The 42,345-nt window shown below is 41.4% G+C and carries 36 protein-coding genes and 3 tRNA genes (1 of these 39 cut by a window edge); 19 read left to right on the forward strand and 20 right to left on the reverse strand.

Annotation, left to right across the window (positions count from 1 at the left end):
- The 3 genes in view from F9K33_01305 to mtnA are tightly spaced (at most 5 nt apart) and all read right to left on the reverse strand, a layout consistent with a single transcriptional unit that may run on beyond the window.
- Positions 1-1,156 carry the 5' portion of an adenylosuccinate lyase gene (locus tag F9K33_01305; protein KAB2881407.1) on the reverse strand. The gene continues 140 nt to the left of window position 1, outside the view, so only the first 1,156 of its 1,296 coding nucleotides appear in the window; it begins with the start codon at positions 1,154-1,156; its stop codon lies off the left edge, out of view.
- Entirely contained in the window at positions 1,156-2,685 is a 1,530-nt protein-coding gene (locus F9K33_01310; protein KAB2881408.1) for a tetratricopeptide repeat protein, read from the reverse strand. Before F9K33_01310 ends, F9K33_01305 begins: the two co-directional genes overlap by 1 nt.
- A 5-nt stretch (positions 2,686-2,690) precedes the next feature.
- A complete protein-coding gene (gene mtnA, locus F9K33_01315) occupies positions 2,691-3,713 on the reverse strand; it encodes an S-methyl-5-thioribose-1-phosphate isomerase (protein ID KAB2881447.1) in 1,023 nt (340 codons plus the stop codon).
- A gap of 395 nt (positions 3,714-4,108) precedes the next feature.
- Here mtnA and F9K33_01320 point away from each other — a divergent pair, with 395 nt between their 5' ends.
- From F9K33_01320 to F9K33_01345, 6 genes are all read left to right on the forward strand, one after another.
- On the forward strand, positions 4,109-6,271 hold the full coding sequence (locus F9K33_01320) for a GWxTD domain-containing protein (protein KAB2881409.1): 2,163 nt from the start codon (positions 4,109-4,111) through the stop codon (positions 6,269-6,271).
- A 29-nt stretch (positions 6,272-6,300) separates the two neighbouring features.
- Positions 6,301-7,251 (forward strand): hypothetical protein, encoded by a 951-nt coding sequence (locus tag F9K33_01325; protein ID KAB2881410.1) that lies wholly within the window; start codon positions 6,301-6,303, stop codon positions 7,249-7,251.
- A 20-nt stretch (positions 7,252-7,271) separates the two neighbouring features.
- Complete coding sequence (locus F9K33_01330) at positions 7,272-7,733, forward strand: 6,7-dimethyl-8-ribityllumazine synthase (GenBank protein ID KAB2881411.1); 462 nt, start codon at positions 7,272-7,274, stop codon at positions 7,731-7,733.
- Positions 7,734-7,781: 48 nt separating this feature from the next.
- A complete protein-coding gene (recN, locus tag F9K33_01335) occupies positions 7,782-9,485 on the forward strand; it encodes a DNA repair protein RecN (GenBank protein ID KAB2881412.1) in 1,704 nt (567 codons plus the stop codon).
- Positions 9,486-9,564: 79 nt separating this feature from the next.
- The gene (selD, locus tag F9K33_01340) at positions 9,565-10,551 is read left to right on the forward strand and encodes a selenide, water dikinase SelD (GenBank protein ID KAB2881413.1); all 987 of its coding nucleotides are present in this window, start codon (positions 9,565-9,567) and stop codon (positions 10,549-10,551) included.
- A gap of 3 nt (positions 10,552-10,554) precedes the next feature.
- Complete coding sequence (locus tag F9K33_01345; GenBank protein KAB2881414.1) at positions 10,555-11,187, forward strand: DUF1684 domain-containing protein; 633 nt, start codon at positions 10,555-10,557, stop codon at positions 11,185-11,187.
- A 112-nt stretch (positions 11,188-11,299) separates the two neighbouring features.
- Here F9K33_01345 and F9K33_01350 read toward each other — a convergent pair.
- Positions 11,300-11,372 (reverse strand) — tRNA-Ala (locus F9K33_01350).
- Between the two features lie 83 nt (positions 11,373-11,455).
- On the opposite strand from F9K33_01350, the gene F9K33_01355 reads away from it, so the two are divergent.
- From F9K33_01355 to F9K33_01410, 12 genes are all read left to right on the forward strand, one after another.
- Complete coding sequence (locus F9K33_01355; GenBank protein KAB2881415.1) at positions 11,456-12,019, forward strand: hypothetical protein; 564 nt, start codon at positions 11,456-11,458, stop codon at positions 12,017-12,019.
- Between the two features lie 39 nt (positions 12,020-12,058).
- Positions 12,059-13,435 carry a transcription termination factor NusA gene (nusA, locus tag F9K33_01360; protein ID KAB2881416.1) on the forward strand — a complete coding sequence of 459 codons (1,377 nt, stop codon included), beginning with the start codon at positions 12,059-12,061 and terminating at the stop codon, positions 13,433-13,435.
- 33 nt (positions 13,436-13,468) lie between these two features.
- Entirely contained in the window at positions 13,469-16,072 is a 2,604-nt protein-coding gene (infB, locus tag F9K33_01365) for a translation initiation factor IF-2 (protein KAB2881417.1), read from the forward strand.
- Between the two features lie 3 nt (positions 16,073-16,075).
- Positions 16,076-16,357, forward strand: coding sequence for a DUF503 domain-containing protein (locus F9K33_01370; protein KAB2881418.1), 282 nt, complete (start codon positions 16,076-16,078; stop codon positions 16,355-16,357).
- Positions 16,358-16,365: 8 nt separating this feature from the next.
- Positions 16,366-16,716 carry a 30S ribosome-binding factor RbfA gene (gene rbfA / locus F9K33_01375; protein ID KAB2881419.1) on the forward strand — a complete coding sequence of 117 codons (351 nt, stop codon included), beginning with the start codon at positions 16,366-16,368 and terminating at the stop codon, positions 16,714-16,716.
- Complete coding sequence (gene truB / locus F9K33_01380; protein KAB2881420.1) at positions 16,643-17,482, forward strand: tRNA pseudouridine(55) synthase TruB; 840 nt, start codon at positions 16,643-16,645, stop codon at positions 17,480-17,482. The genes rbfA and truB overlap by 74 nt, the downstream gene beginning before the upstream one ends.
- Entirely contained in the window at positions 17,466-18,404 is a 939-nt protein-coding gene (locus F9K33_01385) for a bifunctional riboflavin kinase/FAD synthetase (GenBank protein KAB2881421.1), read from the forward strand. The genes truB and F9K33_01385 overlap by 17 nt, the downstream gene beginning before the upstream one ends.
- A gap of 102 nt (positions 18,405-18,506) precedes the next feature.
- Positions 18,507-18,779, forward strand: coding sequence for a 30S ribosomal protein S15 (gene rpsO / locus F9K33_01390; GenBank protein ID KAB2881422.1), 273 nt, complete (start codon positions 18,507-18,509; stop codon positions 18,777-18,779).
- Positions 18,780-18,986: 207 nt separating this feature from the next.
- Positions 18,987-21,104: a polyribonucleotide nucleotidyltransferase gene (pnp, locus tag F9K33_01395; protein ID KAB2881423.1), complete on the forward strand. Its 2,118-nt coding sequence runs from the start codon at positions 18,987-18,989 to the stop codon at positions 21,102-21,104.
- Positions 21,105-22,436 (forward strand): insulinase family protein, encoded by a 1,332-nt coding sequence (locus F9K33_01400; protein KAB2881424.1) that lies wholly within the window; start codon positions 21,105-21,107, stop codon positions 22,434-22,436.
- Positions 22,437-22,452: 16 nt separating this feature from the next.
- Positions 22,453-23,568 carry an alanine dehydrogenase gene (gene ald / locus F9K33_01405; GenBank protein ID KAB2881425.1) on the forward strand — a complete coding sequence of 372 codons (1,116 nt, stop codon included), beginning with the start codon at positions 22,453-22,455 and terminating at the stop codon, positions 23,566-23,568.
- Positions 23,569-23,782: 214 nt separating this feature from the next.
- A complete protein-coding gene (locus tag F9K33_01410) occupies positions 23,783-24,118 on the forward strand; it encodes a MerR family transcriptional regulator (GenBank protein ID KAB2881426.1) in 336 nt (111 codons plus the stop codon).
- A 478-nt stretch (positions 24,119-24,596) separates the two neighbouring features.
- On the opposite strand, the gene F9K33_01415 is transcribed toward F9K33_01410, so the two are convergent.
- The 5 genes from F9K33_01415 to F9K33_01435 form a co-directional block, all read right to left on the reverse strand.
- On the reverse strand, positions 24,597-25,259 hold the full coding sequence (locus F9K33_01415; protein KAB2881427.1) for a PspA/IM30 family protein: 663 nt from the start codon (positions 25,257-25,259) through the stop codon (positions 24,597-24,599).
- A gap of 36 nt (positions 25,260-25,295) precedes the next feature.
- On the reverse strand, positions 25,296-26,420 hold the full coding sequence (locus tag F9K33_01420) for a carboxylate-amine ligase (protein ID KAB2881428.1): 1,125 nt from the start codon (positions 26,418-26,420) through the stop codon (positions 25,296-25,298).
- A 131-nt stretch (positions 26,421-26,551) separates the two neighbouring features.
- Positions 26,552-27,913: a hypothetical protein gene (locus F9K33_01425; protein ID KAB2881429.1), complete on the reverse strand. Its 1,362-nt coding sequence runs from the start codon at positions 27,911-27,913 to the stop codon at positions 26,552-26,554.
- Between the two features lie 11 nt (positions 27,914-27,924).
- A complete protein-coding gene (locus F9K33_01430; GenBank protein KAB2881448.1) occupies positions 27,925-28,923 on the reverse strand; it encodes a hypothetical protein in 999 nt (332 codons plus the stop codon).
- Positions 28,924-28,947: 24 nt separating this feature from the next.
- A complete protein-coding gene (locus F9K33_01435) occupies positions 28,948-29,331 on the reverse strand; it encodes a HEPN domain-containing protein (protein KAB2881430.1) in 384 nt (127 codons plus the stop codon).
- A 197-nt stretch (positions 29,332-29,528) separates the two neighbouring features.
- On the opposite strand from F9K33_01435, the gene F9K33_01440 reads away from it, so the two are divergent.
- Positions 29,529-29,600, forward strand: a tRNA-Thr gene (locus F9K33_01440).
- Positions 29,601-29,694: 94 nt separating this feature from the next.
- Here the strand turns inward: F9K33_01440 and F9K33_01445 are convergent.
- The 11 genes from F9K33_01445 to tuf form a co-directional block, all read right to left on the reverse strand.
- Positions 29,695-30,426: an SDR family oxidoreductase gene (locus F9K33_01445; GenBank protein ID KAB2881431.1), complete on the reverse strand. Its 732-nt coding sequence runs from the start codon at positions 30,424-30,426 to the stop codon at positions 29,695-29,697.
- Between the two features lie 127 nt (positions 30,427-30,553).
- Positions 30,554-34,819, reverse strand: a complete 4,266-nt coding sequence (gene rpoC / locus F9K33_01450) for a DNA-directed RNA polymerase subunit beta' (GenBank protein ID KAB2881432.1) — start codon at positions 34,817-34,819, stop codon at positions 30,554-30,556.
- Between the two features lie 83 nt (positions 34,820-34,902).
- Positions 34,903-38,652 (reverse strand): DNA-directed RNA polymerase subunit beta, encoded by a 3,750-nt coding sequence (rpoB, locus tag F9K33_01455; GenBank protein KAB2881433.1) that lies wholly within the window; start codon positions 38,650-38,652, stop codon positions 34,903-34,905.
- Between the two features lie 183 nt (positions 38,653-38,835).
- Complete coding sequence (locus F9K33_01460) at positions 38,836-39,219, reverse strand: 50S ribosomal protein L7/L12 (GenBank protein ID KAB2881434.1); 384 nt, start codon at positions 39,217-39,219, stop codon at positions 38,836-38,838.
- A 96-nt stretch (positions 39,220-39,315) separates the two neighbouring features.
- Positions 39,316-39,843 carry a 50S ribosomal protein L10 gene (locus F9K33_01465; protein ID KAB2881435.1) on the reverse strand — a complete coding sequence of 176 codons (528 nt, stop codon included), beginning with the start codon at positions 39,841-39,843 and terminating at the stop codon, positions 39,316-39,318.
- Between the two features lie 35 nt (positions 39,844-39,878).
- Positions 39,879-40,583 (reverse strand): 50S ribosomal protein L1, encoded by a 705-nt coding sequence (locus F9K33_01470; protein KAB2881436.1) that lies wholly within the window; start codon positions 40,581-40,583, stop codon positions 39,879-39,881.
- 90 nt (positions 40,584-40,673) lie between these two features.
- Complete coding sequence (rplK, locus tag F9K33_01475) at positions 40,674-41,096, reverse strand: 50S ribosomal protein L11 (protein KAB2881437.1); 423 nt, start codon at positions 41,094-41,096, stop codon at positions 40,674-40,676.
- A gap of 33 nt (positions 41,097-41,129) precedes the next feature.
- Entirely contained in the window at positions 41,130-41,726 is a 597-nt protein-coding gene (gene nusG, locus F9K33_01480) for a transcription termination/antitermination factor NusG (protein ID KAB2881438.1), read from the reverse strand.
- A 45-nt stretch (positions 41,727-41,771) separates the two neighbouring features.
- Positions 41,772-41,954 carry a preprotein translocase subunit SecE gene (secE, locus tag F9K33_01485; GenBank protein ID KAB2881439.1) on the reverse strand — a complete coding sequence of 61 codons (183 nt, stop codon included), beginning with the start codon at positions 41,952-41,954 and terminating at the stop codon, positions 41,772-41,774.
- 29 nt (positions 41,955-41,983) lie between these two features.
- Positions 41,984-42,056, reverse strand: a tRNA-Trp gene (locus F9K33_01490).
- Between the two features lie 59 nt (positions 42,057-42,115).
- On the reverse strand, positions 42,116-42,345 hold a 230-nt coding region (tuf, locus tag F9K33_01495; GenBank protein ID KAB2881440.1), incomplete at its 5' end, for an elongation factor Tu.

Below are 42,345 nucleotides of genomic sequence, written 5' to 3' on the forward strand. Positions count from 1 at the left end.
TTTCAGATTGCCACACTTCCATTGCACTTTCTTGAACAACTTTATAAGCCGCTTCTCGACGCATACCTTTGTTCGCAAGCGCCAACAGAATGGGTTGGCTGAATATTAATCCGCGGGTCTTATTAATATTTTTTAGCATATGGTCAGGATAAATAAGAAGACGTTCGATGACATGCGTAAATTGGGTTAGCATGTAATCCAGTAAAATAGTACTGTCCGGCAATATGACACGTTCAACCGAGGAGTGCGTAATATCTCTTTCATGCCAAAGGGCAACGTTCTCTAACGCAGCCATGGCATTCGACCTTAAAAGCCGGGCTAATCCGGTTACTCGCTCACATGTGATTGGGTTTCGCTTGTGCGGCATCGCGGACGAACCCTTTTGTCCTTTAGAGAAATACTCCTCCGCTTCCAGTATCTCAGTGCGTTGTAAACTTCGAATTTCTGTAGCAAATTTTTCAATTGAAGCCCCGATTACGGCTAATGTGGACAAAAAATCAGCATGCAAATCTCTAGGAACGACTTGTGTTGCGTTGACAGGCTTTAGCCCTAACAGGTGTCCTGTTTTTTCTTCCACTCGGGGATCCAAATGTTGAAAAGTTCCAACCGCTCCGGAGATTTTGATAACCGAAATACCGTCAATAACTTCTTTAAGACGCGCTAAGTTCCGTCCGATCTCATCATACCAAAGAGCCAACTTTAGACCAAAAGTAATCGGTTCAGCATGAACCCCATGCGTTCTTCCTATACATGGCGTATATTTAAATTCTATGGCTCGATTCTTCACAACATTCTGGAGGGTTTTCAAGTCACTCACCAGAATTTCTCCTGCTTCACGAAGGAGTATGGAAAGGGACGTATCCAGAACGTCATTGGATGTCATACCTAAATGAATGTATCTCGAATCTTCGCCGACATATTCAGCAACATTGGTCAGAAAGGCTATGACGTCATGTTTAACTTCGGTCTCAATTTCTAATACACGAGAAGTATTAAACTTAGCTTTGTTCTTAATCGAGTCTATTGCGCTTTGAGGAATTAAGCCCAATTCAGCCTGTGCAACGCAAACAGCGATTTCAACGTCAAGCCATTTCTGAAATTTATTCTCGTCAGACCATATTTTTCCGAATTCCGGACGCGTATACCTCGTTATCATTATTTGCCAAGTTCATTAAATTTTTTCAAGGCTTCATCACGTTCTTTAACCAATTGCAGGTTAGTGTATGCCACGAACAGATTCTGCCAAGCATTCTTGTGTGTAGGATTTAGTTTGATCGTTTCTTTCAGACTATTTACCGCCTTCTCAAAGTACGGTTTTTGAATCTTAACTTTTTCTTTGTTTTCAAGATTGTAGGCTAAGTTTCCTTCTAATTCTGCAATGAGATTATAAAACTTACCAATGCGATAGTACGATTCCGCTTTGTCAGATGATGTTTCAAGATTTTTTCCCATCACCTCTATAGCTTCCATTATGTTTTGTTTGCATGCTTCAATATCAGGCTTAAGGATCCCTGTAACTGTTTTCATATCCGCTTTTGCAACCCCGCCGTGTTTTTCGATTTCACTACTGCGTTGTTTTTGATAGGCAAAAAACATCTCGTCTGCAACCTGAAAATTGGATTCCTCGTCTGACGGCTTCAATCTCTTTACTATTTTCAGTTCTTCGATTGCTTTGTCGTTCTGATTCTTGCCGAAATATAGGCGTGCTAAATTGAAATGCCAATCAGGGTTGTTGGGATCAGTTTTAATAAGTTCTTCGTATGTCTTAAAAGCCTCGTCTGTTTTGCCTAGAATATTATCGTAAATATAGGCCTTTTGTTGTACTAAAGTGGATTTAATAACCTTAGCTAGACTGTCATTTGTTTCAACCATCAATGCTTTGTTGATCCATTCTATTGATTTATCGTAATTTTTCTCATCGAAATATTGGATGAAAATGTTGTACATGACTGTGAGATTGGTTTTGTCAGCATCTGACAATTTTAATAAATTTTCCAGTACCCTCTCTCGGAGAATTTTCTTGTTGGCTTCGTCCTTCTCAGAATTCATCAACTGAATATACGAATTGGCCAATAGATTGTAGACGGTTGCAGCATAACTGGTTCCATTTATGACCGATTGGGGATCCCAGGCCAGAATGAGATTATACTTATCAATTGCTTGATAAAATAGGGTCCTGGCGCTATCCCCGGCAGACATCGTTAAGGCTGTGTTAAATGCTTTGTTACCCTGATTAAATGTCTTCAATTTCATATCGTTGATACATTCTTTGATCGAAAACAATTCAATGCCTCCGGTAATATGCTCGCCTTTTTCAAGGAATTTCTTCCCGTGACTCAATGAATTTTGAAAAGCATCGTAAGCCAGTTGATACTCTCGCATGTAGTAATAGACCGAGCCTAAATAGAAATACGTCTCTTCTTTGTCTTTTTCACGTTCATCCCTAACAACGTTATTTTTCAGCAAGAGATCAATTGATTCCTCATAATATTTTTGAGCTTCGCCTGGTTGATTAACCGCGTTCTTGAATCTCACTTTTACACCACCAATTACGGCTGAGTGACTTTTGTTTTGAGAAACAGTCAGGTCGGTCACAAAAAGCAACAAACTCATTGTAAAAACTGCAACCAATGTCAGTGATATTTTGAGTCTTGAAGAATACATCATTTCCTCCGAATTATTCATTTTAATTAACAGTCCGCGAAATTATAATGCGGCCCTTTATATATATTTTTTTCCGTTATAATTGCCGTAATCATTGTTGCCGGAGTAACATCAAATGCAGGGTTATACGCACGGGCGCCAGCAGGTGCTATGCGATTCCCATGATAATGAGTGATTTCATCGGGATTACGTTCTTCGATCGGAATGTCATGGCCGTTTTTCGCTATCGAATCAATAGTTGAAGTAGGGGCAGCAACGTAAAACGGAACCTTGTGTTTTTCACATAAAACAGCCAGTGAATATGTGCCGATTTTGTTAGCGGAGTCTCCATTTTTTGCAATTCTGTCTGCACCGACAATTACACAATCCACCTTATTCTGAGCCATTAAATAACCCGCCATGCTGTCGGCAATTATCGTGTGATCAATTCCTTCTTTTATTAGTTCCCACGATGTTAATCGCGTCCCTTGCATAAGCGGCCTGGTTTCATCAACATATACATGAATACGTTTATGTTGCTGATGCGCCGTCACAAGCACACCCAAAGCCGTTCCGAAACCACCGGTAGCCAGTCCGCCCGTATTGCAATGAGTTAATATTGAAAATTTATCTTTGATTAGCGCGGAACCTTGCCGACCAAGTGACAAGCAGCATTGTATATCTTCTGTCAAAACAGCATGTGCCTCAGACATTGCGCTATCCATGAGCTCGCTTGTTTTTACGACTTGTTTCAATTCAATTATTTTCTTTATTCTCGAAACGCCCCATTTTAAATTTATCGCCGTTGGGCGGCTCTCAATCAAACGGTCTGCTATGTCATTTACTTTTTCGAAGGAAATAGATTTTCTTGCCCGTATTAATTCCTGCATACCCAAAACCATACCGTATGCACCGGCAATTCCCAAAGCCGGAGCGCCGCGAACTTTTAGTTTTTTTATCGAGTCTATTAGTTCATCAATACTCGATATATTCAGGTAAACCTCGTTTTTCGGAAGAGCGGTTTGATCAATTATTCGAATGGAATCATTAGCCCATCGAATAGTCTCAATCATAGAAAATCTTTTTTTAAATTCAAAAAAAACAAATTCAAATGAATTTGAGAAATATATTTAATGCTATTTCAAAAATCAAGTTTAAACTTGGGTATCTTCTAAATTATTTTATGAAACAAATAAGAAAATAAACGTAAAGATATTATAATCGTTGAATTTATCTTCACTGACAAAATTATTTGCTTTATTACGATTCAAAGTTTATATTCTATTACATGCTTATCCTGTGGGCTCACGAAAGGAAAAGAACCTTCAGCCTCAACGAATTCGAAGGCTGATTTTACTATACTCTGTCATGGCTCGACAAGCTTGTCCTGAGCCCTGCCGAAGGGCTCACCTGACGTATGTGAGCATAGTAAGCAGGCTCTATTATTATTAAAAAAGGAGTGATTATGCGTTTGTTTCCCTGGTATTTGGCACTACTTTCCGTTTTAAGCTACGGTTTCACAAAAAGCAGCGCTATAGCAAGTGAGATCGTGATACAAAGAGCCATTAACGCACAGATGGATGTCCAGGATTCTTCTCTATATTATAAGAAATTGGCATTTACAGAATTGAAAAACTATGAAAACATGTCCGGGGCACTCCGAATTTTTTCAAAACTTTTTGGCGATAACCTCAAACGTTCTTCTCAATATATTTCCAAGGTTCTTAAGAATAACGCTGAAGATACTGAAGGGATTTTTTTGAAAGGCATGCTTCAACGATTTGAAGGTAAACTTAGAGAATCCGAAGCTTCTTTTAAACAAGTAATTTCTAAAGACGACAGGTTTGTGGCATTTGATTTGCCCAATGTTTGGCTCCAATTAGGCTCAACCTATCGTGAAATGGGAGAATATGATCTGGCAATTGATTCGTACAAACAGGGCGCTCTTATAAATCTTGAAGACACGTTTCCTCTTATACAGCTTTCATTGGTGTTTATGGACATCGGTAAAGATGAAGAGGCGTGCGAAGCATTTTATGGCGGACTAAATGATATCAGAGACCCGGTAACAATTGAGAAAGTATTTATCGACGCCAAAGAGATTGCATCGACTGACGAAATAAAGCAGTGGGAATCTTTCAAGTCAAACCCTGAAAAATTAGAATTTTTAAAAACTTTTTGGAAGCGCCGTGATCCTAATCCGATAGACCCTGTCAATCAGCGTTTAATTGAACATTACAAGAGACTAAACTATGCACGTCAAACATACAGCAAAGCATTCAAACCATGGTATGACGATAGGGGCGCTCTGTATATCAAACTCGGCAAACCAGAAAGAGTTTACTATGGAAGACCTCAACAAAACATAAAAGAAAACGAATCTTGGTTTTACGATAACATTAAAGCGGGATTATTCTACGACTTTGTGGATTTTCATGGATCTTATCAGCTCACATCACTTTTTGACGCGGTTGACCATAGTGCCAAAATTCAGGATATCGTTGAGCTATTCAATGAAAGATCAAGTTACAACATGTACTATCAAAAAATTGCTTTAAAAATAAAAACACAGGCTGATGTTGAACAACAAAGAATTGAAGAGCAGATGCAAAACGCCGGTGGGGGTTTGACTGGAATTGGACCGCTTATCGATCGCTTGTCACGAGCAAGGGACGCAGCCGGTGCGCTTCAGACAAATCAAAACCTACAAGACAATACTTTTAATCTAAATTATGTGAATAAACAAAATTTTATCTTCGATGTAGGCGCGCCTCATTTGCCGATCAATTGCAATTTCGCTTCATTTAAAGGTAACAAAAAAGATTCGCGGCTGGAGTTTTATTATGTTGTTCCTTTCAATCAACTAAATTTTGTGCCGAGTATTTCGGAGACAAATAAATTCTCAACCGGCCTGAAGCTTAATTTTGCGTTGTTTGACCTGAAATATGACGAAGTAATGAAGCTTGATCGCGATTATATGATTACAGCCGGAGGAAACGAGATAACCTCGCACTTCTATATCGACCAACTCGACAATGAAATTCCACCAGGAAAATATGTAGCGGCGCTTGAAATAAGAAATAATGAAAAAGACCGTGTCGGGATATATCAATTTGTAGTGTCTGTGCGTGATTATTCGTCAGATACACTTACAGTAAGTGATATAGAAATAGCGCAATATGTCGACAATACGATTACAAGAGAAAAGTTTGTCAAACCCAAATCAACACTTAAAGTAGTACCTAACCCTGCCGCCGGTCTTCTAAAAAATAAACCTTTAACGGTTTATTATGAAATTTATAACCTGACATTGAATAATGACGGAAAGAGTTCGTATCAAATTTCATATTCTATCAAAATGGCTGAAGGTGGACAGGGTTTTCTTAAAGCAATTACCGGAGTATTTGGTAACAAACAGGAGGCTTCCACCTCATCGATCACTACAAAAGAAGGCAAATCAACAACTGAAAAAGAATATATTGGCTTCGATATAAGCGAATTACCAACCGGTGTGGCGACGCTCGAAGTTAAAGTTAAGGATCTAAATTCTTCAAAGGAATCAAGCAGCGTTATCAATCTGACTATTCTAGACGAAGAAAAGAAAAAAGAAGAAACGATCCAGAAGTAGAGGGTAACGTCAACATCAAGAATGGTGAATTGAAACTAATACTTTATAGTCTTATAACCTTACTGTTGTGTAAGGATGCTTTGGCTGTAGATGAAAAAGCTGCCCCAACCAAAACGCTCCTTGCGTTTCATCATTTGAGCCGGTTTCACATAGACTCCTTGCGTCGGCCTTTTTATGCATTAGAAAAGCATACGGATTTTCAGAAATCTTACTTGAGTATTTCCGGTTCAGACCATCAAAAGAAATCAGCCTTTTTTGCATTGAGCATGTCAGCAATCCTTCCAGGTACTGGTCAGCTTTACGCACAAAACGGACGTGAAAGTTTGATAAAAGGAGCGTCTTTTTTAGCTTTAGAAATAACGGGCTGGGTGCTTTATTTTCATAATCAAAATAAGGGAAAGAAGTTCGAAAAAAAATATGAGAAATTTGCGGACAACCATTGGGACGTTGATAAGTATCTTCTGTTTTTGGAAACGTCACTGCAAAATGATCCGAATTTTGAAATAAGCCCCGGGGACTTAGGCCGCAAGGACAGCGGAATTAATTTTGCATTATTGGAATCTGCGGAAAACGAATGGGGGACTAACACCGGGGTTTCCGTTCATCATCTTTATAAAAATTCCCGTCAGCAGTATTACGAGATGATTTATAAATATCCTGAACAATTTGGACTTGGGTGGAGTGATGCTATAAATAACCAGAACACGTATCCGTATACCGGGTATACAAGAAATAATCTCACGCCATTGATGATAGACTATCGCGGGATGCGCATCAAAAGCAATGATTACCTGAGCACGGCGCGCGGAATGACCGGTTTAATCATGATTAATCACCTTTTGAGCATAACAGACGCGGTCTGGACTGTGAAACGAAAGAACAGAGAAGAATCAACAAAACTCAGTTTGTCTTTTAGGCTGGAACAGAAGCAGCATCAAAATGAATTAATCACATTTTCAACTATACGATTCATCTATTAAGAAACATATTGAGGATATTTATGACATTCGAGGGAAAGCTTTCAGCGCAGAATCACAAATATGCAGTCATCGTCAGCCGTTTTAATAGTTTCATAACGGACAAACTATTAGAGGGAGCAACGGATTGCATCAATCGTCATGACGGAAATTCAGAAAATATCGACATCGTCAAGGTACCGGGATCATTCGAAATTCCTCTCACGGCGTTAAGGATCGCGCAAACGAAAAAATATGATGCTGTAATTTGCCTGGGCGCGGTTATTCGCGGTAAAACAGCCCATTTCGACTATGTGGCTGGTGAAGCCGCAAAAGGAATTGGCCAAGTGGGACTGCAAACGGGCATCCCAACCATTTTTGGCGTTCTTACATGCGATACACTGGAAGAGGCCATTGAACGCGCCGGATCTAAGAGCGGTAATAAGGGCTGGGATGCGGCTTTAACGGCTATTGAAATGGTAAATCTGTTGAAACAATTAAAGTAGCATACTTGCCTTTTTCATTTTATTCCGCAAATAAAACGTTCCGTTGAGATGCTTAAAACGCTAAGTATAAAGAACTTTGCCTTGATTGAAGAGGCCGAAATTCAGTTTGAGCTTGGATTAAACATTATTACCGGCGAAACAGGGGCGGGAAAATCTATACTACTTGGCGCTTTATCTATGATCCTTGGAGAACGGGCCGCTACTGACAATATCCGCAGTGGCGCAGAGCGATCAGTAATTGAAGGAACGTTTACCATTGAAAACAACCAAGGTGTCCGCTGTTTACTTCAGGACAACGATATCGAGGTTCATGAAAATGAGATTTTGATTCGTCGCGAAATTTCCCTCAAAGGCCAGAATCGATGTTTTGTTAATGATACGCTAATTACGACTTCGCTTCTTAAGTCAATCGGCGATCTCCTTGTTGATCTCCATGGACAACATGACCATCAGTCGCTGCTGCATCAGGAAATTCATGTGGATATCCTGGATGCATACGGACGTCTTGAGTCTGTGACAAACGAAGTCAAACAGAGATTTAAGCGGATTGGCGAGATCAAAAATAGAATTGAAGAGCTTGAAAACCATAAACAAACTTATCTTGAAAAACGCGAACTTTTTCAGCATCAACTAAAGGAGATTAAGGATATTTCGCCGGAAATCAGTGAGGACACGAGATTAATACAGGAAGAAAAGATTATTTCGAATTCTGAAAAACTTTTTGAACTAACAAAAAAAATATACGATGCCCTGTATGACACAGATAGATCGGTTGTGGAAATTTTGGGCGAAACGTCTCGCGATTTTGAAGAAATTAGAAAAATCGACGAGCGGTTAAATGAAATTCTTACCCAATTCGTCACGGCAAAAATTACGCTGGAAGAAGTATCGCGATGGGTCGGTGATTACCATCAGAAATTAACCTTTGAGCCTGAGCGGCTTGAGGAAATTAGAATGAGGATTGCGGCTATCCAACGATTGAAAAAGAAGTATGGATCAATCGAAGAAATTCTTGCGAAGAAAGATCAAATCCAGGAAGCCATTAATATATCGGATAACTTTGATTTTGAATTGAATAAGGAGCAAAAGCAGCTGGCGATTGAGATTGAAAATTACGTTAAAATTTGCGCTGAGTTAACTGCGCAACGACGTAAATTTGCTGTTGAACTCGACAAGAAAGTCGTTCTGGAAATGCGGAACTTAGGCATGGAACACGCCATATTTAAAACAGAAATCAGATATATTGAAAACCTTGAAGGTTTCATCACAGTGAACGGCGTTCATGTTAACGCGTCATCAACTGGCCTTGACTTCGTAGAATTTATGATCTCCACTAATTTAGGAGAGTCGCCGAAACCATTGGTCAAGGTTGCCTCCGGGGGTGAGGTGTCGCGCATTATGTTAAGTCTGAAATCCGCACTTGCAGGGTCGGATCAGATTCCTACTTTGGTTTTCGATGAAATCGATGTCGGCATTTCCGGACGCATTGCGCAGGCAGTCGGCAAGTCGTTATACCATCTTGCGCAATCCCATCAAACGATTTGTATTACCCATTTGCCTCAAATTGCCGGCTTTTCACAATCGCATTATTCCGTTGAAAAACACTTTAATAAGAACAAGACAGTTACCACAATCAACAAGCTCTCACAAGATGATAAAATACGTGAAGTTGCTAAACTATTGGGCGGCGAGCATGTCACGGACGCATCTTTAAAGAATGCCAAAGAGCTTGTTTCAAGTCTCAGCACATAGCGTAATTCAGATTTTAAATTACATGAAAAAGAAAATTCGACTAACGCAAACTGTTGAATGCGCCGGTTGAGCCAGTAAGATGAGTCCTCTTGATTTGAGGGCCGTTTTGGCAGGTCTGCCGAAATTCACAGATGATAATTTATTGGTCGGAATGGAAACTTCCGACGACGCCGGTGTGTATCGTCTCGATGACGATACCGCGCTCATTCAAACTGTGGATTTTTTCACTCCGATTGTGGATGATCCGTATACATTCGGCCAAATATCTGCTTCCAATGCGTTGTCAGATATTTATGCAATGGGAGGTAAGCCACTCACGGCTTTGAATATGGTATGCTTTCCGTCGAAAGAGTTGCCTATCGACGTATTACATAAAATTCTGGAGGGAGGAGCTGAGCGTATTAAAGCAGCCGGCGCTGTATTAGTAGGAGGCCATTCCATCGAGGACAAAGAAATTAAGTATGGACTCTCAGTTACCGGAATTATCTCTCCCAAAGATATTATAACAAATGCTAATGCAAAACCCGGCGATGTTTTAGTTTTAACTAAACCGATAGGTACGGGGCTGATCGCTACTGCGATCAAAAAAGGGGATGCTGCGCCATCGGACGTGAAAGAGATCGTACAGTCGATGATTCATCTGAATGACGGAGGTGCGGAACTGATGCGACAATTTAAGGCAAGCGCCGCAACCGATATTTCAGGTTTTGGCTTGCTCGGGCACGCATTTGAAATGGCAACCGCAAGTAGAGTTGATTTAACTATCATGGCGAGCCAAGTCCCGTTTTTTAAGAAAGCAAGGAAGTTTGCTGCTCAAAAGAAGTATTTAACGAAAGGAAACAAGTTAAATCGTCAATTAATAGGGGATAATATTATTATATCTAAAGCTATAGATGAGGACATGAAAAGACTTCTATATGATCCCCAAACATCCGGAGGGCTGTTAATTGCAGTTCAAAAACATCGGGCTGATGAATTGGTTGCCGGCCTGCGTAACTACGGCTACTTCTCGACTGGTATTATTGGCTTTGTAAGTGAAGGAGCGGGACAAATTATACTGGGGTAGTTTATGTATCGTTATTTTGTTTTGTTTCTTGGATCCGTCTTTATCGCTTCATGTGGAAAGTTGCCAAATCATAATCTTTCTACGAGCGAATCAAAGAAAATCGAGTTCTTGACTAAGCAAAACCGCGCTGAAAAGGATAATTTTTTTTCATCTGCAGATTCGCCTCTAAACGACACCGTCAAGGTACTATTTCGTGGTTTAAATTATTATGCATTTGATTCTGCATATGTGTTCAAATTACAATTGAATAAATATGAAAAGCCACGCGAATTAGAGATGATTACTTCCAAAGGCAAGATCAAACACTATACTGAATACGGTTATTTTGAATTCGATTTTCATGGTCGGCAGAAATTGAACGCGTACCGGCCAAAACCGGCAATCGAAGGCAACGACGACTATCTTTTTATTCCATTTAAAGACTCAACGAATGGGAATGAAACTTATTCAGCGGGTCGATACATAGAATTGACATTGCATGGGAAGAGTGACGATTACATTTTGGACTTCAATTCCGCCTATAATCCATGGTGCGCGTACAGCGACAACTATAACTGTCCTTACCCGCCGAAAGAAAATCACTTGCTGATTTCAGTTTATGCGGGCGAGAAGAAATTTGACCTTAAGGCGCATTGATATAAATGAAACAGTCGCAGCTACTTGATTTATTCGGAACATGGAACCCTCCAAATATGTAAGCGGTACAAAAAAAATGACCAAGCAAATAAATGCTTAGTCATTCCACATGTGGAGACAAGGGGGATCGAACCCCTGACCTCAAGACTGCCAGCCTTGCGCTCTCCCAGCTGAGCTATGTCCCCAAATTAAATGGTGTCGCCAATGTAAATATTCAAGCCAGAAAAAGCAAGAAAATTGTTATTATACGACAAATTTTACTTGCAAAATGAACTTTATTTCTTTATCTTTAGCCTCAGTTTGCTTTTACCTATTACGGAGTGGGTTCTCAAGACCCACTTTTTTATTTTGTAGATATGAAATGGACTTTGTGGCAAAAATACAAGAAACAGTGCACTGGGCTATTGAAAATACTGACTTTAAAGTTGTAGAAATCGATTTAAAAAGTGTCCAATCACGCAAGATGATTCGAATCTTTCTTGACAGCGAAAGCGGCATTACGATTGATCAATGTAAAGCCTTTAGCAGAAAAATTGCAGACAAAATGGAGTTGGATAATACCATAGATAGCGAATACGTTTTAGAAGTATCGTCACCGGGAGTCGAAAGGCCAATTAAAGAGGACTGGCAGTTTCGAAAAAATATCGGGCGCGAGATTCTTGTAAATTACACGGACCGTGACAAATCGAGCAAAGAATGCAAAGGCACGATAGAAAATGTCATTGAAGATAAACTCCATTTGAAGCTCAAAGGTAAGAAAAAAAATCTGCCGGAACTGATTGAAATCCCGCTTGCAAAAATCAATTCCGCCTTGATACAACTCAAATGGTAAAAAATTTATTTTATATATTAATCGTTTAACGGAGGATATATGGCTGCGGATCACTCAAGCGAGATCGTAGAAGCATTTACGCAAATCGCAAAGGAAAAGAATATTGAAAAAGATGAGCTAAATCTTATCATTGAAGAGATCTTCAAAATGATGATAAAGAAAAAGTACGGTGAAAAAGAAAATTTTGACGTCATTGTTAACTTAGACAAAGCGGCTATTGAAATTTATCAAACGAAGACGGTTGTCGAAGAAGTTGAAGATCCGATTACACAGATTTCAGTTGATTCGGCAAAAAAAGTCGAGCCTGATATGGAAATTGGCGATGATTTTATCGAGGTAATCGATCCGGCAACCTTTGGAAGGCGATTAATTATCAGCGCGCGGCAAACATTGAATCAAAGAATACGTGACATAGAGCGTAAACTTCTTTTCGATGAATTTTCCAATCGTGTCGGTGAAATTATCGTTGGTGAAATAAGGCAGATCAACCGTAATGAGATTTTCGTCAGTTTTGAACGCGCCGAATTGATTATGCCGAAAGCTCAACAGATTGCCAACGAACGATATAAGCGTGGCGAGACAGTTCGCGCTCTGATCAAAGAAGTGGTGGACGATCCGCGCGGCCCGCGAATCGTCGTGTCACGTTCTGAACCGATGTTCCTGATGCGTTTATTCGAAAATGAAGTACCTGAAATTTATGACGGAATTATTGAGATCAAAGCGATCGCGCGCGATCCCGGTGAAAGAACTAAAATCGCAGTTTACTCTAACGACAAACGAATCGATGCCGTCGGTGCCTGCGTTGGAATGAAGGGCGTGCGTATTCAAGCCATAGTTAAAGAGTTGAACAACGAAAAAATCGATATCATTAGTTGGAGTTCAGATCCGGAAATTCTTATTTCACGCGCCCTCAGTCCTGCCAAACCCCTGCGAATCGAAGTTGATCAGACTGAGAAAAAAGCGTTAGCCGTGATCAATGACGACGAAATGTCCATTGCTGTTGGGCGTTTTGGGCAGAATATCAATTTGGCGTCACGGTTAACCGGTTACCAAATTGAAACAATAAAATACTCTGAACTGAGCGGAACTCCTGAGAGCGAAGAGGAGAAGGATGATGAGCAAGAGACGACAGAAGCGGTGTCGGTAGAAGAAGTGCTGACTGAAGAAGTCGCAACCGAAGAAACTAAAACAGCAAAAATCACAGATACAGAGGAAGAAGCCGCTGTTACTGAAGAAACGATGATCAACGATATTAAAGGTGTGTCAAAAGCAGCCGCCGAGATATTTGCCGAAAAGGGATTTGTTAAATTGGGTGACATTAACGATATTGAAGAACTCAGAAAAGCCGAGGGCGTATCGGAAAAATCCCTGAACAAGCTGATCAGCACGCACAGCAAATTACAAACTAAAGAATAACTTTATTTAATATAATAGGTCACTAGAATTTTTATGGCAAAAACAGGTAAAAAAATTTTTCAGGTCGCAAAAGAGTTGCTTGTCGGACATGCCGAGATCATAGCCTTTTTGCAAAAAAGCGGTTATAAGACTATAAAGACCCACATGAGTTCCGTTGACGAAGAAATGATGGAAAAAGTGTTGGCCCGTTTCAGCAAAGAGAAGAAACATGCCGATACCTACATCAAACAAAAAGGCAAAAAAGATAAGAAGGATGACGATCAAACGACTCTATTTGAACAGCCGGCTGAACCCACTCCAGTCGAGGTGGAAAAACAGCCGGTTATTCAAGATGCTATTGAAAAGCCAACGACCGAACATGAACTCGAAACACCTCACAGCGCCGAGGAAAAGCCGGTACGCAGGGTTCCTACTCGAGGAACCGATATGCGAATTGATGAAACTCTTAAAACAGAGAAGCCTGTCGAAGCCGGTAAATTAGAAAAAAAGAAAGTAGACCTTCTTGAAACACTAAAATCGTCTCATAAATCCATCGAAGAGTTTAAACTCGCATTTGAAAAAGCACGCCAACAACTCGAGAAGCAGGCCTTAAAAGACGAAGCGGGAGCTGATTCATTTGGAAGGCGCGGAAAAAAGAAAAAAGGAAAGGATGACGTTCCTGAGCCGGAAGTAGTTGCTGATGATAAGCACGGAAAAGGAAAGAAGAAAAAACGTAAAAAAGCTAAAGTTGATGAAAAAGATGTAGAAGCGGCGATCCGTGAAACGCTTGCTAAAATGGATGAAAGTAAAACTCTTGGCGAAGAGAGACAAAAACGAAAAAAAATGAAACGCGCTGAGCGCGAAGCGGAGACGCAGGAACTTGCAGCAGCTGAAGAGCAGAATATACTAAAGGTCCAAGAGTATCTTTCTGTTCATGAACTTGCCGATCTAATGGAAGAGGAAGTGGCGAATGTTATTAAAACTTGTTTATCTCTTGGACTTATGGTGTCGATCAATCAACGATTAGATATGGATACGATCACGCTTGTAGCGAGTGAGTTTGGCTTTCAAACTGAACGCATGGAAGAGTTTGACAACTTAGAGATTGAGGAGGAACAAGAAGAAGATGATGTTCCATTAGTGCCGCGTTCGCCGATAGTAACTATTATGGGACATGTCGATCACGGAAAAACTTCATTACTTGATTATATTCGAAGAGCGAATGTAGTAGCAGGAGAAGCGGGAGGAATTACTCAGCATATCGGAGCGTATGAAGTCGTTTTGCCGGACACGCGAAAGATTACATTTCTTGATACTCCCGGCCACGAAGCATTTACTGCTATGCGCGCCCGTGGAGCTCAAGTCACCGACATTGTCGTTATAGTAGTGGCAGCAGATGACAGCGTCATGCCGCAGACCGTGGAGGCAATTAACCACGCACAGGCCGCCGGAGTGCCGATTATTATTGCGATCAATAAAATTGATAAGCCGGAAGCGAATTCCATGCGAATCAAAACGCAATTATCAGAAAAGAATATACTGGTCGAAGACTGGGGCGGCAAATATCAATGCGTTGAAATTTCCGCCAAGAAAGGCCTCAATGTCGAACAACTTTTGGAAAAGATATTACTCGAAGCTGATGTAATGGAACTCAAGGCAAAATTAGACACCCTTTCAAAAGGTACTGTTATTGAGGCACGTCTTGACAAAGGACGCGGTGCAACAGCGACCGTTCTTGTTGAGTCCGGCACGATGCATGTCGGAGATCCTTTTATATGTGGCATATATTCCGGACGAGTCAAAGCTATGTATGATGAACGAGGAAATATTGTCAAAGCGGCCGGTCCATCAACTCCGGTAGCTCTGATTGGCTTCGATGGATTGCCGCAAGCCGGGGATAAATTCTTTGTAACCAAAAGTGAACGCATTGCAAAAAGCCTTGCATTAAAGCGTCAGCAACTGAAAAGAGAACAAGATCACCGCCGAGTAAGATTCCTGACACTGGATGAGATTTCAAGACAGGTTCGCGAGGGAAAAGTATCTAATTTGGGTATTATTCTTAAGGGAGATGTTGACGGTTCAGTAGAAGCGCTCAGCGATTCGATACAGCGCCTCAGTACCATTGAAGTGAAAGTGAATATCATTCATCGCGGCGTGGGCGTCATAACCGAGTCGGATGTACTTTTAGCTGCCGCCTCCGGTGCCATAATCATTGGATTCCATGTTCGCCCCAATCTTAATGCGCGCAAATTAGCTGAAAAAGAGAATATTGATATCCGGTATTACAATATCATCTATGATTGTATCGAGGATATCCGTAAAGCGCTTGAAGGATTATTGGAACCTGAACATTCCGACCGGACCACCGGAACAGTTGAAATTAGAGAGGTATTTAAGATTTCGAAAGTCGGTACAATTGCGGGATGTTATGTGGTCGACGGCAAAGTCAATCGAACCCAACCGATAAGGCTATTGAGGAACGGAGAAGTTGTTCATGAAGGTAAGTTATCTTCGCTCAAGAGATTCAAAGACGATGCGCGTGAAGTCGCTTCGGGTTTTGAGTGCGGAATAACTATTGATAATTATAATGACGTCAAAGTTGGCGATGTGATCGAGTGTTACGAAAAAGTGGAAACGAAACGAACGTTATCGGTGTAGCGTATGCTCGTCGGAGTTTGTGAATTAGAATTATTTATTCACTCAAGTAATTCGCTCAAAGAAAAACGCTTTGTGCTCAAAAGCATCAAAGATCAGGTGATGAGAAAATTTAATGTTTCTATCGCTGAAGTGAAGCATTTAGATAAATGGCAATTAGCCGGACTTGGCATTGCCACGGTAAGCAATGAAAAACGAGTGGTCCAGCAAACTTTTGATGAGATTATCAAATTGATCGAATTCAAAGGCGAAACAGAAATTGTTTCCCAATCAGTACAAATTTACTAGTAAATAACATGAATCAACGTAACCATCGCTTGTCGGAGCTTATTTACAGGGAGATTGGCTCCATCATTCTAACTGAGATGCGCGACCCACGATTCAAGGACCTGACTATCACGGGTGTCAAGCTGAATGATGATCTTAGCTACGCAAAGGTTTATTTCACCATACCGGATCATACGAAAATTAAGGAGACGGCAAAGGCTTTGAATCATGCTCAAGGATTTTTTCGCAGCAAGATAGGGGAACGAATTGATATAAAATACATTCCGCAGATCAAGTTTTATTTTGATGAAAGCCAACAAAACGCCGACAAAATCGAACAGATATTCAGAGAAATTCATAGTGAAAAACTCAACTCATGAATTCCCGCTGATCACAACCCATACTTTCAATTCAATTGGCTCCGTTCTGTTAGCCGTCGACAGTAATGTGATTTCTAATTTTTTCGATGAGGGGACTGTAATTCTTGTTAATAAACCTGCCGGATGGACATCCTTTGATGTCGTAAATAAAATTCGAAATATAACGAGAGCGAAAAAAGTCGGGCATTGCGGCACTTTAGACCCTTTTGCAACAGGTTTATTAATCGTATGTACGGGTAAAGCCACAAAGACTGTGGATACATTTGCCGGGCTATCAAAAACTTATCTGAATGAATTTGAATTAGGAAAAACAACCGATACCCTGGATTGCGACGGCGTAGTAATCGACATAGGAGCGGCTGGAGATTATACAATTGAAACACTTGCTGCAATTGCTATGGAGTTTGCAGGAGAGATCGAACAAATACCTCCTGCGTATTCAGCTATAAAGGTTAGCGGCACACCATCTTATAAGCTCGCGCGTAAAGGACATTCGCCCGAACTCAAACCGCGTAAAATTCTAATCGAGTCGTTTGATATACTTGATTACAAGAAACCCATAATGAAAACACGTATTCGGTGTTCTAAAGGCACCTATATCAGAGCCATTGCTCGCGACTTCGGTCACAAAATCGGATGCGGTGCATATGTAAAAAGCCTGAAGAGAGAATCAATCGGAACCTATTCATGCGTTGATGCATTATCTATCGAGCAAATCGCATTAATAATTAACTCACTAAAAAGCGCGAATGCTCATTCAAACTGACCTTGAGAAAATCACGTATTCAAAAAATACGATTATAACTATTGGGACGTTTGACGGTATCCATAGAGGCCATCAGAAAATTCTGAAATCGCTTGTTAATGAATCGAACCTTAGAAATTTGCGTAGTGTCTTACTGACATTTGAACCACATCCACAGACCATCATTCGACCTGAACGAACACCACAAATGCGTATATTGACAACTATCGAGGAAAAAGCAGACATTCTTGATAAATTAGGTGTGGATGTCCTTATTGTGGCCAAGTTTGATAAAGAATTAGCGTCCAAGACCGGTGAGGAATTTATCAAGGATATTCTGCTAAATAAAATTGGAATGACAAAATGCGTCATCGGGCATGACCACGTATTCGGAAAAAACAGAAGTGGAAATTTCGACCTCATGATTCGCCTGTCTCGCAGTTACGGTTTTGAGGTAAATCAGATCAACGCTGTTGCACACGAGAATACAGTAATAAATAGCACATTGATACGCAGACTTATCCGTGAAGGACATATAGAAAGGGCAAACCAATTTCTTAACCGCCCATATCTTTATTCAGGAAAAATTGTCAAAGGCGACGGCAGAGGAAGGACGATTGGTTATCCAACAGCAAATATTGCAGGGCACCCTCTTAAATTAATACCACAAAACGGCGTATACGCCTGTTTCGTTCATTTAAAAAATATTAAATACAGGGCGGTAACTAATGTTGGATCTAGACCAACTTTTACGAACGCCGATGAGGCTATTATTGAGACCCATATACTTGATTTTTCCAATAACGTCTACGATGATGAAATACAAATAGAGTTTTTATATCGAATTCGTGATGAGGCAAAATTCAATTCCACAGAAGAACTCAAAAGACAAATTTCCGAAGATATAAAAACAGCATTAAATAAAGGATTTCCAATAAATTAAGTTTTTAATAAATTATTTGATTCATAAGAATAATTTCTATATATTCCGTGCAACTTATATAAAATGGTATAAACAAAAAAATAGAAGGAGAAAATAAGTACCATGGCAGTTACGAAAGAAATGAGGCTTGAAACTATCAAGAAATACAGCGGCGGCTCGGAAAAAAATACCGGCGCTTCTGAGGTTCAAATTGCTTTACTAACTCAACACATCAATGATTTGACCAAACATCTACAAACGCACGCTAAAGACCATAGTTCCCGCCGCTCCCTATTGAAGATGGTTGGGCAGCGAAAACGTTTGCTGACTTACTTGACCAAGAAAGATATTGAAAAATATCGCTCATTGATAGCCGAATTAGGCATAAGAAAATAACAAAACGACAAAAGTTAAACTTATCCGGTTTAACTTTTGTCGTTTATACATTAATTTGAATAGCGATAAGTGAGGTTTTTTATTTCGTCACTCTAAATGGGTTTTATTGTGAAGAATTCATTTAGGTTGACGTTCTAAAAAAAATCTCGACGTGCTTACCGCTATTCAAGTGAAATAATCACTTAATTTAACCAGGAGTAAGTACTCATGATTTTTTCAAAAGAAATGGAAATTGGCGGAAAGAGACTGCACATCGAAACCGGACGGGTAGCCCGGCAAGCCGACGGGGCAGTGATCGTACGTTATGGCGATACTGTCGTTTTGGCGACCGTTGTTTCCAGCAAAGAACCCAAAGAAGGCGTCGATTTCTTCCCATTATCCGTAGACTATCGTGAAAGCGCCTATGCCGCTGGTAAAATCCCAGGAGGATTTTTTAAACGTGAAGGAAGACCCACCGAAAAAGAAATTCTGAGCAGCCGCCTTATCGACAGGCCAATTCGTCCTCTCTTTCCAGAAGGTTATCAGTTCGAAACGATCGTAAATGTAAACGTCATCTCAAGCGACAAGGAATATAACGCCGACGTATTAGGCGGTATAGGAGCTTCAGCTGCGCTGATGGTCAGTGATATCCCGTTTCATGGCCCCATTGCATCCGTACGCGTCGGCAGAGTAGACGGCAAATTGATCATCAATCCCAGCTTCGAACAACTGCTGTCAAGTGACATGGATATTATCGTTTCCGGTACAAAGGATTCCATAGCAATGGTAGAAGGGGAGTCGCACGAAATTTCCGAAGAAGACATGTTAAACGCGATCATGTTTGCACATGAGACGATAAAACAGATTGTCGCTATTCAAGAACAACTTGCTGCAGAAGTAAAAAAAATTACGCGAGCGTTCGAACCTGCAAAATTGGATGAAACCTTTCTGAAAGAAGTTACCGAAGTCGCAAAATCCAAGGTCTATGAGGCGGACAGGATTGCAGATAAATCGGAACGCAACGGTATGTTAAAAGAACTAAAAAAGGCTTTGGAAGAACAGTTTAAGGAAAAGTACCCGGATTCAGGCCGTGCCATCGCTAAAGTTATTGAAGACTTGCAATACCAGGACATGCGAAGCATGATATTGGATGAAAAACGCCGTTTGGACGGACGTTCAATGAACGCTATTCGACCTATTACATGCGAAATAAATTTTCTTCCCAGAGTGCACGGATCGGCTTTATTCACCAGAGGACAGACACAGGCTCTCGTTATATCTACGCTTGGCACTAAAATTGATGAACAATTCATTGATGGTATCGATCCGGTATCCGACAAGAGATTCATGTTGCATTACAATTTTCCTCATTTCTCGGTTGGCGAAGCGCGCATGTCCCGCGGACCAGGAAGACGGGAAATCGGGCACGGTAACCTCGCCGAGCGCGCTTTGAAAATCGTTTTGCCGGATGAAGCGGAATTTCCATATACGATTCGTATAGTAAGCGAGATATTAGAATCAAATGGTTCAAGTTCCATGGCATCGGTCTGCGGCGGTTCATTATCGCTTATGGATGCCGGAGTCCCTATCAAATCACCGGTCGCCGGCATTGCAATGGGCCTAATCAAGGAAGATAAGAAATACGCAATCCTCAGTGATATTCTTGGAGATGAGGATCATTTAGGCGATATGGATTTCAAGGTCGCCGGAACAGCCAAGGGCATTACTGCATGCCAGATGGATATTAAGATCAAGGGAATTTCTTTTGACATCATGCGTGAAGCATTGGCTCAGGCTAAAGAGGGACGCATCCATATTATGGGCATAATGAACCAGACTATCGCGCAAGGCAAACCGGATATTTCACCATTTGCGCCGAAAATAACTACGATTAAAATTAAAGTTGATCAAATTGGGTTGGTAATTGGTCCCGGCGGAAAGACTATTCGTGAAATTGTCGAGAAATCAGGAGCTAAAATTGATATTGGCGAAGACGGTACAGTATTCATTGCGTCCGTAAATGCCGAAGGAAGTGAAATTGCGATTAACTTTATACGTGGATTGACCGAAGATCCCGAAAAAGGTAAAACATACCGAGGTACAGTGAAGAAAATCACCGATTTTGGCGCCTTTGTAGAAATTTTACCAGGTAAAGAGGGGCTTCTTCATATCTCAGAGATTGATCACAAACGGGTTCAAAGGGTGGAAGAATACTTGAAATTAGGCGATGAAGTTGAAGTTCTGTTACAAGAGATTATGACTCGCGACGGCAAAACCAAATATGAATTAAGCAGAAAAGCCTTGATCAAGAGAGAGCCACACCACGAACCAGAAAAAAAAAGCTAGATGAAAAAACGATCCGATAAAAATCGGTTGTCACCTTCTTTTATCCATTCGTTTAACGCCGCGAATAGCAAAACGCTCTATAGCGAAGAAAATTTTTCGAAGACAGTCTTTGAAAATGGGCTCACGCTGTTGTCTCAGAATATGCCCAATCTCCGGTCCATAACGATCGGAGTTTGGGTTTTGGTTGGCGGTAGACATGAGACTGCATTGAATATGGGCATTTGTCATTTCATCGAGCATTCAGTATTCAAAGGAACCACGAAGAGAAACGCACTTCAAATAGCCAAAGCACTTGAAAATGTCGGCGGCAATATGAATGCTTTCACAAGTAAAGAACAAACTTGTTTTTACGCTACAATTCTCAGTGAAGATCTTCCGCTTGCAGTCGACGTCTTGGCTGATTTAGTCCAGAATGCCGTTTTCGATGAAAAAGAAATCAGTCGTGAAAAACAGGTAATTCTGGAGGAGATCAAAGATACTGAAGATACTCCCGAGGAATGCATTCAGGACCATTTTTATGGCCAATTGTTCAAGAACCATTCCTTAGGATATAGCATACTGGGATCACGCACAACTGTATCGGGTTTTACGCAATATCAGTTAGTAGACTTTTATAACAAGTACTATGTCCCATCTAATGTGGTAATCTCAATTGCCGGTAACTTTGATGAAAGAGAATTGACCAGACTTGTTAGAGCAAAGTTCTCGTTCGGGCAAAGACGAATAAACCGGTCATATTGGCCATCCAAGGTTAAGATGTTTACAAACGGAACCAGGGCAGGCAAGATGGAAATCATTAATAAGAACATCTCACAAGCCCACGTTTGCATAGGTAATCCTATCAATATTAGTTATTTAAATAACAAAAAATTTGATTTTTTGGCATTGAATATGATTCTGGGTGGTGGCATGAGTTCCAGGCTTTTTCAGCGTGTTCGAGAAAAATATGGATTAGCCTATTCGATTTATAGTTTTGCAGATTTTATGTATGATACCGGTGTTTTTGGAATTTACTTTGCGACTGACAAAAATAATCTCGAAAAATCAATCGCTATTGTTAAATCGGAATGTAACAAGTTACTAACCCATCCTATAAAAATACATGAACTCAAAATGGCGAAGGCACAAATCAAAGCCAATTTACTGTTTGGACTTGAAAGTACATCGACGAGAATGATAAGGCTGGCAAAGAACGAGATCTATCTAAAGAAGAAACTTAATATTTCTGATATTACCGACTATATTGATCAACTGTCACTCGAAAGTATACAGAAAGCGGCTAGTTATCTCGCTCATTCGTCAAGAAAAATGGAAGTATCCGTTCTTTATTAATCAGGGGCTCAGCATCATGGTTATAGGCGTTCCGAAGGAATTAAAAATAAAAGAAAATCGTGTAGGACTTTTGCCTGTTGGGGTTGCTGAACTGACTAAGTGCGACCATAAGGTGATCATTGAAAGTAATGCTGGAACCGCGAGTGGGTTCAGTAATGACGCATATGCCTCAGCTGGAGCTCAGATTGTTGCTACTGCGAATGACGTGTACAGTAAATCTGATATGATCATAAAAGTGAAAGAGCCTATTAAGCAGGAATATGAGCTGATTCACTCTAACCAGATTGTTTTTACATATTTTCACTTTGCGGCTGATAGGATCTTAACAGAAGCAATGATCAAATCTGACTGTATCGCAATTGCTTACGAAACAGTCCAACGCTCAGATAAGAAATTGCCTTTGTTGGACCCAATGAGTGAAGTGGCGGGCAGGATGGCCGCCCAACAAGGAGCAAAATACTTGGAAAAAACTTTTGGTGGAAGGGGAGTGCTTATGAGCGGAGTTCCAGGCACGGAGCCTGCCACAGTCGTTATCATTGGAGGGGGTGTTGTCGGAACAAATGCCGCGAAGATTGCTGCCGGTTTTGGAGCCAAGGTTATAATAATGGACATTGCCTTGTATAGATTACGTTATCTGGATGACATTATGCCAAAGAATGTGACTACGATGATGTCCAATAGCTACAATATCGCCGAAAACATAAAAAATGCTGATGTTGTGATTGGCGCTGTATTGATTCCTGGCGCAAAGGCCCCAAATCTAATAACGAAATCCATGCTCAAAACGATGCGGCAAGGTGCTGTTATCGTGGATGTTGCTGTCGACCAGGGTGGTTGCGTGGAAACAACAAGACCTACGACACATGAAGACCCCATATTCACTGTCGATGGAATAGTTCATTACTGTGTTGCTAATATGCCTGGCGCTGTTCCAGTAACTTCGACGGTTGCGTTGACTAATGCAACCATGCCATACGCGATCCAACTAGCCAATTTAGGATGGAAAAATGCGGTAAAAGAAAATAGGGAACTATTGCTTGGATGTAATATAATCAATGGTAAAATTGTTTATAAAGGTGTCGCGGACGCTTTTGATCTTAGGTATCATCCTGTCGAATCAATTATCAACTAATTGATATACTTTAACTTACATGTTACTTTTAATATGTATTGTGTGTCGTCTCGGAGCGCCTCTAGGCTTGTTTTAAAAATACTGAATTCCAGACCTTAAGGTGTGCTCCCAAAATTCAATTGCGTGCTCCGGATTGAATGACACTTTTTTTATGAAAATATTGTAAGGATTCAATGCTATAAGAACCAGTTTATTAACTTAAACAATTAAATTTATGTCAGTTATAGTAAAGAAGCTCTATTATTCCATAAGTGAAGTCTGTGAAATGACTCAACTGAAGCAATATGTATTAAGATACTGGGAAAATGAATTTGATATTCTTCAGCCGTCTAAAAATAGATCAGGCAATCGAATTTACACAAAAGAGGATATTGAAAATATTCTTGTTATAAAAAGGCTGCTTTACGACGAAAAATATACGATTGAGGGTGCCAAAAAAGTATTATCCGAGGAAGAATCTCACGCCACTATTCAAACAGAAACAGACACTATTCAGCTTTTCCGGGAAATTAAATCAGATATCATGTCTATTATCAAAGATCTCAAATAGCTACGCCTACATTATTGTTTAATATACGTTTATAATTTATCCATCATACCATTCTGCCGTGAACAATTGGCGCTAAGTTAGCGCATTCAATCAGTGCCCATCCTCAGGAAGCTACATGCTAAATGCTAGATGTATTTCCTTGACTCCGGTGCTGAAAAGCCAGGAGAGAAGCGCAGAAGTTTAGTGAGTTTACATAATATATATTATACATCACATAAACATGCCAATGAACTATTTCGTGCTTTTCGGGTTCACTCACGGTGGATCTATGCATTCGGGCAGAATATATTTTTGCAGTGTCTGTTTTGTCTATAAGTTCTACTTCAGTTATATCTTAAACCTGTAAGGTTTACTCGCTGCTTAATTTAGATGTTAAATAATATTCAAGGTTTTAGTCTGTATTATTCGTTGCCGTTTAAACCTTACAGGTTTGAGAGTCTTCTCCGAGACCAAATTTAGCATATACTACCATACCGTCTTATTTTCCTAATTGAGCCTTTAAAGCAGCAAGATCGGCATCAACCGTCGAACTTGATTCGAGTTTCTTGAATTCATCATCAAGTGATGTGGACTGGTCAGCCAGTTCCGCATGAGCGTCAGCTTGTGACTCCACGTCCTCAATTTTCTTCTCAAATCGGTCAAAATTACCAAAGGCACCGCCACCAATACCACTCATTTGCTGGGCAATCATTTTCTTGGCCTTTGCTGCCTGATGTCGTGCAATTAGCGTATTTTGCCGAACACGCGCTTCATCAAGCTTTGCTTTCAACTGCATTAATTGAGACTTCATTTGCTCAGCTGTCTGAGTGGCTTGCTGTAGAACCGGCTCGAGCGAAGTTGCGGAATTCAGATATGTCGTTTTCTTGGCAAGCGCCTGAGACGCAAGGTCATCGCGGCCGGCATTTACTGCCTGAATGGCTTTATTTTGCCAATCCTCGGAAAGCTTTTTATTCTCATTAAACTGTTTCTCAAGGCGCTTTTGATTTGCAATAGCTGTCCCAACTGCCGTAGTTGCTTTATTGACAGCCTCTTCCATTTCAATAACCATTTGCTTAAGCATTTTTTCAGGATCTTCGGCCTTATCCAGCAAATCATTAACATTTGCCTTCAAAACATCTGTCATTCTTGCAAAAATACCCATATTGTCTCCTTGTTGTTTAGTTTAATATATGGTTTATTATGGTTTTAATGATAATCCGGTTAATGTATCGGTTAATAGGAAGTCGACAACTGCCTTTAGATCTCGTCCGCTTTCATTAAATACTTTGACCTGTCGATCGGAACTCGTGCCTTCGTCCAATATCTTGTAAATATAATTTATTTCATTACGGCTGCCTAGTTCTTCTACTGCATCATCGACGAATTGAATCAATTCATATATTAAGTTTTTTGTGTGCACCTCTTGTCTTTTACCAAAATCGATCATTTTACCATTTATTCCATACCTGCTTGCACGCCATTTGTTCTCTGAGATAAGTTGATTTGGATAAATCCGCCATGAAATATTTCTCATATAGAGCCTATATAAAGTCAACATTAGCGCTTGAATCAGGGCGGCAATTGCGATAGTTTCATCAACTCGCGTTGGTAAATCACAAACACGAACCTCAAGAGTACCAAAATTCGGGTGGGGTCTAGCATCCCACCAAATCTTTTTGCCATTATCAATGCAATTCGTTCTCACTAATAGGTTTACATAATCCTCAAAAGTCGCCCAGGATTCAAATACAGGTGGCAGATCGGTTCGAGGAAACCGCTGAAATATTTTTGTTCGAATTGAACTCAAACCCGTGTTTCGCCCAATCCAAAATGGCGAACTCGTCGATATGGCCAGAACATGCGGCAAAAAATAACGAATCTGGTTCAAGATCGCAATACAAGTTTCGTTATCCGGCATCCCAATATGAATATGCAGACCAAAAATGAGGTTGGCTCTGGCGATATCTTGCATATTTTCGATAATTTCCCTGTAGCGGTCATGATCGCTAATTTCCTGGCTTTTCCAATCGCTTATAGGGTGAGTACTTGCCGCAACGATTCTCAGTCCCCTTTTCATTGCTAACTGCGCAATAGCCGTTCTGAGCTTTACTACTTCCTTTCGCGCATCCTGAATATTCCTGCAAATATTCGTTCCAACTTCAACAACCGATTGATGCATCTCCATCTTTATCTGTTCGGAAAGAAGTAATTTACCCTCTTCGAGCATTTGGCTTGTTACATGGGATCGCAATTCTCTCGTCTCAGGATCTACGATCTGAAATTCTTCTTCAATTCCAATAGTAAAAGGCACTTTTTCAGTCATTAGTCTAATATATTATTATAAACAAAGTAAACATCTTTATTAATTAGATTAGGACGAGTTATCTTATAAATAACTACTTAGTCAATTGGCGCCAAAAAACTTCCTCGATTAGATGATCATAAGTGGCCAATTTAATGAATTTCATCAAGGATAAACGTGGGTGTCGTGCCCCCACCAGCAGTCACATTAGCGAGTGATGAGGAGGACAATCTTGTAAGAACGCCCTCTACTTTTGCGCCAAAAACATATGGATCCATATCAACGACCATGTCTACATACTTTATCTTATTATCTTCGACAATAGGAAATGAAACTCGTGGGATTGGCACCAATTCCTGAACTACATAAAATTCACCAGACATGGCTTCTTGAATGACTCTGTTCCAATTCTCTGCGGACGTTTCTTTCCCAAGACAAACCCCCTTGCCTCCGTATTCATCATTTGGCTTTATGACAAATTCGTCCTTATTTGATGATATGTATGAAATGAGATCAATTATTGCCCCCTTGTAGACCGTTTTCTCCTCTTGTACTACACGGGTCCATGGAATGTGTTTCGAGATAACGGACAGTTCTTCACCGTTGAACATATCGTGATTTTTCTCATGCGTTAATACGGCAAAAATTGATTTCTTGTGAACCATCTTCGCTCGAAACGGATTAATCATGCAGACGTTGTGATCTCTGTATGCGTCAACCAAGGTCTGGGTTTCTTCAACGCGTTCAACACAATCATTGGTCAGGATACGTTTGTAAACAAGATCGATCTTTGTATCTTCAAACCGTAAGATATTATTTGCATACACAAGATCCCGCGGATCTGCGATTACACATTCGTAACCTTTTGACTCAAAAAATTCCTGAAAGAGCTGAAACTCAGTGTACGTCGGAACGTCTCGCCAGTCTACAATAGCAATTACAGGCTTTTTATTTCTCTTGTTACCGGTATAGACTTGATACGTTTCTATGAGGCCGTCTAATAGTGTCTGACGTATTTGACATTTTTCAACCGAATATTTTTTTTTAAATTCAGTGACAAACGGAAATTGATCATATACTTCAGCTGCAACATCTGAATATGCTATACCTGCCGGACACTCAGCATTCAATTCAACAAACTTAAGGGAATCACCTTGCAAAAATGAATCCCACCGGGCCGTTATGGACAAACGATCATAACCGGGATGAATATCAACCAGTTCTTTCTCTCGCGCATTAACGCCTGCCTGAGCCATGATATGAGGATTTGAAAGAGCCGCATTCTTAAATTTAGTTATGGTATTCCGCAGAATGCCGCAAACGTATCGAATGTATTCATATTGTTCTATGGAAATAAAATTCGGACGAACAAAATTATACATCGAACGTCCGCCAAATGTCAGTTTCTGCAATTGACATTCGCTCACGAAAACTGCAAAAATATCTGCGATCTTTGATTCGTTTTTTTCAAGAAGGTCGTTATAGTATTGGATACTCTCCGGAATACTAACCATCGCTTAATCTCTCACTCTGTATTGGATTTGTTCTTTTTGGCAGTACGAGGCTTTGACATATCTGATTCTCTGCCGTTGAGAAACTGATTCCATCGGAATTCGCCGGCATAGGGTTGATGGTGTAAAGCGCGATCAATGGCCATTTCAGTAACCTTATCAACAACCCATTCGAAATTGGGAGGAGTCACTGAATAGTAATCGCAATCGGGTGCGGGATTCATGTAATCAATTGCATAAGGAATACCGTCCCGTACGGCAAATTCAAGTGTGTTAAGATCATAGCCCAATGCCGTGCATATATCTACACAATATTTTTCAATTTGCTTTGCTTTTTTGTCGTCCAGTGGCGTTGGATTTTTTACGTATCTGTTGACAGGCTCTGCACCGGGATCAAATTGCATGATCCGGACATGTTTCTTGTTTATACAGTAACATCGATAATATTCTTCAAAGTTTATGTTTTCCTGCAATACCATACACAAATCACCAGTCCGATTATATTTCTCGAAAAAGTCATCGGCAGATTCAACTTTGTATACATGCCGCCATCCTCCGCCGTCAAAAGGTTTTAAAAATGCAGGAAAACCAACGTATTCAAAAAGCTGGTCCCACGGAAGCGGAAAAGTCAAATTACGAAAAGACTCTGAGGTTGTATTTGGCGGATGCTGATGGTGCGGGAGAATCACCGTTTTAGGAACAGGTATCCCCATCTTATCGGCAAGAGAATAATTAAAAAACTTATCATCGGCCGACCACCAAAAAGGGTTATTAATGACGTCGGTTCCGCCGAGAACCGCATTTTTCAGATATGCCCGATAATATGCAACTTCATGTGAAATTCGGTCAATAATCACTTTGTAACCGGATGGCTCTCTCATTTTCGTGCCGCCAAGCATGATGAATTCAGCGGCAATTTTTAACTTTTTTTTCGTTGCTACTTTATTTATGTTGGCGATCAAAGCATCAGGAAAAGTTGTTTCCATTCCCCGTAAAACACCGATTCGGGCAATTTGAGACATGGCGACTCCTCAATTTTAGACTAAATCTGTCAATGTGGAATAAAATCGATCTGCTTTTTCGTAGACATCACGAGCTAATGCTTCATCTGCTGCGAGCTGGTCTGATTGGTTTTCAAATCCTCCGGCTTTTACCACTGCTAACAAATCGTCATGCAACGCTGAAGAAAGCACTTTTGTGTCAATAAAGCGCGCCTTGAATACCGGTATCGAGTCAGAAGTTTTTTTTATTTCGATTTTATTTTTTTTCAAGAATGCCCGCAGCGTAAAAAAAACAGCATGATAACATCTCAATATAGATTCTTCGTACAGCCGTTCGTCCATAAGCAATTCAGCCGCCCCGAGGCTTTCATTGGCTTTGTCAACAAGGGTTCCAATACGAAATTTCTCATCAACTAGCATGTGATTATTTGTTAAAACGGAAGAAAGCGAAGAAACGGTAGTGTGAGATATGAACTGAAAAAATATAAATAAGTAAGTACAGATTTGCAAGCCGAAACATTGCGCATCAAAATCCGATCTGAAGGAATATTAAATCAAATAAAATAATTTGATTTTGAAATATGAAATATCTATCTTTGCACCGCAAAATAATTAACGCCACAATAGCTCAGCGGTAGAGCAGCTGTTTCGTAAACAGCAGGTCGCAGGTTCAAATCCCGCTTGTGGCTCAATCAAAAAATTTTAGGCCCATCTTTACAATTTTATTTATTTTCACATAGCCACAACTATCATTCTTATTGTTTTGAGATCTTCTATCCTGCGTTATGAAATCGTGGCTCCGCCGTCTACTTTGATCACCTGACCTGTAATATACTTTGACGACAAGGCAAGAAATACAACCATGTCAGTAATATCGGAAGGCATTCCGTATTTCTTAAGTGGAATTTTTTCAATTGACGGGTGAATAATGTCGCTGCTTTCTTCATTGGGTATAATTATAGTACCCGGGGCAACCGCATTAACAGTGATATGCGGGGCAAGGGCTTTGGCTAAAACTTTTGTCAGCATCACAATGCCGGCCTTTGACACGCAATACGGGATATGCTTTGGCCAAGTATGATATGCGCCAAGAGATGCAATATTGATTATCTTACCCGATTTTCGTTTTATCATATACGTAGACGCCTCTTGGGCACAAAGAAATGATGACTTCAGATTAGTATCAATTACGGTATCCCACAAAGTTTCGTTAATCCTTTTCAATTCAATTGGGGGTGGAAAGATCGCAGCATTGTTGACGAGCACATCCAACTTACCAAATGTTTTTACAGTCTCCTTCATCAACCGGCGAACATGAGTGATTTTTGTTACATCTGCCTTGACGGCAATACAACGTCGGCCCAGTTTCCTAATGTCGCGAACAGTTTTTAGAGCGGACGATTTAGATTGGTTGTAATTGATCACAATGTCGAAACCATACTCCGCGAGTGCAATTGCAATCCGGCGACCGAGACGACGACCGGAACCCGTGATAAGGGCGATTTGATTTTCCATAGGACAAGGTATTTATTATTTATTTTAATTTCAAGCTGAGTATCGCATTACCTATCGCCAATGCAGATAAAAAAAGGTGATGTCGTTATCGACATCACCTCAAAAAAGTTAAGAAATGAAATTGTTTCTATTTTTTTTCTTTTTTTGCTTTTCTGCCGTTCCCTTTTTCATCCTCTCCGCTTTCTTTGAGCGAAACAGCAATCGCCTGGTAGCGCTTCAGCCCGGTTCCTGCCGGTATAAGCCGCCCCATAATTACATTTTCCTTGAGACCCAAGAGATAATCGGTTTTCGCGCTTATTGCCGCATCCGCCAGAACTTTTGTAGTCTCCTGGAATGACGCAGCTGAAATGAAACTCTCCGTACTCAAAGACGCTTGAGTAATTCCGAGCAACAAAGGTTCTGCTGTCGCGGGCTGGGCTTCACGGTATTCAGGTGCTTTCTTCTTATCATATTTTTTTAGCACCTTTTCAAGTTCGGCCCTGGTCAAAATTTGGCCTTCTTTGGTATTAGATTCTCCTCGATCCGTGATAACTACTTTCTCGCGTATTTTTTGATTCTCATCGAGGAATCGCAGACGGTCAACCTGGTCATCCTGCAAGAAATAGGTATCGCCTGAATCAGCAATACGAACTCGTTGCAGCATTTGACGTACAATGATTTCGATATGCTTATCGTTGATTTTAACGCCTTGCGTGCGGTATACTTCCTGAATTTCATTCACTAGATACCGCTGGACCTCAGCCGGACCTTTGATGCGTAAGATGTCATGCGGCGCTACGGCGCCGTCGGACAGCTGTTCACCGGCGTACACAAAATCGTTTTCGTGAACTATGAGATGTTTGCCAAATGGAATTTTATACGACTTGCTTTCGCCGTTCTTTCCTTCGATAGTCACCTCGCGATAACCTCGTGATATTTTACCGATCTTCACGTAGCCGTCGATTTCGCTAACAGAACTCGCATCTCTTGGCTTGCGCGCTTCGAACAGTTCTTGAACTCTCGGAAGACCTCCCGTGATATCTTTTGTCTTTGCCGCTTCACGGGGAATCTTCGCAATGGCTTCACCGGCAATCACGCTATCGCCGTCTTTCATTACAAGATAGGCGCGGGTCGGTAAAATGTGTGTTTCAAGTATTTCTTTGCCTTTCTTAACCAGCAATGTCGGTGTAATTTTTTTATCGCGTGACTCGATAACAACCAGATGTTTCATACCTGTTGCTTCATCCGCTTCTTCACGGCATGAGATCCCTTCTTTCAGTCCATCGAATACAATCACGCCGTCATGCGACGTAATAATACTTGTATTGTATGGGTCCCACGTCATGATGAAATCGTCTTTTTTTACAGACTGTCCGTCCTTCACCGCAATTGCCGCGCCATAAGGCACCTTGTATGCATAAATAAGCCGCTCAGTATCGTTGTCAATTAACTCAATACGAGCATTGCGTGTCATTGAAATAGACGCGTTGTCGCTTTTCCGCTCAATAATCTTCATTCCAGGACCGTAAACTATCTTTCCAGCGGATCTAGCCAACGCTTGCGGTTGCTCACCGATACGTGATGCAACACCGCCAATATGAAATGTACGTAAGGTTAACTGAGTCCCCGGTTCACCGATAGATTGCGCGGCCATAACACCAACCGCTTCGCCCATATTGACTATGTTGCCGCTTGCCAGATTCCGTCCATAACATTTTGAACATACGCCGCGTTTGGATTCGCAGGTCAATACGGAACGGATTTCAACCGTTTCGATCGCGGAGTTATTCAACATCTCCGCTTTGTCTTCATCAATTAATTCGCCGGCATCAATTACCACATCGCCTGTGGAAGGATCTACCACATCATCAGCTGCAACGCGTCCTATGCATCGTTCGCCGAGCGATTCCTTAATTTCTTCACCTTCTTTAATTGCCGATGTTTTAACGCCTAAGATAGTTCCGCAATCTTCTTCTGTAATAATCACATCCTGTGCAACGTCAACAAGACGGCGAGTCAAGTAACCCGCATCGGCGGTTTTCAATGCCGTGTCAGCCAACCCTTTTCTGGCGCCATGGGTTGAAATAAAGTATTCCCATACTGAAAGTCCTTCCTTAAAACTCGCCGTGATCGGGTGCTCAATAATTTCTCCGACAGAGCCTGTCATGCTTTTCTGAGGCTTGGACATAAGTCCGCGCATACCGCCAAGCTGCTTGATCTGATCACGTGAACCGCGGGCTCCCGAGTCCATCATCATAAAGATCGGATTAAATCCATCGTTCGACATCGTGATACTCTCATACATTGCTGCCGCAACATCATTGGAAGCATGTGTCCAAATGTCAATTATCTTATTGTAACGTTCACCATCCGTCATCAGACCCATACGATAAGTTTTTTGAACTTTATCAACTTGTATATTTGCTTGTCTCAGAACGGCCTCTTTATTTGGCGGCGACAACACATCCTCAATGCCTATTGAACAACCGGAACGAGTGGCGTATGTAAATCCTAGAAGTTTAAGATTATCTAAAAACTCCACCGTCTTGATATTCCCAACTTCCGTATGCAGCCTTGACACGATTTCTTCAATCTTCTTTTTTGTCAGAAGTTCGTTCATGTAACCCGCCTCACGTGGAACGATTTCATTGAAGATGGCGCGCCCAACCGTGGTATCGATATACTTCCAAGGTTTCTTCTTATCTGTGGAATCCGGATTAGGTATACGCAGTTGCACCTTAGCATGAAGTTCAACAACACCATTGTCATAAGCAGAACGAATATCTTCCATGTTTGTATATTTTGTTCCTTCGCCCTTTGCGCCCTTATGCAATTTCGTGAGATAATAGCATCCCAAAACGATATCTTGCGAAGGAATCGCAATCGGCCTGCCGCTTGACGGTTGAATAATGTTGTGACTCGACAGCATAAGAAGCCGCGTTTCAATTTGAGCTTCATAGGATAACGGTATATGGACAGCCATTTGGTCACCGTCAAAGTCGGCGTTAAAAGCGGCGCAAACCAGAGGGTGAACTTGAATAGCACGCCCTTCTACTAAAACGGGCTGAAATGCCTGAATACCTAACCTGTGTAACGTGGGAGCACGATTAAGGAGCACGGGGTGATCAGCCACGATCTTTTCAAGAATCTCCCAAACTTCCGGACCATGTTTATCGACCATCCTTTTGGCGCTCTTGACTGTTTTTACAAATCCGCGCTCAACCAATTTTCGGATAATAAAGGGTTTAAATAGCTCAACAGCCATTTCTTTCGGTAAACCGCATTCATGGAGTCTAAGTTCAGGTCCAACGACAATAACAGATCGACCGGAATAATCAACACGTTTTCCAAGCAAATTTTGACGAAAACGTCCTTGTTTCCCTTTTAACATATCCGACAAAGATTTCAAAGGACGATTACTGTCACTTCTCACTGCAGCTGTCTTTCTAGAATTATCGAACAAGGAATCTACAGACTCCTGAAGCATTCGTTTTTCATTTCGTAAGATGACTTCGGGCGCCTTAATTTCGATAAGCTTGCGCAACCGGTTGTTTCTGATTATAACCCGGCGATAAAGATCATTTAGATCACTTGTAGCAAAACGGCCGCCTTCAAGTGGAACTAAAGGACGCAACTCTGGCGGAATAACCGGCACAACATCCAAAACCATCCATTCCGGCCGGTTCTCAATTTCGGACTCCTTTTGAACAAATGCGTCAGCAACACGGAGCTGCCGCAATGCGTCAGATCGTTTCTGCTGCGAAGAGCCGGTGTCGCGAACAATTTTACGTAGATCGATAGACAATGAATCAACTTCTACTCTCTTTAAGAGTTCCTTGACCGCGTCACCGCCAATAAGAGCAATGAATTTATTGGGATCTGTATTCGGCAGGTCATCATTCTCTTTGCCAAGCTCTTCTTTTACTCTGTATAATTCCTCTTCAGGAATGATATCTTTATATTTGAGTCCGCTGTTTCCCGGCTGAATGACCACGTAATTTTCGTAGTAGATGATCTTGTCTAATTGCTTGATACTAAGCCCAAGAATTGAACCGATTTTAGATGGCAGTGATCGAAAAAACCAAATATGTACTACAGGGACAGCGAGCGATATATGCCCCATTCGTTCCCGTCGAACCGCTTTCAACGTAACTTCAACTCCGCAACGATCGCAGATTATGCCTTTGTATCGGATACGCTTGTATTTACCGCAATGGCATTCCCAGTCCTTTACGGGGCCAAATATCTTCTCGCAAAATAATCCGTCTTTTTCAGGTTTGAAACTGCGATAGTTAATAGTTTCAGCTTTTGTCACTTCGCCATAAGAACGACTAAGAATTGCATCTGGTGATGAAATTCCAATCGTAATACTTGAAAAGTTTTTTGCTAAGCTCGTGTTTGATAAGTAAGACACTTTTAAACCTCCTTATTCGGAAGTTAAAGCTATATCTCGTGTAATGAGATATAAACTTTAAAATACAATTATTTATGTTGTTGTTATACTATTTTGACTTCTAAACCCAAACCCTGCAATTCTCTAACGAGCACGTTAAACGACTCTGGAATCCCTGCTTCCGGCAAATTGTCGCCTTTCACAATGGACTCATAAACTTTAGCGCGACCGCTAACGTCATCTGACTTATACGTAAGAATTTCCTGCAACGTATATGCCGCTCCGTATGCTTCCAGTGCCCAGACTTCCATTTCTCCGAATCTCTGGCCTCCAAATTGCGCTTTCCCGCCTAGTGGCTGCTGTGTAATTAGCGAATAAGGTCCAATCGATCGCGCGTGAATCTTATCGTCGACCAAGTGGTTCAGTTTCATGATGTAGATATAACCGACCATCGTTTCCTGATCAAAAGATTCACCGGATCGTCCATCTGTGAGTTTGACTTTTCCGTGTTCCGGCAAGCCTGCGGCACGCAATTCATCTTGAACGTCGCGGATCTTAGCACCGTCAAATACATTGGTCTCATAGTGTTTACCCAAAACTTTTCCAGCCCAAGCTAGAGAAGTTTCAAATATCTGACCCAAATTCATACGTGAAGGCACGCCAAGCGGGTTAAGAATAACATCAACCGGAGTTCCATCGCCCAAGAACGGCATATCTTCTTCCGGAACAATTTTGGCCACAACACCTTTGTTTCCATGGCGTCCGGCCATCTTATCGCCGACTGATATCTTGCGTTTCTTAGCAATTTGAACCTTTGCCAATTGTACAATACCCGGTGGAAGTTCATCTCCGACTTGAACTTTGAATTTCTCCGAATTGTATTCGCTTTCAACTTCTTCGACATTTCGTTCAAAATTATCAATAAGAAAATTTGCCATTTCGTTCGTTTCTTCATCGTCCGTCCAGTGGCTTTCTGCCAAATTAAGCTCCGATGGATCTAAATTTTTGAATGAATCGTCGGTAAATTTACGTCCTTTCTTGAGAAATTCACTGCCGTCAGTATACTGTACTCCAGCTGAAACTTTTCCTACCAAAAGTTTCTCCAATTCTTCCCGGAGATTTGCCTTTAAGCGGCGAACTTGCTTTTTGTAGTCTGAATCCAGTTCTTCAATTTTCTTTTTGTCCTCTTTTTTCGACTCAGTGTCCTTTTTCTTGCGGCTAAACAACTTGGTCGAAACCACAATCCCTTTCATTCCCGGAGGCGCTTTCAGCGAAGCGTCTTTCACATCGCCGGCTTTGTCGCCAAAAATAGCCTTCAGGAGTTTCTCTTCGGGCGTAGGGTCTGTCTCTCCCTTGGGTGTCACTTTGCCGACTAAGATATCGCCCGGTAAGACTTCTGCTCCAACTCGTATAATTCCATTTTCGTCGAGATCTTTGGTCGCTTCTTCACTGACATTGGGAATTTCGCGTGTGAGTTCTTCCTCGCCGCGTTTGGTATCTCGGACCTGAATCTCATATTCTTCAATGTGAATCGACGTAAAAAGGTCATCTTTTAAAAGTTTCTCACTCAAAATAATAGCGTCTTCGAAATTATAACCGCGCCATGGCATGAATGCCGCAAGGACATTACGTCCTAATGCCAAATCACCTCGATTAGTTGCGCATCCATCTGCGATTATCTGTCCTGCTTTGACCTCGTCACCGGTTGCAACAAGAGGCCGCTGATTTATGCACGTATCCTGATTGGTGCGGAAAAATTTAAGAAGCTGATAAGACACCGTATCCGAGACTTCTTGTTTTTGTTTCTTTATATTTCCCTTTTTTCGGATGGTAATTTCATTAGCGGATACAGACTCAACAATTCCATCTATCTCGGATATTAACACTGAGCGCGAATCAACAGCGACGACACGCTCGAGACCGGTCCCGACGATGGGAGCTTCTGGAATCAAAAGAGGTACAGCCTGACGCTGCATGTTGGATCCCATCAATGCGCGGTTCGCATCATCATGTTCCAAGAATGGGATCAAAGCGGCGGCCGGACTTACGATCTGCGCAGGAGAAACGTCCATGTATGCTATTTCATTCGGCGGAGCCAAGGGGAAATCGCCCTTATTTCGCGCTTTCACAAATTCATTTTGGAAGATTCCCTTTTTATCAATTATCTCGCTGGCTTGAGCGATTGTTCTATTTTCTTCGTCGCTCGCTGTCAAATACTCAATATTTTGCTGAACCCTTCCGTTCGTGACTTTTCGGTATGGAGTTTCGATGAACCCGTATCGATTAATTCGCGCGAACAAACATAATGAAGAAATCAAACCAATATTTGGTCCTTCCGGAGTTTCCACCGGGCATAATCTGCCGTAATGGGTGTAGTGAACGTCACGCACTTCAAAGCCGGCACGCTCTCTTGTTAAACCGCCTGGCCCTAACGCCGAAAGCCGTCGTTTATGAGTAAGTTCAGACAGCGGATTGGTCTGGTCCATGAATTGAGACAACTGACTCGTGCCAAAGAACGTATTAATTACGCTGGAAATGGTCCGAGCATTTACCAGATCCTGAGGAGTCAAATTCTCATTGTCTCGCAAATTCATTCTTTCGCGAATCGTACGCGTCATACGTGAAAAAGCAACGCTAAACTGGGAAGCGAGTTGTTCGCCGACAGTCTTGACCCGGCGATTTCCTAAGTGGTCAATGTCATCCGTTGAGCGGGTGCCATTACGTAACTCAATAAGCGCTTTAATAATTGCAATGATATCATCCTTCGTTAAAACGGTGACCGCTTCCGGGATATTTAGACTCAACTTCTTATTGATCCGGTTACGTCCTACATCGCCGAGATCGTAACGTTTGGAATTAAAAAACTGTCTTTCCAAAAGACTGCGGGCGGTTTCAAGATCCGGGGCATCGCCGGAACGCAATTGACGATAGATTTGTTCCAGCGCTTCAGCTTCAGTTTTAGTTACGTCTTTTCGAATGGTATTAGCAATAACCTCAGGAATTTCGTCTTCAGCTTTAATAAGGTCTATTTTCTTAATTTTAAATTTCTTGAGTTTTGTAATGAGTTCCTCATCCACGATCGCATCTTTTTCAGCAATAATCTCGCCGGTTTCTTCCTGAATTATATCCACTGCGATCTTACGGCCATTAAGTGTATCACCAATCCTGGTCAGTTCAACCTCATCGATCACCCCGAAAAGCTTTAACATATCACGATCGGAAGAATAACCAAGCGCACGCAAGAAAGTCGTAACAGGAAATTTTTTCTTACGATCAATGAAAACGTACATGACGTCGTTGACATCCGTCGTAAACTCAATCCACGATCCTCTAAATGGTATCACGCGCGCCGAAAACATTTTAGTGCCATTTGGATGAATAGATTCGTCAAAAAAGACACCGGGTGACCGGTGCAACTGACTGACTACAACACGTTCTGCCCCGTTAATGATAAAGGTGCCCTTTTCAGTGATATAAGGCAAATTGCCGAGGTACACATCCTGTTCCATAATTTCAGGATGCTTATCATCCGATGATTTCTTGCTTGAAAGCCGCAGCGTCGCTTTCAGCGGTACAGAGTGTGAGACGCCACGTTCCTGACATTCCCGGACATCGTATTTGGGGCGCTCAATAAAATACTTGATAAATTCTAATTTGAAAAGCTCTTTAGCGTCTTCGACGGGAAATGAACTCAAAAACACAGCTTGCAAGCCCGTGTTGGTTCTCTTTTCAGATTGCACATCCTGTTGAAGAAACTCTTTATACGAATCAATCTGAATCTCAAGCAAATCCGGCATTTCTGTTACGCTGGGATTTTTAGCAAATGAAACTCGTTCGATGATCTTGTTTTTCAAGGGTAACCTGCCTTTTGTTAAATTAGGTTGTGAGGAACAACTTAATTGCTTTTATTCTGAACTTGGAAGCGCAAGGCATGTGCGCTCGCGGGATAAGAACACCCATATTATCGCCTGGGTATTCTAAAAAGAAATTAAAGCGGCCCCTTCCAGGACCGCTTATGATAGACTGCTCTGAACGAATTAAGCTACTTCGACTGTTGCTCCAACTTCAGCAAATTTAGCTTTGATCTTCTCTGCTTCATCTTTCGAAACACCTTCTTTTACAACAGCAGGTGCGCTGTCAACAAGGTCTTTCGCTTCTTTCAATCCCAGGCTGGTCAGTTCACGAAGAACTTTGATCACCTGAATTTTCTTGTCGCCGGCGCCCGTCAATTTTACCGTAAATTCTGTTTGTTCTTCCGCAACAGCGGCGCCGCCGCCTGCAGGTCCGGCAACCGCAGCAACCGCAACAGGAGCTGCAATCTCAACACCAAATTTACTTTTAATTTCTTTGACGAGTTCTCCGATCTCCATCATGTTGGCGTTTGCTAAATAGTCCAACACATCTGCTCTTGAAGTAGCCATTTCTATATCTCCTAAATGTCTTTGCTGTCAGTCATCCGCAACATTTAAACGAATGATAAATTAAGACAGCAAATGGTTAATATTAAACTAAATTGTTTATGCCGCTTTTTTGTCTTTTAAGGTTTCCAAAAGGCCGACCAGATTTTGCATCGGTGTATTGAGCAACATCACGACGTTTTGCATCGGCGAATTGAACAGGCCCATGAGTTGTCCTAATAGATCTTTTTTACTTGGCATCTTAGCGATGTCACCGATCTTGGAAGCTTCAAACAATTGCTTGTCAATAACGCAAATCTTGACTTGCAGTTTGTCATTTTCTTTTTCCTTCAGAAAATCTGATATTACTTTAGCCGGCGCTACGGCATCCGCGTAACCAAATGCAATCCCAGTAGGTCCCTGCAGATACTTATCAAGATTAACAGTATACCCCGCTTTGTTCAGGGCGAGCTTGGCTAGAGTATTTTTTACCACTTTAAAATCGGAATTAGATTCGCGAAATTTAATTCGCAATTGTTCCATTTTTTGAACATTGATTCCTGAAAAATCGGTCAGATACAGACTGGAAGCATTCTCAAATTTTTCTGCCAACTCAGCAATCAATTCAGTTTTATTTTCTTTTTTCATATTAGGCCTTTAAAAATTGATGATCAAATGTTGATTTAGTGAACAGTTATCGAACCAACTTCCTGATTACTAACTTTGATGCCTGGTCCCATGGACGTGGACACATGCACGCTCTTCAGATATTGTCCTTTTGCCGTTGACGGCCTCATGCGTAGGATTGTAGCCATAAAGCTTCTAAAATTGTCTTCCAAATTTTTTTGTTCGAATGAGGATTTGCCGATACCGACATGAACCGTTCCTTGTTTATCAACACGAAATTCGACACGGCCTGCTTTTACTTCATTCACCGCCTTGGCAACGTCGTTAGTCACTGTGCCGCTTTTTGGATTGGGCATCAGACCTTTCGGACCCAATATCTTGCCTAATTTTCCAAGTTCAACCATCGCTTCGGGCGTAGCAACTATCACGTCTACATCAGTCCAACCTTCTTTGATCTTCTGAAGATAATCGTCAAAACCAACGAAATCGGCACCTGCTTCTTTCGCTTCTTTATCTTTCATTTTCGTGATTACCAACACGCGTACGGATTTACCGACTCCGTGAGGCATCAAAACAGTTCCGCGAATCGCTTGATCTGCGTGTTTAGGATCGACACCCAAATTCACCGCAACATCAATTGTCTCAATAAATTTGGTGCTCGCAGTTTCTTTGATCAATCTAAAAGCCTCTGTTATGGAATATTCTTTTCCATGTTCAACTTTTTTTTGAGCGGCCTGAAACCGTTTACTTCTTTTTTTCATATATCTCCTTTTGCGAATATTCTCTCCGCCAACAACGGATGAATTACTCTCCCACCAAGGGTGGTAATGGATTAAACGAGTTAATTAAATTTAGTCTATAACTTCTACACCCAAACTTTTTGCTGTGCCTTCGATCATGCGCATAGCGCCGGCAATGTCTTTGGCATTAAGGTCCGGCATCTTTAATTTAGCGATTTCCTGAATTTTTGCCCGGCTGATTTTCCCGACTTTTGTACGGTTCGGCTGAGCTGAGCCTTTTTCCAATCCTATAGCTTTCTTAATCAGAATTGCTGCCGGCGGGGTTTTCAGGATAAAAGTAAATGATCGGTCTGAAAAAACTGTGATAACGACCGGAATGATCAACCCTTTTTGATCCTGGGTCTTTGCATTAAATGCCTTACAGAATTCCATGATATTAACGCCATGTTGGCCTAAGGCCGGACCGACGGGAGGCTGCGGATTCGCAGCTCCTGCTGCAATTTGCAGCTTGATTTGGGCAACTACTTTTTTCATTAGATTCCCTTTTTCATAAATAAATATTGTTAATTACTGTTCTAATTTAACCTGTAAGAAGTCCAATTCAACGGGTGTTGATCGGCCAAAAATGCTGACCATAACTTTCAGTTTACTCTTTTCATAATTTATCTCATCGATAAATCCTGTAAAATCTGTGAACGGTCCGTCTGTCACACGGATCGGATCGCCTACTTTGAATGGAACGTCGTAAGTCTCCGATGTCTTTTTCTCGTGCATTCTTCCAAGCATACGATCGACTTCATCCGGACGAAGCGGTTGTGGCGTGTTCTTCGGACCTACAAAATTCACTACGCCCGGCGTGTTAGCCACGACGTGCTGCACCAGCTTATCATCCACCATTTCAATAATCATATAACCCGGCAAAAAAGATCGTGTTTTTTCCTTTTTCTTGCCGTTCTTCATCTCAATCACGGTCTCAGAAGGAATCATGATCCGAAAAACTTTATCTTTCAATCCGGCTATTTCCAATTCGCTTTGAATGTGGTCTTTTACCTTCTGCTCCTGTCCCGAATACACGCGCAGCGTAAACCACCTCGTATTTTCTGGTCGGACGACCTCTTCGACAACTTCTTCTTTTTTTTCTGAAACGTTTTCAGAATTTTCCATTCTTATCCTTTTCTGCGATAGCCCGATTGAACGTGCAATTTAAGATTACAAAAGAAACTGTTTAACGATATACTGCAATATATTGTCTGTCGTAAAAATATAGATCGACAATAATATCCATACTACCATAACCACGCCGGTCGAACCCATGAGTTCGTCTTTGGTTGGCCACGATACTTTCTTCATTTCCGTCTTAATATTTTCAAAAAATTCTGTTAACTTTCCCATAAGTCTTTCCTATCATTGTTAGTCATGCGCAGGGGAGACAGGACTTGAACCTGCAACCTACGGTTTTGGAGACCGCCGCTCTGCCAATTGAGCCACTCCCCTATTTCCCGTCCCGCATGCGCGGAGACAGCGGGAATTTAATTTATTATTCAACCATTTTATTACTTCAGGATTTTAGTAACCACGCCGGCTCCAACCGTTCTGCCGCCTTCACGGATAGCAAAACGAAGTCCGTCTTCCATAGCGATAGGCGCGATCAGTTCTATGCCGATCTTCACGTTATCTCCCGGCATGATCATCTCCATACCTTCCGGCAGTTTGATGACTCCCGTCACGTCCGTCGTTCTGAAATAAAACTGCGGACGGTAGCCTTTGAAGAACGGCGTGTGGC

The sequence above is a fragment of the bacterium genome (assembly GCA_008933615.1).
Taxonomy (GTDB): Bacteria; CLD3; CLD3; order SB21; family SB21; genus SB21.

Excerpts from the sequence above, each read along its gene's own strand:
- F9K33_01310 (KAB2881408.1), bottom strand. The coding sequence starts at position 2,685 with ATGAATAATTCGGAGGAAATGATGTATTCTTCAAGACTCAAAATATCA.
- F9K33_01320 (KAB2881409.1), top strand. The coding sequence starts at position 4,109 with ATGCGTTTGTTTCCCTGGTATTTGGCACTACTTTCCGTTTTAAGCTAC.
- F9K33_01330 (KAB2881411.1), top strand. The coding sequence starts at position 7,272 with ATGACATTCGAGGGAAAGCTTTCAGCGCAGAATCACAAATATGCAGTC.
- recN (KAB2881412.1), top strand. The coding sequence starts at position 7,782 with ATGCTTAAAACGCTAAGTATAAAGAACTTTGCCTTGATTGAAGAGGCC.
- selD (KAB2881413.1), top strand. The coding sequence starts at position 9,565 with ATGAGTCCTCTTGATTTGAGGGCCGTTTTGGCAGGTCTGCCGAAATTC.
- F9K33_01345 (KAB2881414.1), top strand. The coding sequence starts at position 10,555 with ATGTATCGTTATTTTGTTTTGTTTCTTGGATCCGTCTTTATCGCTTCA.
- F9K33_01355 (KAB2881415.1), top strand. The coding sequence starts at position 11,456 with ATGAACTTTATTTCTTTATCTTTAGCCTCAGTTTGCTTTTACCTATTA.
- nusA (KAB2881416.1), top strand. The coding sequence starts at position 12,059 with ATGGCTGCGGATCACTCAAGCGAGATCGTAGAAGCATTTACGCAAATC.
- infB (KAB2881417.1), top strand. The coding sequence starts at position 13,469 with ATGGCAAAAACAGGTAAAAAAATTTTTCAGGTCGCAAAAGAGTTGCTT.
- F9K33_01370 (KAB2881418.1), top strand. The coding sequence starts at position 16,076 with ATGCTCGTCGGAGTTTGTGAATTAGAATTATTTATTCACTCAAGTAAT.
- rbfA (KAB2881419.1), top strand. The coding sequence starts at position 16,366 with ATGAATCAACGTAACCATCGCTTGTCGGAGCTTATTTACAGGGAGATT.
- truB (KAB2881420.1), top strand. The coding sequence starts at position 16,643 with ATGAAAGCCAACAAAACGCCGACAAAATCGAACAGATATTCAGAGAAA.
- F9K33_01385 (KAB2881421.1), top strand. The coding sequence starts at position 17,466 with ATGCTCATTCAAACTGACCTTGAGAAAATCACGTATTCAAAAAATACG.
- rpsO (KAB2881422.1), top strand. The coding sequence starts at position 18,507 with ATGGCAGTTACGAAAGAAATGAGGCTTGAAACTATCAAGAAATACAGC.
- pnp (KAB2881423.1), top strand. The coding sequence starts at position 18,987 with ATGATTTTTTCAAAAGAAATGGAAATTGGCGGAAAGAGACTGCACATC.
- F9K33_01400 (KAB2881424.1), top strand. The coding sequence starts at position 21,105 with ATGAAAAAACGATCCGATAAAAATCGGTTGTCACCTTCTTTTATCCAT.
- ald (KAB2881425.1), top strand. The coding sequence starts at position 22,453 with ATGGTTATAGGCGTTCCGAAGGAATTAAAAATAAAAGAAAATCGTGTA.
- F9K33_01410 (KAB2881426.1), top strand. The coding sequence starts at position 23,783 with ATGTCAGTTATAGTAAAGAAGCTCTATTATTCCATAAGTGAAGTCTGT.
- F9K33_01415 (KAB2881427.1), bottom strand. The coding sequence starts at position 25,259 with ATGGGTATTTTTGCAAGAATGACAGATGTTTTGAAGGCAAATGTTAAT.
- F9K33_01420 (KAB2881428.1), bottom strand. The coding sequence starts at position 26,420 with ATGACTGAAAAAGTGCCTTTTACTATTGGAATTGAAGAAGAATTTCAG.
- F9K33_01425 (KAB2881429.1), bottom strand. The coding sequence starts at position 27,913 with ATGGTTAGTATTCCGGAGAGTATCCAATACTATAACGACCTTCTTGAA.
- F9K33_01435 (KAB2881430.1), bottom strand. The coding sequence starts at position 29,331 with ATGCTAGTTGATGAGAAATTTCGTATTGGAACCCTTGTTGACAAAGCC.
- F9K33_01445 (KAB2881431.1), bottom strand. The coding sequence starts at position 30,426 with ATGGAAAATCAAATCGCCCTTATCACGGGTTCCGGTCGTCGTCTCGGT.
- F9K33_01460 (KAB2881434.1), bottom strand. The coding sequence starts at position 39,219 with ATGGCTACTTCAAGAGCAGATGTGTTGGACTATTTAGCAAACGCCAAC.
- F9K33_01465 (KAB2881435.1), bottom strand. The coding sequence starts at position 39,843 with ATGAAAAAAGAAAATAAAACTGAATTGATTGCTGAGTTGGCAGAAAAA.
- F9K33_01470 (KAB2881436.1), bottom strand. The coding sequence starts at position 40,583 with ATGAAAAAAAGAAGTAAACGGTTTCAGGCCGCTCAAAAAAAAGTTGAA.
- rplK (KAB2881437.1), bottom strand. The coding sequence starts at position 41,096 with ATGAAAAAAGTAGTTGCCCAAATCAAGCTGCAAATTGCAGCAGGAGCT.
- nusG (KAB2881438.1), bottom strand. The coding sequence starts at position 41,726 with ATGGAAAATTCTGAAAACGTTTCAGAAAAAAAAGAAGAAGTTGTCGAA.
- secE (KAB2881439.1), bottom strand. The coding sequence starts at position 41,954 with ATGGGAAAGTTAACAGAATTTTTTGAAAATATTAAGACGGAAATGAAG.